This window comes from Paenibacillus caseinilyticus, from assembly GCF_027533645.1.
Lineage (GTDB): Bacteria > Bacillota > Bacilli > Paenibacillales > NBRC-103111 > Paenibacillus_G > Paenibacillus_G caseinilyticus.
This window is the reverse complement of record NZ_JAQAGY010000004.1, coordinates 1-57,671: the sequence shown is the minus strand read 5'-3', so window position 1 is coordinate 57,671 and position 57,671 is coordinate 1. Positions and strand designations below refer to the sequence as shown.

The 57,671-nt window shown below is 55.5% G+C and carries 41 protein-coding genes and 2 pseudogenes; 39 read left to right on the top strand and 4 right to left on the bottom strand.

Annotated elements, in window-relative coordinates; all coding sequences use genetic code 11:
* Nucleotides 1–3: 3 nt before the first annotated feature.
* Nucleotides 4–1,386 carry a hypothetical protein gene (locus O9H32_RS08115; RefSeq protein WP_269865453.1) on the top strand — a complete coding sequence of 461 codons (1,383 nt, stop codon included), beginning with the start codon at nt 4–6 and terminating at the stop codon, nt 1,384–1,386.
* Nucleotides 1,387–1,421: 35 nt separating this feature from the next.
* Here O9H32_RS08115 and O9H32_RS08110 read toward each other — a convergent pair whose 3' ends face one another.
* A complete protein-coding gene (locus O9H32_RS08110; RefSeq protein ID WP_269865452.1) occupies nt 1,422–1,784 on the bottom strand; it encodes a winged helix-turn-helix transcriptional regulator in 363 nt (120 codons plus the stop codon).
* Nucleotides 1,785–1,967: 183 nt separating this feature from the next.
* Nucleotides 1,968–2,858: an AraC family transcriptional regulator gene (locus O9H32_RS08105; protein ID WP_269865451.1), complete on the bottom strand. Its 891-nt coding sequence runs from the start codon at nt 2,856–2,858 to the stop codon at nt 1,968–1,970.
* 162 nt (nt 2,859–3,020) lie between these two features.
* Between O9H32_RS08105 and O9H32_RS08100 the strand changes: the two genes are divergently transcribed.
* The 31 genes and pseudogenes from O9H32_RS08100 (at nt 3,021) to O9H32_RS07950 (ending at nt 48,795) form a co-directional block, all read left to right on the top strand.
* Nucleotides 3,021–4,340, top strand: a complete 1,320-nt coding sequence (locus O9H32_RS08100) for an ABC transporter substrate-binding protein (RefSeq protein ID WP_269865450.1) — start codon at nt 3,021–3,023, stop codon at nt 4,338–4,340.
* A gap of 66 nt (nt 4,341–4,406) precedes the next feature.
* The gene (locus O9H32_RS08095) at nt 4,407–5,336 is read left to right on the top strand and encodes a carbohydrate ABC transporter permease (protein ID WP_269865449.1); all 930 of its coding nucleotides are present in this window, start codon (nt 4,407–4,409) and stop codon (nt 5,334–5,336) included.
* Nucleotides 5,337–5,340: 4 nt separating this feature from the next.
* Nucleotides 5,341–6,198, top strand: coding sequence for a carbohydrate ABC transporter permease (locus O9H32_RS08090; protein WP_406627275.1), 858 nt, complete (start codon nt 5,341–5,343; stop codon nt 6,196–6,198).
* Between the two features lie 120 nt (nt 6,199–6,318).
* Complete coding sequence (locus O9H32_RS08085; protein WP_269865448.1) at nt 6,319–8,289, top strand: glycoside hydrolase family 127 protein; 1,971 nt, start codon at nt 6,319–6,321, stop codon at nt 8,287–8,289.
* 139 nt (nt 8,290–8,428) lie between these two features.
* Nucleotides 8,429–12,241, top strand: a pseudogene (locus O9H32_RS08080) (DUF5695 domain-containing protein); the annotation flags it as partial.
* 168 nt (nt 12,242–12,409) lie between these two features.
* Nucleotides 12,410–13,735, top strand: a complete 1,326-nt coding sequence (locus tag O9H32_RS08075; protein WP_269865691.1) for a LamG-like jellyroll fold domain-containing protein — start codon at nt 12,410–12,412, stop codon at nt 13,733–13,735.
* 229 nt (nt 13,736–13,964) lie between these two features.
* A complete protein-coding gene (locus O9H32_RS08070) occupies nt 13,965–15,224 on the top strand; it encodes an efflux RND transporter periplasmic adaptor subunit (RefSeq protein WP_269865447.1) in 1,260 nt (419 codons plus the stop codon).
* Nucleotides 15,224–15,844 (top strand): TetR/AcrR family transcriptional regulator, encoded by a 621-nt coding sequence (locus O9H32_RS08065; RefSeq protein ID WP_269865446.1) that lies wholly within the window; start codon nt 15,224–15,226, stop codon nt 15,842–15,844. Before O9H32_RS08070 ends, O9H32_RS08065 begins: the two co-directional genes overlap by 1 nt.
* A gap of 19 nt (nt 15,845–15,863) precedes the next feature.
* Nucleotides 15,864–18,989 (top strand): efflux RND transporter permease subunit, encoded by a 3,126-nt coding sequence (locus O9H32_RS08060; protein ID WP_269865445.1) that lies wholly within the window; start codon nt 15,864–15,866, stop codon nt 18,987–18,989.
* A 280-nt stretch (nt 18,990–19,269) separates the two neighbouring features.
* Nucleotides 19,270–20,682 carry an MATE family efflux transporter gene (locus tag O9H32_RS08055; protein WP_269865444.1) on the top strand — a complete coding sequence of 471 codons (1,413 nt, stop codon included), beginning with the start codon at nt 19,270–19,272 and terminating at the stop codon, nt 20,680–20,682.
* A gap of 35 nt (nt 20,683–20,717) precedes the next feature.
* Entirely contained in the window at nt 20,718–21,197 is a 480-nt protein-coding gene (locus O9H32_RS08050; protein WP_269865443.1) for a DUF6530 family protein, read from the top strand.
* Nucleotides 21,198–21,233: 36 nt separating this feature from the next.
* Nucleotides 21,234–22,343, top strand: coding sequence for an AAA family ATPase (locus O9H32_RS08045; RefSeq protein WP_269865442.1), 1,110 nt, complete (start codon nt 21,234–21,236; stop codon nt 22,341–22,343).
* A 5-nt stretch (nt 22,344–22,348) separates the two neighbouring features.
* Entirely contained in the window at nt 22,349–23,446 is a 1,098-nt protein-coding gene (locus tag O9H32_RS08040; protein WP_269865441.1) for a vWA domain-containing protein, read from the top strand.
* Nucleotides 23,447–23,649: 203 nt separating this feature from the next.
* A pseudogene (locus O9H32_RS08035) lies at nt 23,650–24,360 on the top strand (YebC/PmpR family DNA-binding transcriptional regulator); the annotation flags it as partial.
* 981 nt (nt 24,361–25,341) lie between these two features.
* Nucleotides 25,342–27,114, top strand: coding sequence for a cellulase family glycosylhydrolase (locus tag O9H32_RS08030; protein ID WP_269865440.1), 1,773 nt, complete (start codon nt 25,342–25,344; stop codon nt 27,112–27,114).
* Nucleotides 27,115–27,394: 280 nt separating this feature from the next.
* Complete coding sequence (locus tag O9H32_RS08025; RefSeq protein WP_269865439.1) at nt 27,395–28,357, top strand: aldose 1-epimerase; 963 nt, start codon at nt 27,395–27,397, stop codon at nt 28,355–28,357.
* 124 nt (nt 28,358–28,481) lie between these two features.
* Nucleotides 28,482–29,618 (top strand): Gfo/Idh/MocA family protein, encoded by a 1,137-nt coding sequence (locus tag O9H32_RS08020; protein WP_269865437.1) that lies wholly within the window; start codon nt 28,482–28,484, stop codon nt 29,616–29,618.
* A complete protein-coding gene (locus O9H32_RS08015; protein ID WP_269865436.1) occupies nt 29,615–30,517 on the top strand; it encodes a sugar phosphate isomerase/epimerase family protein in 903 nt (300 codons plus the stop codon). The genes O9H32_RS08020 and O9H32_RS08015 overlap by 4 nt, the downstream gene beginning before the upstream one ends.
* A 38-nt stretch (nt 30,518–30,555) precedes the next feature.
* A complete protein-coding gene (locus O9H32_RS08010) occupies nt 30,556–31,665 on the top strand; it encodes a fatty acid desaturase family protein (protein ID WP_269865435.1) in 1,110 nt (369 codons plus the stop codon).
* 37 nt (nt 31,666–31,702) lie between these two features.
* Entirely contained in the window at nt 31,703–32,023 is a 321-nt protein-coding gene (locus O9H32_RS08005) for a MocE family 2Fe-2S type ferredoxin (protein ID WP_269865434.1), read from the top strand.
* Nucleotides 32,024–32,037: 14 nt separating this feature from the next.
* Nucleotides 32,038–33,024 carry an aldo/keto reductase gene (locus O9H32_RS08000; protein ID WP_269865433.1) on the top strand — a complete coding sequence of 329 codons (987 nt, stop codon included), beginning with the start codon at nt 32,038–32,040 and terminating at the stop codon, nt 33,022–33,024.
* Nucleotides 33,002–33,910, top strand: coding sequence for a creatininase family protein (locus tag O9H32_RS07995; protein WP_269865432.1), 909 nt, complete (start codon nt 33,002–33,004; stop codon nt 33,908–33,910). The genes O9H32_RS08000 and O9H32_RS07995 overlap by 23 nt, the downstream gene beginning before the upstream one ends.
* 131 nt (nt 33,911–34,041) lie before the next feature.
* On the top strand, nt 34,042–35,457 hold the full coding sequence (locus O9H32_RS07990) for an FAD-linked oxidase C-terminal domain-containing protein (RefSeq protein ID WP_269865431.1): 1,416 nt from the start codon (nt 34,042–34,044) through the stop codon (nt 35,455–35,457).
* Nucleotides 35,450–36,838 carry a (Fe-S)-binding protein gene (locus O9H32_RS07985; RefSeq protein WP_269865430.1) on the top strand — a complete coding sequence of 463 codons (1,389 nt, stop codon included), beginning with the start codon at nt 35,450–35,452 and terminating at the stop codon, nt 36,836–36,838. Before O9H32_RS07990 ends, O9H32_RS07985 begins: the two co-directional genes overlap by 8 nt.
* 139 nt (nt 36,839–36,977) lie before the next feature.
* On the top strand, nt 36,978–37,412 hold the full coding sequence (locus tag O9H32_RS07980) for an SRPBCC family protein (RefSeq protein WP_269865429.1): 435 nt from the start codon (nt 36,978–36,980) through the stop codon (nt 37,410–37,412).
* Between the two features lie 319 nt (nt 37,413–37,731).
* Complete coding sequence (locus tag O9H32_RS07975) at nt 37,732–41,565, top strand: S-layer protein (protein ID WP_269865428.1); 3,834 nt, start codon at nt 37,732–37,734, stop codon at nt 41,563–41,565.
* 252 nt (nt 41,566–41,817) lie between these two features.
* Entirely contained in the window at nt 41,818–43,662 is a 1,845-nt protein-coding gene (locus O9H32_RS07970) for a cache domain-containing sensor histidine kinase (protein ID WP_269865427.1), read from the top strand.
* Complete coding sequence (locus O9H32_RS07965) at nt 43,655–45,274, top strand: response regulator transcription factor (protein WP_269865426.1); 1,620 nt, start codon at nt 43,655–43,657, stop codon at nt 45,272–45,274. The genes O9H32_RS07970 and O9H32_RS07965 overlap by 8 nt, the downstream gene beginning before the upstream one ends.
* Before the next feature lie 145 nt (nt 45,275–45,419).
* On the top strand, nt 45,420–46,364 hold the full coding sequence (locus O9H32_RS07960) for a carbohydrate ABC transporter permease (protein ID WP_269865425.1): 945 nt from the start codon (nt 45,420–45,422) through the stop codon (nt 46,362–46,364).
* A 12-nt stretch (nt 46,365–46,376) separates the two neighbouring features.
* A complete protein-coding gene (locus O9H32_RS07955; protein WP_269865424.1) occupies nt 46,377–47,210 on the top strand; it encodes a carbohydrate ABC transporter permease in 834 nt (277 codons plus the stop codon).
* A 202-nt stretch (nt 47,211–47,412) separates the two neighbouring features.
* Nucleotides 47,413–48,795, top strand: a complete 1,383-nt coding sequence (locus O9H32_RS07950; RefSeq protein WP_269865423.1) for an ABC transporter substrate-binding protein — start codon at nt 47,413–47,415, stop codon at nt 48,793–48,795.
* A gap of 63 nt (nt 48,796–48,858) precedes the next feature.
* Here O9H32_RS07950 and O9H32_RS07945 read toward each other — a convergent pair whose 3' ends face one another.
* Nucleotides 48,859–49,494, bottom strand: a complete 636-nt coding sequence (locus O9H32_RS07945) for a bifunctional transcriptional activator/DNA repair enzyme AdaA (protein ID WP_269865422.1) — start codon at nt 49,492–49,494, stop codon at nt 48,859–48,861.
* Nucleotides 49,495–49,672: 178 nt separating this feature from the next.
* Between O9H32_RS07945 and O9H32_RS07940 the strand changes: the two genes are divergently transcribed.
* The gene (locus O9H32_RS07940) at nt 49,673–50,437 is read left to right on the top strand and encodes an SDR family oxidoreductase (protein WP_269865421.1); all 765 of its coding nucleotides are present in this window, start codon (nt 49,673–49,675) and stop codon (nt 50,435–50,437) included.
* A gap of 261 nt (nt 50,438–50,698) precedes the next feature.
* On the opposite strand, the gene cntE is transcribed toward O9H32_RS07940, so the two are convergent.
* Complete coding sequence (gene cntE / locus O9H32_RS07935; protein ID WP_269865420.1) at nt 50,699–51,892, bottom strand: staphylopine family metallophore export MFS transporter CntE; 1,194 nt, start codon at nt 51,890–51,892, stop codon at nt 50,699–50,701.
* Between the two features lie 273 nt (nt 51,893–52,165).
* Between cntE and nikA the strand changes: the two genes are divergently transcribed.
* From nikA to O9H32_RS07905, 6 genes are read left to right on the top strand one after another with little or no spacing between them, the layout of a single operon-like run.
* Nucleotides 52,166–53,803, top strand: coding sequence for a nickel ABC transporter substrate-binding protein (gene nikA, locus O9H32_RS07930; protein WP_269865419.1), 1,638 nt, complete (start codon nt 52,166–52,168; stop codon nt 53,801–53,803).
* 18 nt (nt 53,804–53,821) lie between these two features.
* The gene (gene nikB, locus O9H32_RS07925) at nt 53,822–54,766 is read left to right on the top strand and encodes a nickel ABC transporter permease subunit NikB (RefSeq protein ID WP_269865418.1); all 945 of its coding nucleotides are present in this window, start codon (nt 53,822–53,824) and stop codon (nt 54,764–54,766) included.
* The gene (gene nikC / locus O9H32_RS07920; protein WP_269865417.1) at nt 54,763–55,596 is read left to right on the top strand and encodes a nickel ABC transporter permease subunit NikC; all 834 of its coding nucleotides are present in this window, start codon (nt 54,763–54,765) and stop codon (nt 55,594–55,596) included. The genes nikB and nikC overlap by 4 nt, the downstream gene beginning before the upstream one ends.
* Nucleotides 55,597–55,614: 18 nt before the next feature.
* Complete coding sequence (gene nikD / locus O9H32_RS07915) at nt 55,615–56,448, top strand: nickel import ATP-binding protein NikD (RefSeq protein WP_269865416.1); 834 nt, start codon at nt 55,615–55,617, stop codon at nt 56,446–56,448.
* 22 nt (nt 56,449–56,470) lie between these two features.
* On the top strand, nt 56,471–57,292 hold the full coding sequence (gene nikE, locus O9H32_RS07910) for a nickel import ATP-binding protein NikE (protein WP_269865415.1): 822 nt from the start codon (nt 56,471–56,473) through the stop codon (nt 57,290–57,292).
* Nucleotides 57,293–57,296: 4 nt separating this feature from the next.
* Complete coding sequence (locus O9H32_RS07905; protein ID WP_319946930.1) at nt 57,297–57,575, top strand: GNAT family N-acetyltransferase; 279 nt, start codon at nt 57,297–57,299, stop codon at nt 57,573–57,575.
* The last annotated feature ends 96 nt before the right edge of the window (nt 57,576–57,671 follow it).

Genomic DNA, 57,671 nt, shown 5'->3' with positions numbered 1-57,671 from the left:
AGTATGACAAACTACCGTTTATCTGTTGGGGAATACAGCCTGGTCTGGGGAACTCCTGTTAAGCTGGATACCTTGCACGCATCGGGAAGTTCCTTGATCCGTCAGCCCGGTGGGATATGGGACTGGGAACTGCCTGAGGGCGTGTACCTGGCGCGCGAGGTTGTTCGGGAGCTGGCGGTGCTGCTCGACGCGGTGGTCGATCACTTCGGCGGTGCGTACGGTTACGAACCGTTACTGGACAATGTGAAACAGAGTCTGGCCCTCTCGGGGAGAGAGTCCGTACTGCAGCTGGGCTCCTTGACCCTGGCCGACCCGACGAGAATCCAGCTTGCCGAACAGGCCCGAAGGATCGGGGACACGTTGTCCCAGTGGGCGAGGGAGCAGGCGGCCGAAGGTCCGCGATACGATAAGGAAGTTCTGGGTGCCCTTCGCTTCCGAAGCCGGTGCGATAACCATTTGTGGACTCCTCTGGTTACGGAGATGCTGACCGGTCCCCACGGGGGACCTGCCGTGATGCAGCTCTTCAACGAATACCTGCATCAGCTCGTTCTTTTGAGAGACGTTCTGCTGCCATACGCGAATTGGGAGGAGGTTCCTCTTGTGATCAAGCGCCGGGACAAGGGGAAGGGGCTTCGATTCACGGAGCAGGCACGGACCGCATTTCTTGCGGAAGTGTTGATGGGCAGGCCATCGCATCAATCCCTCGTCCGGTATGCACAGAGCGGCCTGGCTCCGGAGCTGTCATCGGCAGGGTACGGCTTTCAGTACCGATACGGCACCATCCTGCCGGCCAGCCTGGGTACCTATCCCGCTGCGGCCCAGAGTTCCCTGCTCCGCTGGTATCCGGTCCGGACGGTGCCGCACAGCGAAGACAGAGGATCTATCTCGGTGGTATTCGATTACGCCTCCCCCGACTACTACTCCGTTCCGCGCAGTCAAGTGGATGCTGGAGTTTCCTCCAACGCCTTGTCGAATGGTCAGGAACTGCACAGTCTGCGAGAAGCCCGGCTGGAGATCATCCCGGTGGAAGGAGATTCGGAACGGGTGCAGCTTCAATACCGGTTACAGATCGGCTCGACAGAATATGGAGTGGACCTCGGTCAGATCCTTCGGGGGCAGCGCTACATGTATCCCGCCCGATCCCATCAGCTGACAGGGGAGACGGCACACCATACTGCGGCGAATATACTAAGCCTGCCCGGGCTGGCAAGCGCCGACGCCGGGACCCATCATATATCCGCCGCGGGCCATCCGCTTGTCGTATGGGCCCTGCTCGGAAAGCTGTATCCGGAGAATGTGTTCGTGCTGGATGGAGCAAGCGGAGAGCAGCCTGAGGGGGCAGGGAGTCCGGGCAAAGGCTTCGGGGCAAAGTTCTGGATCACATAACTGAAGGGCAGCGGTTCGCATCATGGATAACGCCATTAGGCGTGCTGATCTTCCGTCCGAGGGGCATCGGAAGGAAAGCTCTTCACATAATCCTCTCCGTATTCGCAGAGCATTCTGAGCATGGGGGTCAGACGGGATCCGAACTCCGTCAGGTAATATTCTACCTTCGGCGGCGCTACCGGATAGACCTTGCGTATAATCAGGCCGTCATTCTCCAGATCCCGCAGCTGTGCGGTCAGCATCTTCTGGGTCGTGCCGGGCATCAGCTTCTGCAGCTCGCTGAAGCGAAAGGTATTCTCTGCAAGATAGCTGAGGATTAAGATCTTCCATTTGCCGCTGATCAGTTCCAAGGTAATCTCGGATGCGCACCGGTATTGGGTATTTCTGAAGGCAAACATCGCAAATCCAACCTCCTCGGCCTGTAATTCCATTCAAGTTCATTGGATTAGTACGAATTATAACAAACGCCATAAGACCCTTCAAGGTTGGTTTGCATTACAGCTGACTGACAACCGCCAGAACGACCCAGAGAGAGAGGCTCCCGGGTTGTTCCGGCGTTTTTTTGGTGCGTGGACACGTCTTTACTGATTCCTCGTGAACTTGCTCCGGAATGCGGAGGGAGACAGCCCCTCCTTCCTGCTGAAGCAGGTGGAGTAATGGGAGAGATGACGGAACCCCACTTCCTCCGCAATGCGGGCGACCGGCCACGCGGTTTGAACGAGCAGGCGCTTGGACTGCTCGATGCGGAACTGCAGCAGGAAGGCCATTGGCGTAACCCCGTAGATTTTGAGCATGCACTTAGCCAAATAATTGGAATGATAGTTCAGCTCCTTCTGAAGCAGCGTATTGGTGATCTCACGGCTGTAGTTCTGCCGGATATAGACTTCAATCTTCTCCGCCAGGTGGATCGCCGCCGTGTCCGACGGGGAGGCAAGATCCCGGTCGAGATGCTGCAGGAACAGCTGGAAGTACGCCTGCCGCTTCCAGTTGCGCATGGCCTGCGGCTCGTGCTCCTGCTCGAAGAACAAGGACAGAACCTCTCTGGCTTTGCCCGAGAGGTTTAGGGTCTTGGGGATGAAGATCGAGCTCACTTCGGCGTGGTTCAGATACGCCTTCATCCGGTGGCTGGCGGTCAACTCGGCCTGCTGGTCCAGGCATTCGTTCAGATCTCTGCATTCCTGCCAGCTGCCGAAGGTCTGGAAGTGGATCCAGATGATCTCCGTGTCCAGCCGGCAGGGGGAAGGGCTGTAGTGGTGGCCGTCCGGCCGCAGAATGAGGCCGTCACCTTCCCCGAGCAGCCACTCGCGGCCGTTCTCCGCGATCGGCAGGCTGCCCTTGACCACCACGATCAGATCGAATACCCCGATCCCGCTCCGGTCGATATGATAATCCCCGGACCGGTAGGAGGCATACCCGCAATCCACGAAGTAGGGGATCGGCGGCGACATGAAATGCAGAATTTCGGAATTCATCAGTTCACCCTCCAGGAGGTTGTAAATATGAAAATTGTGGTTGGTTTACCCCGTTTGTTTTTCATATTACATGAATTACCATAATAGAGGAAGCGCTTACTTACAGGATGTAAATCTATAACGGCAGTGCGGGTCAGCATCCACATTCAAGGGGGATTCGGTATGAAACAAAACGTATGGAGTACGGCGGCAGTGAGTCTGGCGGTAGCGGTGGGGATCAGCGGCTGCTCGGCGGAAGCTCCTGCCGCCCATCCTGCGCACGACCAGGGAACGCCGAAGGCAGGCTCGTCTGCCGGAGAGAAGGTGGTCTTCTGGACGTTCGTAGAGGCGCACAAGAAATTCGTAGAGAGCATGGCGGCTTCCTGGAACCAGAGCCATCCGGACAACAAGATCGAGCTGCAGGCTGCCACCATTCCCTACGATGACATGCACACGAAGCTGCTGGTTGCGCTGCAATCCGGGGTAGGCGCACCGGATCTGGTAGACATCGAGCAGAGCAAGTTCCCGAACTTCATGAAGGGTACACCGCAGCTCGTATCCCTCAATGATATCGTGGAGCCGGAGCTGAAGAACATCGTTCCGTCCAGAGTGGAGATCTACAGCAAGGACCGCACCTACTACGGCATTGACTATCATGTAGGGGCAACCGTGATGTATTACAACAAAGAGCTGCTGGACCAGGCGGGGATCAACCCCGACAGCATCCGGACGTGGAATGACTTTGCGGCGGCGGGGAGGGTTATGCTCGAGAAGACCGGGAAGCCGATGATTACCTTCGAAGGCAACGGGAACTGGTCGTGGTGGCCGGCCATCAGCCAGCAGGGCTCGGACCAGGTGGATGCGAGCGGGAATGCCACCGTGGATACGCCGGTGAACGTGAAGACCATGCAGTTCTTCCAGCAGATGGTCAAGGACAAGGTGGCTGCTGTGGCACCGGGAGCGGGACACGACACGGAAGAATATTTCGGCTACATGGACTCGGGCCGTGCGGCTTCGGTATTCATGCCGTTCTGGTTCATGACGCGGTTCACCGACCAGATGCCGGGCCTGAAGGGGAAGATCGTCATCCGTCCGATGCCCGCATGGACGGAAGGGGGGAACCGCTCGGCAGGCATGGGCGGCACGGCGACCTCTATTACCTCGCAGGCCAAGAATCCGAAGCTCATCAAAGACTTTCTGGCTTACGCTAAGCTGACCAAGGAAGGCAATATCCAGATCTGGAGGCAGCTGGGATTTGATCCGATCCGGACCGATGTCTGGACAGACCCCGCCATGAAGGAATCCAACAAATTCACGGATTATTTCGGAACGGATATCTTTGATACGCTGCTGAGTGTCAAGGATCAGATTGCGCCGGTGCACATCCGGGAGAAATCGCCTGTCGTCTTCGACGCCATCCGCAATAAAGCCATACCTGACATTTTCATCAATATGAAGGACCCGGCCGTCGTGCTGAAGGAAGTCCAGGCTGGTCTGCAATAAGAGGTATCGCAGGATAAGGCCGGCTGGCATGGAGTGCCGCTGGCTTCAAGTGGAGGAATCAAAGCTATGCGATTAAAACTAGCAAAAGTGCCGGCCGAGGCCAAAAAAATGCAGCTCCGCCTCGGCCGATCCCAAGATATCGTCCCTTATCTGTTCGTCCTTCCGTTTCTGCTTTCCTTCTCGATCTTCTTCGCCTATCCGCTGCTGAGTGCGGGGCTTATGAGCTTCCAGCACATCGTACCGGGGGAGACGCAGTTCGTCGGTCTCGACAATTACAGGAGACTGTGGAACGGCGACTTCCAGGATGCCCTCGCCAACAGCACGAAGTATACCTTCTGGACGCTGCTGCTCCTCATCCCTGTGCCCATGATCCTGGCCGTGCTGCTGAATTCGAAGCGGCTGGCGGCGAGGAATGCGTTCCGCTCCGCCACCTTCATCCCCGCGCTGACTTCGGTGGTGGTGGCTGGGGTGATCTTCCGCCTGATCTTCGGGGAGCTGGACGGGGCCCTGATGAACACTGTGCTTCACTTCTTCGGTCTCCCCAGCCAGCGGTGGCTGTACAGTTCCCATCTCTCCATGTTCGCTCTCTTGGTGCTTGCCGGCTGGCGCTGGACCGGGATCAATATGCTGTATTTCCTGTCTGCCCTGCAGAGCATTCCTGCCGAGATGTATGAGGCGGCGGATATCGACGGTGCCGGCCGATGGAGGAAGCTGTTCAGTATCACGGTGCCGCTGCTGAAGCCGGTGACGATCTATGTGCTCACCATCTCCATCTACGGCGGGTACTCGATGTTCACGGAGTCCTATATGCTCTGGGCGGGGAAGCCCTCGCCCCAGAACATCGGGCTGACGATCGTCGGTTACATCTACCAGCAGGGATTCCAATACTTCGACCTGGGCTTCGGCGCGGCTATCGGGGTCGTCCTGCTGGGCATTACACTTGGGGTCAGCCTGCTGCAGCTTTCCTTGACAGGCATGTTCGGAAAGGAGGAGTAGCCCTGTGCAAGCGAAAGAGAAGGTGCCCTTTACTCTGTCTTCGCTGCTGCTGCTGATGTTGTTTGCGGCGGTCGCCGTATTCATGCTGTTCCCGTTATATGCGCTCTTCCTGGCTTCGTTCAAGCCTGCGGCCGAGCTGTTCCGGTACGGCCTGAATGTCCGCCTGGACGTGCAGCTCATGAACCTGGACAGCTACTGGAATCTGCTCTCGGGGAAGGGGGAGGCGGTCCATTACTTCGACTGGTACAAGAACAGCCTGGTCATCACCGTCCTGTACACGCTGCTCAGCCTGTTCTTCTCCTCCATGGTGGGCTATGGCCTCGGCATGTACCGGTTCCGCGGACGCGGCTTCATCTTCACCCTGGTGCTGATCGTCATGATGATCCCGGTGGAGATCATTCTGCTGCCGCTCTACAAGCTGATGATCACGCTGAAGCTGATCAACACGATCTGGGGCGTCATTCTCCCGTTCATGGTCGCGCCGCTGCCGATCTTCTTCTTCCGCCAATTCGCCACCGGCCTGCCCCGTGACTTCATGGACGCCGGCCGGATCGACGGCTGCTCGGAGTTCGGCATCTACTTCAGGATCATGGTTCCCCTGATGGCCCCGGCCTTCGGCGCCATTACGATTCTCCAGGCGATGAACTCCTGGAACCAGTTCCTGTGGCCGCTGATTGTGCTGAGGACGACGGAGCAGTTCACACTACCTATCGGTCTGGCCTCCTTCGTGTCCCCGCTCGGCGGCAACTATGAAGCCCTGATCGCAGGCTCCGTGCTGGCCATCCTCCCGATCCTGATCCTCTTCCTGTTCTTCCAGCGCTTCTTCATCGCGGGACTGACCGTAGGCGGGGTCAAGGGGTAGCAGGGGGGCACATCGTACAAGAAGCAGCACATAAGAAACAGCACATAAGAAACAGCACATAAGAAACAGCACAAAAGAAGCATCACATAAGAACGGATATTGAGAGGAGACCCCCCCTATATGATCTCGAACAAAAGCACCGCTCCCGCCAATCGGAGCATTCAGGATCCCTTCTGGTCGCACTATATCCGGCTTGTGCGGGAAGTGATGGTTCCCTACCAGTGGGAGGCACTCAATGACCGGGTCGAAGGCGCAGCGCCCAGCCACGCGGTCCGCAACTTCAAGATCGCCGCCGGCGAAGAAGAGGGCAGCTTCTATGGCATGGTATTCCAGGACAGCGACGCAGCCAAATGGCTCGAATCCGCCGCTTACCTGCTGGAGACCCACAGAGATCCGGCCTTGGAGGAAACGGCCGACAGCTTGATCGAGTTGATCGTGAAGTCCCAGCGGGAGGACGGCTATATCAATACTTACTTCACGCTGAAGGAGCCCGGGCGCGAGTGGACGAATCTTGCGGAGTGCCATGAGCTCTACTGTGCCGGCCACCTGATCGAGGCGGGGACAGCCTATTACCGGGCCACGGGGAAACCCAGGCTGCTAGAGGCCGTATGCCGCTTCGCCGATTACATGGATTCCATCTTCGGGCGCGAAGCGGGCAAGCTGCGGGGCTATGACGGCCATCAGGAGATTGAGCTGGCATTATACAAGCTGTATCAAACGACCGGGAAGGAGAAGTATCTGCAGCTCTGCCGCTATTTCTTGGAAGAACGCGGGCGGAAGCCTCATTATTTTGAGCAGGAATGGGAGAATCGCGGGCGTACAGTTCATTTCCCTCAGCTCTCCATTGCTCATGATCACCCCTACAGCCAGTCGCACCTGCCCGTCAAGGAGCAGACCTCTGCAGAAGGGCACGCCGTCCGGCTCGTCTATATGTGCTCGGCGATGGCGGATGTGGCGGCGGCCACCGGCGACGAAGAGATGCGGGATGCCTGCCGCAGGCTGTGGGACAGCATCGTCAACAAGCGGATGTACGTTACAGGCGGGATCGGCTCCATGGAGCAGGGCGAGTCCTTCTCCGCAGACTACGATCTTCCGGGAGACCTCGCTTATGCGGAGACCTGCGCTTCCGTCGGGCTCATCTTCTTCGCCCGGCGGATGCTGGGGCTGCACAGGGACAGCAGGTATGCCGATGTGATGGAACGGGCGCTCTACAACACGGTCATTGGCGGTCTGTCGCTGGACGGCACCCGCTTCTTCTATGTCAATCCGCTCGAGGTGTACCCCGAAGTCCTCGGGAAGAACAAAAATTACAACCATGTCAAAGCCCAGCGTCAAGGCTGGTTCAGCTGCGCCTGCTGTCCGCCGAATGCCGCTCGCCTGCTCGCATCGCTGGGAGAATACATCTATACGGCGTCCGCATCGGAACAAACGGTCTACGTGGAGCTCTATATCGGAGGCCAGGCCGAAGTTCCGCTGGGCGGACAGGTGGTGGCAATCGATCAGCAGTCAGACCATGCGGCGGACGGAAGAGTGAGATTGGAGGTAAGCGTCGCGGCCCCCCTCCGGTTCACGCTGGCGCTCCGGTTCCCGTCCTGGTCAGACCGTGCCGTGGTGAAGCGGGGGGACCGGATCCGGGAGTATGCTCATGGAGATGAAGATGGTTACATTCGCTTGGAAGGGGACTGGGAGGGCACCACAGCCGTTGAGATTTCGTTCTCCATGCCGGTCCGGCGCATGCAGAGCCATCCTCTGGCACGCCATACTTTTGGCAGAACGGCGCTGCAGCGCGGTCCCTTCGTCTACTGCCTCGAAGAAGCGGATAACGGCAAGCGGCTCTACCAGCTGCGCCTCCCAAGAGATGCCCGCTTCACGACAGGGGAGCATGCGGCATTACCCGCAGGGGTCAAGCTGCTGAGGGCCAAGGCGGTACGGCTGAAGCCTGAAAGGGGGTGGAGAGGAGAAGAATTGTATCAGTATGACGTCCCTATGGCGGAAGTCGAGGCGGAATTGACCTTCATCCCTTATTTTGCCTGGGCAAACCGGGGAGAAGGCGAGATGACGGTGTGGGTCGCCGAATCCCATCCCATGTGAGCCCAGCCCAACATTCGCAGGATCAAAAGGAGGCTGTACGTTAGTGAAAAATCGGTCCCATGCAAAAACCAAGCGCCTGAGAGGACATGTGCTTATCCTCTGCCTCGTCTGCGCGCTGCTGACCACCCTGCTCCCTCCCATGAGCGGCAGGGCAGAGGCGGCGGAGACTCCGGCGGGCGAGAAGCTGCTTGTAGATATTGGCGACTACGGCGAGATCTCTTCGCTGAAGATCGAGAACGATCTGTTTCCTACCCAGTATGTGATGAATGCGGAAGCTGCCCCAGAACAGGATACTGCGGACCATCAATGGCTCGGCGAGCTCCTGTTCACTTACCGCCTGGATCAGGGAGAATGGAAGACCGCTTCCACCAATACGTCCGGCGATGTCAGGAGAATCGATCGCAGCGGCAGCGAAGTGACGGTGACGTATGCGGGCTCCCGTAATGCCGGGGGCATACGGGATTTCAAGCTGACCGAGACATATACGACGCAGGAGGATGGCTCCCTGAGCTGGAAGATCCGCGTGGAGAACACCAGCGGAAAGAGGCTTGAGATCGGCGATTACGGCGTGCCGCTGCCGTTCAATGAGCAGTGGAACTACGGGGACGCGATCTATGAGACCCGCGTCGTCTCCCATTCCTTCGTCGGCGGCCACGGCTCCTACATTACGGCAGGACGGCCGAGCGGCCTGGGCTCCATGCTCCTTATGACCCCGGATGCGTCGACGGGCGCCGGCTTCGAATACCAGGACCGATGGAGAATCGAAGAGCATCCGGGCAGCAAGTGGGCCGGGGAGAACGGCAAGTGGACCGAAGGCCTGAATGTGTTCTATATTCATTCCAATGTCATCAAGTCCACGAACAGGGGCTATCTGCCGAACACGAGCCTGCAGCTGAAGGCGGGGGAGTCGAGCCAGTACGGCTTCAAATTCTTTGCCGTTAAGGATGAGGCTCATCTGAAGCAGAAGCTCTACGAGGAAGGCCTCATCGATGTCACGGTCATTCCGGGCATGATCGTGCCGACCAATCAAAAGGCCAGGTTCGATCTACGCACCCGGCAGCCGATTCAGAGCGTGACGGATACGGAGGGACGCCCGATTCCTATGACAGGTACCCGGGAAGGCGGTCATCACCTCTATGAGCTCCAGCTGTCCCGGCTGGGTCCCAATCCGGTGGCCGTTCAGTATGGGGATGGGCGGCGTACCGTATTGCAATTCTATGGTATCGATCCTATCGACCGCGCTCTAGAGGCCCATTCCACCTTCATGGTCGATAAGACGCAGTGGCATGAGCCGGGTTCGATCCGCGACAAGGTCTTCGACGACTGGATGATGCATACGAAGGAAAAACGCGGCGTCTTCAACGGCTATTGGGGCTGGGGAGACGACTGGGGTCTGACGCACGGGCAGTTCCTTGCCGAGAAAAATGCCTTGGTCCCCGTCGCGAGGGAAATCAAAGCCCTCGACGAGTATCTGGAAACCGCCATCTGGACCAACCTGATGAACGGTCATCAGGAAGATTATCTCATTCACGACTTCCTGATGCCTGAGCCCAACGATACGCCGACCTACCGCGGGTATGCCTATCCGCATGTGTATAACACGTACTTCAGCATGTACAAGATCGCGAAGGAGTATCCGGGCTTGGCCGAATACAAGCATGAGCCGGGCGTATATCTTCTCCGTGCCTATCGCATCATGAAGGCCCTCTATGAGGGGCCGGTGGCTTACAACTGGGAAACCGGCCTGATGGGGGAGCTCACGACACCAGCGATCATCCAGGCCCTGGAAGCGGAAGGGTACGTGGACGAAGCGGCGGATATCCGGGAGAAGATGCTGCGCAAGTATACCAATTTCAAGAATACGACCTACCCTTACGGCTCCGAATACAGTTATGACAATACCGGCGAGGAAGCGGTGTATACGCTGGCCAAGATGCAGCTGGGCAACGAAGCGGAGCAGGCCAAGGCGACCGGGATGATGGACAAAATCAACCGAAAAACCCGTGCCGCCCGGGGGCACATGCCTGTATGGTATTACTATGCGGACCCCGTGACCATCACAGGGGAGAATTGGTGGAACTTCCAGTATACCGTCTCGCTTGCCGGGTATGCGATGGACGACTGGATCCGGTACCATGCCGTCAGCGGACGTGAGGTGGAGCAGCGCCTCTCCTATGCGGCCAAGATCGCCAATATAGGTTCGATCAATACGGGACAGATCAGCGGCGAACCGGAGAACTACGGTGCCGCGGCATGGACCTTCCAAGCGGAACGGGGCAATCTGGGCACCCTCGGGCATGGAGGCGGCAGCAATGTTCCTCTGCAGAATGGCTGGCGGGGCATGACAGGCGAAGCGGATCTCGGCTTATTCGGAGCTCTGCAGATTCTGAGCGCAGACGTGGCGGTCGACCCCATCTTCGGCGTGACCGGATACGGCGCGAACGTTACGGAGCAGGGGAATGCCTATGTCGTTGAACCGACGGACGGTCTCTTCATGAAGCTGAATCTCATCACGGAGAAGCTGTATATCGCACTGAACCGGGACCAGTACACCCGTGCGGAACTGTCCAAAGAGAAGAACGCCGTCAAGCTGAACATGAAAAATACGACGCCTGCCGGTCCGCACCAGACCCGGATTACGCTCGAGGGATTGAAGCAGGGCGCTTATGAGGTGAAGGTGGATGGCGTGCCGGCCGGGAAGAAGCTGAACGCCTTCGGCTCCCGGTCCGTGCTTACGGTGAATGCACCAGCCGCTGCCGCCTACACGGTGGAGCTTACAGAGACGACCCCGGACCCCAACCAGGCGCCTGTGCTCAGCGCAGGGGAAGACCGGACCGTCACCCTGCTGGAGGATGTTACCTTGAAGGGACAGGTAGAGGATGACGGCCTTCCGCGGGGAACGGTGACGACCCGGTGGACTCTGGCGTCCGGGCCGGATGGAGCATCCGCAGTCTTCGGCAGTCCCACGGCCCTGACGACGTCCGTCCGGGTAGACAGGGCCGGCGTGTATACCTTCCGGCTGGAGGGGAATGATTCCGGGCTCACGGGATCGGATACCGTCGTCCTGACCGTGAATCCCGAGCCTCCGCTGCCTGAGGTGCTCGCGGCGTATCCTTTTGACGAGAATGAAGGCCAGACGGCAGGGGATGCTTCCGCGAACGGCAAAGACGCTGTGCTGGTCGGCACCGCCGGGTGGTCGGCAGGCCGCTCGGGCAGTGCCGTCCAGGCGGGCGGAACGAACGGGCACGTGAAGCTGCCCGAGAATATCATGGCCCAGACCACGGCCTTCACCATAGCCGCGTGGACCCGGGCAAACAAGCTCAGCGACTATGCCAGGCTGTTCGACTTCGGCAGCGGCACGGATGCCTACATGTTCCTCGCACCCAAGGTGGGCGGGAATATGCAGTTCAGCATCACGACCGGCGGCAACCGGGCGGGCGAGGAGCAGACCATCACCGGACCGGCCCTGACCGCAGGCGGCTGGCATCATGTGGCCGTGACGCTGTCCGGGAACACCGGGATTCTGTATATCGACGGCCGGGAAGCGGGCAGGAACAGCTCCATGACACTGAGTCCCCGGGATCTCGGGAAGACCAAGAACAACTATATCGGCAAATCGCAGTACTCGGACCCGATCTATGACGGGGCGGTCGACGACTTCCGGATCTACAGCCGTGCGCTGAGCCCGGCAGACATCGCGGGACTGCTGACCCCTCCCGTGGATAGGATCGACCATCTGCAAGAGGTACAGGTATCGACGCCTGCGGGGACCGCACCCCAGCTGCCGCCCTCCGTTACGGCCTACCTGAAGGACGGAGGACAGATCGGCGTCACGGTGAACTGGGATGCTATCGATGCGGAGCAGTACGCACAGAGCGGACGTACTTTCACCGTTCATGGAGCGGTAACCGGGACGGATCTGTCCGCAGCGGCTAAGGTCACCGTCACGGACCGGGTGATCCAGCCTTATCCGGTGCCGGTTGTGAGATACAAGCTGGACGAAGCCTCCGGCACCACCGTGAAGGATGAGACCGCGAATCAGCTGAACGGAACGGTCCGCGGCCGGCTGGCCTGGACACCCGGGGGACATCAGGGCGGCTCGCTTCTGTTCGAAGGAGATATGGGCAATTATATTGATGCCGGCACCTCCAGCCTGCTCCAGCCTCAAGCGCTTACCGTGTCCTACTGGATCAAGCGGACGGAGAGCATGGACGCGCGGGAGAACGTGGTGCTCTGGTTCAAGCCCGAGAATGATTACGCCGGCAAAGGCTTCTTCATCACCTACAACGGCAATGCGAGCATTGTCTATGTGGACGGCGCGAACGGATTCTACGTCCGACAATCACCGGATGCGTTCCTTCCACTGAATGAATGGACCCATGTGGCGTTTACCTTTGACTCTTCGACGGGTGAAGCGGCCATCTACCGCAATGGGGTCTCTCAGGCGATCGGCCTGGATGGCACTCCCGCCTCGATCACGGCGACGGGAGATGTGAAGAAAATCGGCGTATCCGGCTATGGGAACGGCGCCCAGCTCCGTGCAGGGCTGGATGACTTCCGCATCTACCAAGGGGCGATGACGGCCTCGCAGGTGAAGGCCCTCTACGAAGGCAGGGACATCGCTGGAGTACAGCCCGTCGCCGTCACCACCGAAACAGGCACAGCCCCTGCTCTTCCGGAACGCGTGAGCGTAACCTATGAGAGCGGAGGCACCGGCGCAGCGGATGTCAGCTGGGAAGCCGTGGATCCTGCCCGCTATGCGAAAGAGGGCACGTTCCCTGTGCAGGGAGCCGTGGAAGGAACGAATCTGGCTGCCCAGGCCCAGATTACGGTCAGCCGCAAGGACCGGAGGGCTCCGGTGACGACGGCCGCCGGCCTCCCGGCGGGCTGGGTCAACCGCGACGTGCTCGTCACCCTGCAGGCGGAAGACGAAGGAGGCGGCACGGCGGCGACTTACTATTCCATAGACGGGGGACCGGTTCAACCCGGAACAACCGTTCAGATCCGCGGCGACGGCACTCACCGGTTAACGTACTGGAGCGAAGACCTGGCAGGGAACAAAGAGACCTCGCATGCGGCGGAAGTCCGAATCGATAAGACCGCTCCCGAGCTGACGGTCCGACTGAGCCCTGCTGTGCTGAAGCCGGCCAATCACAAGATGGTTCCGGTCACAGCTTCCGTCTATGCCAGCGACAGTCTGTCGTCCATCGCATCTGTCGTACTCACCTCTATTGTGAGCAGCGAACCGGATAACGGCCAGGGCGACGGGGACACCAAGAACGATATTCAGCAGGCCGAATACGGCACCGCGGATACCCGCTTCCTGCTGCGGGCCGAACGGGCAGGCCGGGGCAGCGGACGTACGTATACCGTCACCTACACCGCCCGGGATCAGGCGGGGAATCTAACGTCCTCTCAGGCCATCGTAACCGTACCGCATCATTGATTCAGCTCAACCGGTTCAACTCAACCGGATAAGGAGGGTTTGCCATGGGCCGGCCCGGATTTGAAGCTTCGGGCTGCCATTCGGCAGCCCTTCTTTATTTGTATCGTATATAGGGGCTGTGTCATGGTTTGTGTTCATACAACGTTCACAATTTTGCCGGATTGTCAGGCGGCAAGGGGAGTGATAAGATATGACTGATTAGTCAGTCATATCTTAGTTAGGAGTGTGGATGAGCGTGAGCACTCATCATTACAAGCTGATGGCCGTTATCCTGTCTGCTGTACTTCTTGCAGGCGGCTGCAGTAAACCCCAAGCGGATCCAACAGCGAATGCTGCAGGAGAAGCCTTGGCCAAGGTTGTCCGTGTCTCGAATGTGCAGCAATCCAAATGGGAAGAGCAGGCTTATCTGGCTGGTGAAGTCACACCGTTCCTGGAGCTCGACATCACTTCGAAGGTGAGCGGCGATGTAACCAAAGTGCTGCGCAAACGGGGGGATCTCGTCACCAAAGACGAGCCCCTCCTTGAGATCGAGAAGATAGATATTCTCCGTGAGAAGGAGAAGGTGGATGCCGCCCTGGTGAGCGCGGCGGAGCAGCTCGACAAGGCAAAGAAAGATTTGGCCGATTCCAAAAAAGAGATCGATCTGTCCATTGCGAAAGCGGAGCTCTCCTTGGACGAGCTGGAGAGGGACTATGCCAAGCTGCGCAATCAGTATGACGAAGGCCTCGTGGAGAAGAATCAGCTTCATTCCATAGAAACCCGCCTGGAGCAGGCCAAGCTTGACCTGGAGCTGCTGCACGACAAGAAGAACACGCTTGAGACCAGCAATCCGCTCAGCGCCGCGGAATACCAGCTCCGCTCGACCCAGCTGTCCCAGGAAGAGTGGCAGCGGTCCATGTCCTACTATGATATCAAGTCGCCCATCAGCGGGGTCCTGACCTATATGCCCCTGGAGGAAGGCATGACCCTCCAGCCAGGCGTACAGGCGGGGAAGGTCCAGCAGCAGAATATCGTCAAAATCAAAGCACAGCTGACGGAGGCTTATTGGCTGGCGGCTCAAGGGCAGGAGAAGATGAGCTTTGTGCAGACGGGTACCGGCGAAGCCTTCGAAGGGAAAGTGATCTATTTGTCTTCCACAGCCGATCCGCAAACGAAGACCTTCGAGCTCCAGCTTCAAGCCGACAACCCGGATGGGAAGCTGAAGCCCGGAACCCGTGTCGGGCTTCAGCTCAGCCAGTCGGCTCCCCAGCCGTCGCTGGCCGTTCCTTCCGAAGCCGTCATCCAAGACAACGGTTCCTCTTATGTATTTATCGTGAACGGGGATCATGTGGAAAAGCGGGTTGTGCAGACGGGCAAGGTGAAAAATAAGCTACAGGAGATCGTGTCGGGACTGGACGGCAGCGAGCGGATCGTCACGCAAGGGCAGCTAAGGCTGAAGGATGGAGAGCGTGTAACCGTCACGGAAGAGCAAGAGGGAGGTAAGCAATGATGGCGAAGATCAATGAGCCCACCAAGCTCAAGCTGCTGGAAGCCGCCCTGGTGCTGTTTACGGAGAAGGGCTACCATGAAACGAAAGTATCGGACATCGTCAAGCGGGCGGGTGTGGCGCAGGGCACATTCTATCTCTATTTCCAGTCCAAGGAAACCATCTTTACTTCCATTATTGAGAATACCAATGCAGCTATACTCGAGCAGGTGGAAACGATCTTTGCCGATCAGGTGAACCCGAACATGCCGAAGGAAGAGCTGAAGCAGAAATTATTCGAAACCATCACGGAATGCATGACGCTGTACCGCAATCACAGGGGCATCATGTATCTGCTTCGGATGCATAGCACGACCCATTTTCCCGAGGCCGAGAAGGTGGTCGCGGATTGCCGGCGCAGCATGCTGGACATCATTATGAAGCTGTTTCGCAAGTTCCACTTGTTTCCGGATTACGACACCTTTCAGTTCGAAGTTGCGGCAACGGCCATTGACGGCCTGCTCAACGAAACCTGCCTGCAATATTTGATTCTGAAAGAGTCCGCTGAAGGGGACATTGAGAAGATTGCCCGTGTGGTGACCGGAATGATATACGACATGACGCTCGGCAGGGAGAATGTCTAATGCGGAAGGAAGAACATACATGATCGGCAGGGCGCTGCAATACCGCAAAATTACGATAATGTTCATGCTGATCGCCGCCCTGGTGGGAGCCGGCAATTTCGGGGGGCTTCAGCAGCGGGAGAATCCCGAGATTACAGCGACGGTCGCCAGTGTGCGAACGCTCTATCCGGGAGCGTCTCCGGATAAAATCGAGCAGCTGGTGACGAAGAAAATCGAAGATAAGATCAATGAGATGGATAATATTCTCAAGCTTACCTCCACTTCGCAGGAGAGCATGTCCTCCATCGTGGTGGAGCTCGTCCCCGGCTCGGACGCCGAGCAGTCCTGGGATACCCTGCGGCAGAAGGTCCAAGCTGCGGAGGCGGATCTGCCCGTAGACGCGGAGACTCCGGTCATGAACACGAATCTGACGGAAATCTCCGAGCAGATTCTGCATCTGGTCGTAGATCGCACGGAGCAATTCGAAGGCTTGCGGCCCTTGACCGAAAGCTGGAAGGAACAGCTGCAAACCGTGGCCGGCGTCAGCAACGTTGAAATCATAGGCTTGCCTGAACGGGAAATGAAAGTGGTGCTCAACGCGGCCAAGCTCGAGAATTACAGGCTGCATTGGGGAACCCTTGCCCAAGCGCTTCAAAATTCCCGGGAACGCGTCCCGATCGGCACGCTGGATCAAGGCAATCAGCGGCAGTATATTCAATTGACAGGGGAGTGGAGCTCTCCAAGCGAGGTCGGCGAAACCGTGATCTACCGGAGTCCGGCCGCCGGGTCGTCGCTGAAGCTCAAAGATGTGGCGGAGGTAACCCTGGCTGCCAAGAAGCTGGAACAGCGCATCTTCTATAACGGCAGGCCGGCCATTGATCTTGTGATCAAAGCGCAAAAAGGGGTGGACATTCCGGATCTGCAGAATCGGATCGATCGGAAGATGGAAGCCTTGAAGCCGCAGCTTCCGGCAGAGGTGAAGCTGGTCTCCGCGTTCAATCAAAAAAACAATGTGCAGCATTTATTCTCGGATCTGGGCAAAGAGCTGCTGATTGGAATAGGGGCCGTGATCCTGGTGTGTTCCATGGGATTGACTCTGGGTACTTCCTTATTGGTATCCGCCGCGATCCCACTATCGATTCTGATCGGATTAACCCCCATGAAGCTGTTCGGTGTGGATTTGAACCAGATCTCTATTGTTGCGCTGGTGATTGTACTTGGCATCCTTGTGGATGACGCCATTGTCGTCAACGATAATATTGAACGCAGGCTGGAGCTGGGGGACTCGCCGATGACGGCCTCCTTGCTTGGCAGCAGGGAAGTGGGGGTATCCATCTTAACCGCTACCGTAGCCACCGCCTCCGCTTTCTTCCCGCTGTACTTCCTGAAAGGCAATATCGGGGACTTTATCCGGCCCATCCCGCTGGTCATTACCAGCACCCTGATGGTCTCGATGCTGATGTCATTGACCGTGGTGCCCATTGTGCGGCAGTGGGAACAGGAGCGCAGACGACGCAGAACGGACAGCTCTGCGGCCGGCGGCCAACGCCGATATCCGGGTCTGCTGGGACGGCAGTTCCATCAATTAAGCGGGTTCTATGAACGGCAGCTGAGACGGATCATGCGGAGGCCGCTGCTTACCGGCCTGATCGCCATGGCGGTGGGAACGTCGAGCTTTGCGCTGCTGCCGTTGCTTGGCGTACAGTATTTTCCTACCGCCGAACGGGAGGAGCTGCTCGTCGATATCGAGCTGCCCGCCGGCAGCACCTTTGCGGATACGTCGGACACCGCGGCTGCGGTAGGCGCATGGATCGGGGCGCAAGCCGGAGTGAACGAGGTATCCGTCTATGCGGGACGCACCGCGCCCAAATTTTATTACACGGAGATGGAGAAGTACGACAGTAAAATCGGTCAAATCCTTGCGATTATTGATCAGAACAGAGTGAAATCGAAGGAGTTGGTCTCGTCCTGGCGAAAAGAGCTGTCCGCTCTCTACCCTGGAGTGCAAATTACGCCCCGGGAGCTTGAGAACGGTCCGCCTGTCGGGGCACCGATTGCGATCCGGATCAGCGGTACGGAGCCGGCTGTCCTGCAGAGGCTCTCGGCTGAGATTCAGCAGCTGATTCAAGAGACGCCGGGAGCCGTGGACGTCAGTGACGATATCGGCAGAGCGATTCCTACGGTGCAGCTCGTACTGGATAAGGACAAAGCGAATTACTACGGCATTACCGAGAAAGACCTGTCGGCCACAGTGCGCTTGGCCACGGAAGGCATTAAGGCATCGGATATGCAGTATCAGAATGACATGATCGATATCACGTTGTTCAGTGAACAGGGACTCTCCGATCCGGGTGCCAATCAGAATCTCGATAACCTGCTCCTGCCTTCACAGAATGGCGGATTATATCCGCTGAAAGATTTTGTGCAGCTGGAGTCATCCGAGATGATCTCCAAAATTCTGCGATACAATCAAATGCGGACGGTGACGGTCCGCTCTTACACCGACGGAGTATTGGCAGCCGATCTGATGAAGCAGATTCTTCCGAAGCTGGACGCCCTGCCTCTGCCTGATGGATACACAGTCAGCGTCGGCGGCGAGAATGAAGAGAGAGATCAATCGTTCGCGGCCATCGGTCAGCTGTCGATTCTGGTTCTCCTGCTGATCTTCATCATCATTGCGATCCAGTTCTACTCCTTGACGACACCGATTCTAATCCTCTCGACCGTGTATCTGGCTCTGGGCGGTGCGCTGATCGGACTGTTCCTCACTGGAGCGCCTATCGGCTTCATGGCCCTGATGGGGGTAGTGAGTCTATCCGGTATGGTCGTGCGCAACGGGATCGTGCTCATCGAATTTGTGGAACAGGCCCGCGAGGAGCACGGACTGGACCTGAACGAAGCCATTGTGGCTGCGGGCAAGGCCCGACTTCGTCCGATCATCCTAACGGCAGCCACCGCCGTCAGCGGTTTGATGCCGATGGCTATCGCCGGAGGCAGCTTGTGGAGGCCGATGGCCGTATCGATCATCAGCGGGTTGATCTATTCCACGATCTTAACCCTGGTGGTGGTGCCTTCCCTGTATCGGATCTTGGCCGGATGGAAACTCCGCCGCTCTGCGCAGCCGCGTTCCCATGCCGCCAAAGGCCAGCACCAGGCAGGCATGTAAGCCAAGGCTGCTGCAATCGGAACACCGCATTCATAGATCATAGACTCGTCATCGCCCTCCACTTTGCCTTCTTGGCAAGGTGGAGGGCGATTTTCTTTTGGTGCTCGTTACACAACCCAACACCATGCATTCAATTTATTTTTACTCATAATGTCTATTTATAAACAAACAAAACAATGTTTTATCTAATTTAATTGTTGACTTCGGGGGAAAATGGAATTACAATCAAGTCAAATCTTGGAGGCTGTGCTGCACCATAAATCAGAAAAGAGGAATTGCATTGACTAACCAACCCTTTGGAAAAGATTTGACCACGGGCAGTATGCCCAAACTTTTGCTGCAATTTGCCCTGCCGATCCTCATCGGCAATCTGCTGTCCACCGGCTACAGTGTGATTAACGCGATCTGGGTGGGCAATCTGCTGGGCCAGGACGCGGTCGCTGCCGTTGCCGTTAGCTTTCCGATTTTTCTTGCCATGGTTGCTCTCTGTTCCGGGGCGACGCTTGCCACTTCAATCTTGGTCTCCAAGGCCTATGGGGCCAAAGATTATGCCAGGATACAGCAAATTGTCAATAACTCATGGTCCCTGGCCCTGGGGATCATCGTGATCGTGATCGCAGCGGGTCTGCCCCTGTCCGAAACGCTGCTCGGCTGGCTCGGAACGCCGGAAAACATCATGCCGCTCGCAGCGGGTTACCTTAAGTTAACATTTATCAGCTTTGCCGGAATGTATTTGTCCTTCCTCGTATCCTCCATTCTGAGAGGAATCGGCGATACCGTGATTCCCTTAGTGTGCATCCTTCTTTCTACCGTGATGAATGCGGTACTTGACCCGCTTCTCATCCTGGGTATGGGGCCTCTGCCAGACATGGGGCTGAATGGGGCGGCGTTTGCTTCCCTGTTGTCTTCCGGCACGGCACTGCTCATGGGTTTGCTTTATTTGAAACGCAAATACAAAGAAGAGCCGATCAACCCTTCGGGATTTCGGCTCGAGACGCCGATCATCAGGGAAATCGTCACCATTGGCTTGCCATCCTTTGTCCAGCAAATGCTGGTTTCTATGGGATACGCAATGATTACGGTGTTTGTTACCTCGTTCAGCGCCGCCTCCATAGCCGCTTTCGGGATCGCGAGCAGGCTGGATTCGATCGCCGCTATGCCGGCCATGGCCATGATGATGGCGGTTTCCACCCTAACGGCCCAAAGCATCGGAGCGGGGAAGCCCGAGCGGATCAAACACATCTTGAAGTGGGGGATCCTCATGAATATCCCCGTGATCCTCGTCATTTCTGCCGGATGCGTCCTATTCCCTGAGGGGATTATGCGGGTGTTTGTAAAAGAAGCGGATGTCATCCAGGCCGGCGTGGGATATCTGAGAATTGTCGGGGCCGGCTATCTGTTCTTTATTCTCTTCTATGTATCCAACGGCATTCTTAACGGAGCAGGCAAGACGCTCTCTACCCTGGTCATCACGTTCGTCTCCCTGTGTGTGGTAAGGATCCCGCTGGCCGGCTTGCTGTCTCATACGGGTCTTGGCCTGAACGGTGTCTGGTATGCCATTGTTATCAGCTTCGCTGTGACCACCATATCCAGTCTGTTGTACTATGGCTCGGGCCGCTGGAACAAGGGGACTCTTGGGAGGGAGAGCAGCGTCCCGAACAATGGCAAGGGGCTTAGTAATGAACCTTCTTGAAATGACTCTACAATCATAAGGAGCGAGCGAAACCAATGAACATTCCAACTTCGTTACCCCATCAACCTGTTATCGTATCCGACAATTACGGGCGAGTGGACGGCCGCTATTCCCGCCGCACGGATGTCAAAGGATTATCTCTGGGATTGACCCAGGGGAGTGACCAAGGCAGGACCGACATTTCGGCGAACCTATGGAGACATCCAGGTGAACCAGGAGCAAGTCCATCCGAGGAGCTTCCCATTCATCGTGTGCTTGACCTGGCTATCTTGATCTGCCGAAGCAGTTTGCATTTTCAGGACGCGTACCGTTATCCGCTGCTGTACGATCCGGATCAACCCATGATCGACCGGATCGGGCTGCAGGGGGATGCGATGAACGTATCCATTTGTACGGAGAATCCCATGATTGACCAGGATATCCAGCGGTTTGCTCAGGTTCTGAATGAGGATGGAGATATGATCGGAGAACGTCTTCGGGTCTTATCCCAGCTGCTGGAGGAACTAGGGTACTAAAAAGCCTGAACAAGGTAAGAGGAAAGGTGAGAACAGATGAACACGAAGGAAGCGTATCTATTGTCTCCTGGGAGACAGCTGACGGATATAGAGAAGGGACTGATCTGGGAGAAGCCGTTATCTCATAAGGCAAGCGAAGAAGAGCTGCGGATCTGCCAAGAAATCAAGCGTAATTGGCACCGCGGGGAGATGAGAATCGCCACTATTCTCTTGGAAGGCGATGCCGGTTCGGGCAAGACCCAGCTGGCCAAAGCCTTGTCGGCAGAATTCGGACTGCCCTATACGAAGGTGACCTGCTTCGCCGATATGGATAAATCCGATATTATCGGCTCGATCCTGCCCGTTATTTCTCCGCAGCGATTGGAGAAGATGGAACCTTCAGATCAGGCCGTCTTGAAGGCTTTGTATGAAAGCGACGGGCTCCAAAGCGCAGCGGACATCTTGATGAGCGTCCTTGGGATCACGCACGAACAGGCTGCGTTGAAGATCAAGGAATTATACACGGTACTCACCCAGCAAGACAGTGAAGAGGTGGTATCTTACCGATTCTATCCCTCGGAGATCGTCAGAGCCTATCAGCAGGGCTATCTTCTGGAGATCCAGGAACCGACCGTGATCCGCGATGCCGCCGTATTAATGGCGCTCAACTCGGCCTTGGAGCTCGACGGCAGTCTCAACCTTCCGACAGAGATCATACGCCGGCATCCGGATTTCATTGCGGTCATCACCACCAACCGAAGTTATGCGGGAACCCGGCCTTTGAATGAAGCCCTGCGGGACAGGGTTCAGCATACAGAGAAGATGGACCTGCCGGCCAAGTCCGTCATGCTGGAGCGGGCGATGGCCAAAACCGGTTATACCGATGAAGAGGTACTGGACGCCCTGGCGGACACCATAATCCTCCTCGATAAGACGGCCCGCGCGAATGCGATCAAGGGGGTAGCAGGGATGCGTTCCTTGTTCTATTGGGCGGATGCCGTGGCCGCAGGAGCATCTGTGCATGAGTCCCTCTATCATAAAGTCATCTACAAGATCACAACCGACCCGGAGGAAATCACCATTCTGGAAGACGCCCTGAGAAGACAGGGCTTGCTGGCCGGATTGGACAAGGTCGAAATGGAGCGTAAAAAAAAACGGCAAATCTAGATGAGATGGAAATGAAAGCATGGGGAGCGGACGAGGATCCGGATATAGACTCGGAAGAGAGTAGCGGGGAGCAGGGCATCGCCTTAAAGAAGTCTGCGGACAGTGAGAAAACCACTTCTGACGTTCCTGACGATTCCAGCTATAGGGCCAGCTCAGACCGGAGGGAGGAGGGCTCCCCTCTCTATCATCAGGCTAACCCCGAACCCATGCCGGAGGAAGCGAAGCAGCAGGAGCGGGAATTCCGCCGAAAGCTGAACCGCAAGGCAAGGGCCGCAGCATCCGGGTCCATCCACCACAAAGTCAAGCTCGTCGTTCACCGTCCGGACTATACGCCTGAATCCGAGCAGGAATATGCGCGGTTCAGCAGGGAGCTCCTGCCTGTCGTACGGCAGATCGCCAGAAAGACCCTTCCGCTGCTGGAGCATGAGGTGTCTACTGAATTCGCGCGGAATCAGTATGATGGGAGCCAGTTTCAGGCAGATCGTGTGGCGTATCAGGACTTTCGATATTTTGCCAAAAAACGTCCTCCTTCCGAAAAGCCTGCCCTTGTAGTGGGTCTCCGGGTGGATGAATCCGCGTCCATGTCGGCGTTCGGGAGATTGGAAGCGGCCAAGCGGGCCGTGACCGCCGTATATGAGTTTTGCCGAATGTGCCATATTCCCATCCTGATCTACGGAGATACGGCCGACGTGTCCAGATTGGAGCAGATGTCCATGTATGCCTATACCGACTATGACCGGACGGATCCCCATGACCACCTCCGTCTTATGGGAATTCGGGCCCGAAGCAACAACCGGGATGGCATGGCACTCCGGATTATAGCGGAACGGCTGGCAGCCGCACCCGAGCAGTCCAAATTACTGATCAGTCTCAGTGACGGGCAGCCCAAAGCCATGGATGACTATACCGGAAGCTATGCAATTCAAGACATGCAGCAAACCATCGCTGAATATGAACGCAAAGGCGTGACCTTTCTTGCAGCCGCCATCGGCCAGGACAAGGATGTGATTCATGAGATCTACGGGAGCGAGCGATTCTTGGATATCTCTCAACTGAGCGAGCTGCCGGCCAAGCTGGTTCGGATTGTCGCCCGTTATCTGTGAGATCGTCTGCGTAAGCTGCTCTCTAAGAATTAGGGACAGCCGGAAGTCGCTTCCTGGGTATGGGGGAAGGCAAGATACGATGGGGATGGCCTGGCGCTGTCCCTTTTTTTGTCGTTAGATGAGCTATATCATAGGAAAAGAGTGTGGTAGAATCTGGACAGAGCAAGCAGGATGCCAACATTGCAAAAGCGAAGGGGAACCGTATGGAACAGAAGTGGAGCAAGATCAAAAGAAAGATAGCATCCGATGATGCCAATGCAAGCCGCATCTATGCCAAATTCGAACGGGAGATCTATGCGGCGGCAAGACGGAGCGAACCCGAACCGGAAGCCCGCCACAATCTGGAGGCCGTTCTTGAGCGTGCAAAGGCTTATCATGTGCCGAAGGCGGTGATCGACCGTGCGCTGGAGAACGCCGCAGCCGGCGAGGAAGTCTACGAAGAGGTTCGCTATGAAGGCTTCGGGCCTGACGACAGCATAGTCATCGTCGAGGCGCTGACCCATAACGTGAACCGTACGTCCGCCCAAGTACGCGACGCTTTCACGATGAACGGCATAACCCTTGGCGAGAGCGGCTCCATGGATTACACGTTCAGCGCGATGGGTGCCCTCGGCCAGACCAGCAAAAGCTTCCAAGAAGTGTCCGAGCTTCTCAGAGAAGCGCAAGTCGCTTATTACATGATCGAAGATGATGATGCGGTGATCACGCTCTGCGAGCTGGAGAAATTCCATGTTATGCTGCAAGCGTTCAAGAACGCCGGCGTGACGGAATTCACCGTTGTCGAGCAGTTCATGGAGCCAGAGGACCCCATTACGCTTCCTGAGGACGCGAAGGCTCCGTTCGAGAACATGATCGACATCCTCGAGGATCTGGAGGATGTGCTGCAGGTCTATCACAACGTTGACCTGGAGGAAGAAGAGGAATACGAGGAGGAGGAAGTGATTGAACCTTCGTATATCATGTCCGAAGGAGAGCAGGCCCTTTTCAGTAACATCATGGAAGCGCTCGAGCAAGTGAACAGCTATTCCTACGTAGGCTCCATGAGCATGAGCGGTCGAGATACCGATTTGAATATGATCATGGAAGGCGATATCAATCTCAAACCTGAATTTGCCCTGTATTCCAAATCGTCCTTTCCATCGGGTGATATGGATATGGTGCAAGAATTGATCATCGTACAAGGAACAGCCTTCTCAAAGGATACGGGTACAGAGGAATGGGCCGTTCTTGGCGATGGCGCAGCACCGCAAAGTTTGACTGCCTATTTCTCCGGTGAAAATCTAGAAGTAATCCAAGATCTTCAAGTACTGACAGCAGGGGACAAGATCCATATCGAGATCCTGTATGATGCGCAAAAATATAATGAAATCGTTCTAAAGAAACGAACATCCACCAAGATCATCGAAGTGAAGCAGCACTTTACGGTCGATTCGACAACCATGCTGCTGAATTCCGCGGTGTTACTCATGGATGCCGATGACGGGGATGGATTTGTAAGCATGACGACGGAACACACCTATACCTATAACGAGACGGCAAAAGAAATCGTGGCTCCGCAGCAAGTTTCGGGGTGAAGACGCGATCCGTTGTCATCTCATGCGAGGGCGCCTGAAGGATCGGGCGCTCTTTTGGGCATGTTGTTGAAGTAGGAGGATGGATACAAAACACACTGAAGAAAGCGGCAAAAAATGATAAATTATGTCGAAAATATTGACACTTGGTTAAATAGCTCCAATAACATCAGACCTTGGAAGGATTGAGTTACCAATAACCCTATGTTAAAACTAATAAATGTAAATTAATATAGATTGCATTGAACAAAAAGCGATATCTAGTTGGGAAAGGAGGTGAATCCGGAAGATTATTGACTTATCACGATTCCCAGGAGGTATGGAATGAAATCTTATCCAAAGATGATGTTGGTATTCGCAATGATATTCACCTTGCTGCTGTCTAATGTGTCTGGGCGGGCGCAAGCAGCCGATTCAGGCCGGATCGTCGACCAGCATGGACAGTTGAAGGTCGTGGGCAGCCAGTTGACGAATCAATCGGGAGCTGCCGTCCAGTTAAAGGGCATGAGCTCCCACGGGCTGCAATGGTTCGGTCAGTATGTCAATAAGGACAGCATCCAGTGGCTGCGGGACAACTGGGGAATTACCGTATTCCGCGCGGCCATGTATACGGGGGAGAACGGCTATATTTCCAACCCGGAAGGAAGTAAAGCGAAAGTTAAGGAAGCGGTGCAGGCTGCCGTTGACCTCGGAATATACGTTATTATAGACTGGCATATTTTATCCGACGGGGACCCGAACACCTACAAAGCCCAGTCCAAAACGTTCTTTCAAGAGATGGCCAAGCTGTATGGGAAATACCCGAACGTCATCTACGAAATCGCCAATGAGCCGAACGGCAATGTGAACTGGAACTCCCAGATCAAGCCTTACGCAGAGGAGATTACCGCTGCGATCCGCGCGATTGACCCGGATAATATTATTATTGTCGGTACGGGAACATGGAGCCAGGATGTGCACGATGCGGCGGCGAATCCGCTAAAAGCCGGCAACGTGATGTATGCGGTCCACTTTTACGCAGGGACGCACGGGCAGTGGCTGAGAGACCGGATTACGAATGCGATGAATAGCGGTGTGGCTGTGTTCGTCACGGAGTGGGGAACGAGCGACGCTTCAGGCAACGGCGGTCCTTTTTTGACACAATCCAAAGAGTGGACCGATTTCCTGGCCAGCAAAAAGGTGAGCTGGGTGAACTGGTCCCTTGCCGATAAGTCGGAATCGTCCGCAGCCCTGCTTCCGGGAGCCGGGTCGAAGGGCGGATGGCCGGATTCACAGCTTAGCGCTTCAGGCAAATTCGTCCGCGAGCAGATCCGCAGCGGCAACAATAACAACGGGGGGACGCCGACGCCGACACCGACGGTACCCGCGGTGCCGACCGGCCTGACGGCGACAGCAGGCAATGCCTCGGTCTCGTTAAGCTGGAATGCGGTGAACGGCGCCGCTTCCTACCACGTGAAGAGAGCAGCATCGGCCAAAGGTCCTTTTACGGTCGTGGCTTCCAACGTGAAGGGAACTTCTTATACGAACAGCGGATTAACCAATAATACGACCTATTACTATGTCGTAAGCGCAGTGAACAGCAAGGGACAAAGCTCCGACTCCGCCAAAGTGAGCGCTACGCCGAAAGCAGGCTCTTCGAGTCCATCCGGCGTTGTCGTCCAATACCGGGCGGGAGACTCCAACGCAGCCGACAATCAAATGCGGCCGCTGCTGAAGATTGTCAATAAGGGCAGTCAGGCAATCCCATTAAGCGAATACAAGATCCGCTACTACTACACGAACGATGGCAAAAGCCAGCAGATCTTCTGCGATTACGCTAGCGTGGACTGCAAGAATCTTACGCTCTCTTCGGTCCCGATGAGCAAAGCCAAAACCAATGCGAACGCTTATATTGAACTCGGATTCAAGGCGGGAGCGGGCCAAGTCGCGTCGAAGGGCGAGACAGGCGAAATCCAGATCCGAATTCATAACCAAGACTGGAGCAATGTGAACGAAGCCAACGATTATTCCTTTGATGGAAGCAAAACCTCTTCCATCGATTGGAACCGTGTCACGCTATACCGCAATGGAACGCTCGTATGGGGAACGGAGCCTTAAGCAACAATAAACGAGGGAAGCCTTCTTGTTTTTCAAGATTCCATTCGATCCGCTTTAGCGCAAAAAAGCCGCCGTAATGCGGCTTTTTTTGCGTTGCGGGATCATGTGGCGGCCACGCTCATGAACGCCTCTCATTCATCTAAGCAGGATACACCTATATAATTCCAAATAGTGCCATGCTATGATTTTAGTGGCCGCAAGTGGCCCGCAACATGGTATTCATGCTGCATATTGATGAAGGTGGTGCCTCATGAGTCGATATTCCGCCTATTCAATCCAAATGGAAGAATTTTCGGTTATGGTACTGAAGGACATGCAAAGTGATGCAGCCGCAGAAATCATACCGGAGGTGGGCAACAATCTGTTCCGCTTCGAAAGCGGAGGACACCCCGTCATTGTGCCGCCGGTAAGCCTGCATGCGCTAAGAGATGAATCCTTCGCCCCTTTCAAATACGGGACTCCGGTCTTGTTCCCGCCCAATCGGGTGAAGAACGGCCGGTTCTCCTTTCACGGACGGCCTTACAACCTTCCCTTGAACGAGCCGCCCGCCAATCATCTGCACGGAGAACTATGCTCCAGACAATGGGAAGTGCTGGAGTATGGGGCCACGGAACAGAACGGTGCGTTTGTGACCAGCCGGTTTCGTTATGGGCAGCACCCGGATCTTCTCGCTTATTTCCCTCATCCACTTTCCTTTACACTCACATACCGGCTCTATGAAGGGCGTCTTCACCTGCAGGCCGCGATTGGGAATGAGGGGGAGGACGAAGCTCCCTTTGCCTTTGGACTGCATCCATATTTTAGCGTTCCTTATGACACCGGAGAGGAGATGGTGCTGAAGGTTCCTGCGGCGGCGGAATGGCCGGTGACGGGTGAAGCCTTCGTGACGGGCAGGCCAGCCATGACCCAACGAAGCCGGACTCTGCCAGAGGGCGTTCCCATCTCCGACTACCCGCAGCTTGGCTGCTCGATGCTGACCTTGGAACAAGGGGGAGAAGACCCTGTCTGCCGGATTGAAATGAAGGATCGCGGATATGCCATTGCGTATCAAGTCGACCGTCAATTTCCATTCGTCTTGTTGTTCCGTCCGGATTGGGCATCGGCATTCTCGCTCGAGCCCTATACCTGCGTCACCGATGCGTTTAATGTGCCGTACGAGCAGGAATTGACCGGCGCTAGGGGCATCCAGGCGGGAGAAGAACTGAGGTTCTCCACCTGCTTATGGATAGAATCCATCAAGTAAGGCAGCTGGGATAGAAAATGGGGGTGGAAATTGGGAATAGAAATTGGGAATAGAAATGAAATAAAAGAAAGCGCTTTAGTCTGATGCGTATACCTATGGAACGCCAAAGAAGGAGGAAGATCTTGTGGGGACTATCGATCTACACTTACCGATTGATCCGGCGATGCCGAAGCGGAAAGATTACCGGATCGGCTGCATCGGATCCGGATTCATTATGCGGGACTGCCATCTAGTGGCCTATCGGGATGCCGGATTCAACCCCTACGCCATCAGCTCAAGATCTTATGAGAATGCCAAGGCGGCTGCGGATCTTCGGCAAATCCCGGTCGTATACCGGACTTGGGAAGAACTGATCGAGGATCCGCTGGTTGAGATTCTGGATATCGCGATTCCTCCGGACCGGCAGCTGGAGGTGGTCCGGCAGGCGGTGAAGCAGGATCATATCAAGGGAATTCTGTGCCAGAAGCCGCTGGCGATGAACGCTCGCGAGGCTCACCAAATCGTCGAGCTCTGCGAAAGCGCGGGCATCAAAATCGCTGTGAATTCCAATATGCGGTATGACCAATCGATGCGTGCGCTGAAGACGATTCTGGACAGGGGATATCTCGGCGAACCCGTCCTGGCCACGATTGAAATGCGGGCGATTCCTCACTGGCAGGAGTTCCTGCATAAATATGATCACATCGAAATTCTCCATATGGGCATCCATCATATCGATATTTTCCGCTATCTGTTCGGTGATCCGGAGAAAGTCACCGCGGTTGCGCGCCGGGACCCGCGGACGCCGTTCCCTCATATTGACGGCATCTCCCAATACACCTTCCACTATGCGAGCGAGCTGCTGGCCACAAGTCTGGATGATGTGTGGGCTTGGCCGGGCGAGGGGGCGGAGCAGGATCTGTATATCAAGTGGAGGGTGGAAGGACTGGAAGGCATGGCTCAAGGGTATATCGGCTGGCCGTCGTATCCCGAGCGATCGCCGAGTACGCTTGAATTCACAACGAAGCAGTCCCCGAATCAGTGGTACCGGCCGGAGTGGGACAGCGTCTGGTTTCCGGATGCGTTCCAGGGAACGATGGCGCAGCTGCTTCGCGCTGTAGAGACGGACAGCGAGCCGGAGATCGGCGGCCGGGATAACCTCAGATCGCTAGCGCTCGTGGATGCGTGCTACAAGTCCATTGCCGAAGAGCGTACGGTTGCTTTGGCGGAAGTAGAAAGCCAGTATTCAGCTTACACGATTGAAGGAGGCATGCAGCCATGATCTCAGTAGGTATCTTCAACGGATATTATCCCTATACGCTGGCGGAGACCATTAAGCGCATTGGGAAGGACGGATTCTCGTGCGTACAGCTGGATCTGTCCTTCAAGGACATGGATCTGTCATTCGAGTCCCTTACAAGGGAGAAGTGCCATACGATCCGCGATGCGTTCCGAGACGCCAACCTGCCCATCGTCTGCATCTCAGGCTACACGAATATCATTCATCCGGACCCGAAGAAGCGCGAACAGAACCTTTTCGGATTGAAAACGCTCTTGAAGCATGCACGCGATCTGGGTACTTCCTACGTGATCAGCGAGACGGGCACGTATAACACCGAGAGCGATTGGGTGTGGGATGAGAAGAACGGCACGGAGGAAGCATACCAGGAAGTATGCCGGGAGCTGGAGGAGCTGGCCAAATTCGCATATGACCACGGTTCCGTCTTCCTGGTGGAGAACTACGTGAATAACGTCATCGGATCGGTGCACCAGTTGTCCCGTTTGTTCTCTGACGTCAACCATCCGGGGCTTGGCCTGCTCATGGACCCTACCAACTATTACACTGACAGCAATATTCATCAGGTGGATGAGGAGCTCAATCTCATCTTCAATACGCTTGGCGACAAAATCAAGATTGCGCATGCCAAGGATTGCAAGCCAGCCGAGGATACCTCCGAGAAGCACGCCGCCATCGACGCGGTGGAGTCCCATACGTTCCGTGGAGCCGGGGCGGTAGAGCTTCCAGCCCCGGGGCTCGGGATCCTGAATTACGACCTGTATCTGCAGAGGCTGTCCAAGCTTCATCCGAACATCCCCATCATTATCGAGCATCTGGATGAGCAGGACATTCCACGAGCGAAGTCATTCCTGGATGACAAGCTGAAGAAGAACGGCTGTTAATCCGCCGAACCGTCCAGCGGGCAAAGGAGGAATCAGGCATGGCTTCGAAGCCGCACAAAAGAGATTACAGCATTACCGGACCCGAGAATCAGCGCGCGCAGGAGAGGGGACTCGCGACCGCCGAGTGGTATACGAGCCCCATTCCCCGCAAGCGGTTGAAAGAGCTCATGAAGAGAAAGGACGGTCCTGCGATCAGGGACACTCTCATCTGGTTCGGATCCCTTGCTGTCGTAGGGTTTATCGCTTATCAAACCTGGGGCACCTGGTGGGCGCTCCCCGCGTTCCTCGCCTACGGGATTCTGTATGCGACACCGGGCGATTCCAGATGGCATGAATGCGGACACGGCACGGCATTCAAGACCCCCTGGATGAATGAAGTTATTTACCAGATCGCTTCGTTCCTGGTTCTGCGGTCGGCCACGCCCTGGCGGTGGAGTCATGCCCGCCACCATACGGACACCATCATCGTAGGACGCGACCCGGAGATCATCACCGAGCGTCCTCCGGTATGGAAGATCCTTCTCATGCAAATTTTCCATTTGTATGGCGGTCCGATTGAACTCAAACGGATGATTCTGCATGTGTTCGGCCGGCTAGAGGAACAGGAGAGAGAATATATTCCGGCATCGGAGTACCGAAAAACGTTCTGGGAAGCGCGCATGTACGCGCTCATTATCCTTGGTGTGATTGCAGCATGCCTCTATGCCGGGAGCCTGCTGCCCGCGATGTTCATCTTTTTGCCGTCCTTCTACGGGGGGATCGTCGTCATTCTCTTTGGCATCACCCAGCATCTCGGTCTGCATGAAGATGTGCTCGACCACCGGCTGAACACCCGCACCGTCTATATGAATCCAATCTTCCGGTTCTTGTACTGGAACATGAACTATCATACGGAGCACCACATGTTCCCGATGGTGCCCTATCATGCACTGCCCCAGCTGCATCAGGAGATGAAGCACGACTGCCCGGCGGCAAGTCCAAGCCTGTGGGTTGCCTTGAAGGAAGTGATTACCGCGCTGATCAAACAAAAGGAACAGCCGGACTATGTCATCGAGCGGCCTCTGCCGGATACTGCGCGTCCGTATGTATACGGGGGCAGGCAGGAACCGGATGTCACTGAGGCAGCTTCGAATGGAACCGCAAGTTAACGAAATAGCAGAACCTGCGAACATGGAGGGAAGAAGCATGAGTATCGCACAGTGGGTCGAAGCCTGCGCAGCAGAGGAGATCGAAGTGGAGGACGTCATCCGCTTCGACTATGGGGACCGGACCTTCGCCATCTACCGTACAGACAACAGTAAGTACTATGCATCCGATGGACTCTGCACACACGAGCCCGTTCATTTGGCGGATGGTCTTGTGATGGGGAATGTGATTGAGTGCCCGAAGCATAACGGCCGGTTCGACATCCCAACCGGTGAGGCCAAACGCAAGCCCGTCTGCGTCGCGCTCAGAACGTACCCGGTCAAAGTCGAAGAAGGCAAAGTGCTTATTCAAATTGATTAAAGGAGACGGTTTCCATGAAATACAATGCATTTGGACGATCAGGTAAACAGGTATCGCGCCTCGGCTTTGGATCGATGGGGTTAGGTGGGGTCTTCGGCCAGTATTCAGATAAGGAATTGGTCCAATCCGTTCTGCACAGCTTGGAGAATGGGATCAACTTTATTGATACCGCCCGGAATTATGGAGAGTCGGAGCGAATTCTGGGCCTAGCCCTTCGCGAGTGGAAGGGAGAAGCACCGTACATTGCATCCAAGGTTCAATCCAAGGGACCGGGTAATGTAGGCTGGGGCATGCCCATTCCGGTGGAAACGGCGTATCCCAAAGGCTGGCTGAGAGAAAGCACCGAAATCTCGCTGGAGCAGCTGGGTGTGGAGACGATCGATTTGATGCAGCTTCACCAATATTGGCCCCAGTGGGACCGGACCAGCTATTGGATGGATGAACTGCAGCAGCTGAAGCAAGAGGGGAAGATCAAGGCCATCGGGATCTCCCTGCCGGACCAGCGTCACGATATTGCACTGCCGCTTATCCAAAGCGGGCTGATCGACTCGGTTCAGACCGTCTTTAACATCTTCGATCCCCTGGCGCTCGACTGCCTCATTCCCTTCTGTCAAGAGAATCAGGTCGCGGTCATCGCCCGCTGCATTCTCGATGAAGGCGGATTAACGGGCTTCCTGAGGGAGGATACCCCGTTTGAACCGGATGATTTTAGAAAATCGTACTTCGATTACATGCCTCGTTCGGTGTATATAGACCGGGTGAACCGGTTACGGGAAGAATGCATCCCGAGGTACGCGAGCAGTCTGGCAGAGCTTGCCATCAAATTCGTGCTGCATCATCCGGGCGTCACTTCGGCGATCTCATCGATGCATATTCCTCAGTATGCGGACGAGAATATGGCTGCCGTGGACAGCGAGCCTCTGCCTGAAGAGGTATTCCAGCATATCCGCCGCCATCACAGATGGGTGAGAAACTTCTATGAATCCAAATACTGGTGGTAATCCGGCTGCCGGCCAGGTCAAGACGCTGTGGTCGGAGCTGTTGCCCTATGAGTTCAAAGAAAGATTAGCGGAGTGCCCGGTCGTGTATCTGCCGCTGGGTCTATGCGAACCTCATGGGCAGGTCAGCGCCTTTGGCCTCGATACGATCAAAGCGGAATGGCTCTGCCAGCAAGCAGCCCGGCAGGCAGGAGGCATTGTCGCTCCTTCCATGGGATACCATATCCATGAATCGGGGTATCATGCGAGATGGCTCGAAGAGACCGTTGGAGAAGAGAATCCCCATATGACCGCGGTCCCGCCCGCTGTTTTCCTTTCCTTTTTCCTCTATCAATTAAGAGCCTTTGTGAATGCAGGGTTCAAAGCGGTCGTCGTGATGACGGGCCACAGCGGAGGCAATCAGGAGGATCTCCGGCAGGCCGCCAGCCTGTTCATGTCCTGCATACCGGTCAAGGTGTGGGTGAGGAGTGATCCCGAGTTAGTAGAGGGCTGTTATACGGGGGATCATGCCGGCAAATACGAGCTCTCCCAGCTCATGTACATACGCCCCGATTTGGTGAATATGAACGCAAAACGGTTAGAGGAAGTCCCCTTATCCGGCGGGCGTCTGGCCCTGGGAATCGATGCGGAGGAAGCAAGCCCCGAACTAGGAAAAGAGATCATGGAGGCTTGCGTGAAGCGGCTGTGTGATGAAGTGGATCAGATGAAGTGGGAAGGATTCCCGCCGGACGTGCAGCCGAGAATCCCTTATTCGACCATCGAGAAGATCTGGGGCGAGGTCTTGCAGCATTCTTCTGCATGGGTTACGGCCAGACCTTGGCCGGGGCAGGGGGAAGTATCGCCGCATTCCCAGTGGAAGCCGTATGAAAATGCAGGAACGAAAACATAAAGACACAGGTCTGCGCTCCATTCGATGTAAGAACAGCCTTCGTCCGCATGCTGACGAGGGCTGTTCTTACAATGCAGGCCCATTCCAACTGGAGCCTGACCTAACAACATTCATGAAGGAGAGAACCATTCATGTTGGAGCCGGAACTAACCCGGAAGCTTCGTCAGCTTGTCGGAGAGAAATATTACCGCGATGACCCCGAAGCTCTGGTCGCCCATTCGTATGACGGCACACCCATGCTCCAAAGCCTGCCGGACGGCGTGATTTATCCGGACAACACCGCGCAGGTGGCAGAGATCATGAAGCTGCTCGCGGCACATCGCATACCGGTCATCTCCCGCGGTTCAGGCTCTAATCTATGCGGGGGCACGGTACCCGCCTTGGGCGGGGTCGTGATGGTGATGCACCGGATGAACCGGATCTTGGAGATCGACCTCGAGAATCTGACGGCAACGGTCCAACCAGGCATCATTACCGCGGAATTTATTGCTCATATCGAGTCGCTCGGATTGTTCTATCCGCCGGATCCAAGCTCTATGCGGATCTCGACGATCGGTGGGAACATCGCAGAAGGCTCGGGCGGCCTGAGGGGCTTGAAATACGGCACGACCAAAGATTATGTCATTGGCCTGGAAGCGGTGCTGGCAAGCGGCGAGATCCTCCGCACGGGCGGCAAGCTGATGAAGGATGTCGCCGGATATGACCTGACCAAGCTGTTGGTCGGCTCCGAAGGGACGCTCGCCATCTTCACAGAGGCCACCTTGAAGCTGGTGCCGCCGCCCAAGAGCAAGATGACCATGATCGCGATGTACATGGATCTCTATGGAGCGGCAAGGACCGTATCGCGGATCATTGAAGCGAAGATCATTCCAGCCACGCTCGAGTTCATGGATAATCCGACCATCCGGGTCGTAGACGATTTTGCCAAGCTGGGTCTACCGCGGGATATGGAGGCGATCCTGTTGATCGAGCAGGACGGAGACCCGGAAGCCGTCGGCCGGGACATGGAACGGATCCGGGAGATCTGCGAGTCGGAGCGGGCGGACCGGATCGAAGTGGCACAGAGCCGGGAGCAGGCGGAGAAGCTGTTAACGGCCAGGCGCAGCGCCTTCACAGCGCTTGCGCGGCTGCGCCCGACGACCATTCTGGAGGATGCGACGGTACCGCGTTCCCGAATTGCCGATATGGTGCAGCGCATCAACGAAATTGCCTCCAAATACAAGGTTTCGATCGCCACCTTCGGGCACGCGGGGGACGGCAATCTCCATCCTACGGCTACGACGGATGCAAGAGATCAGGAAGAGATCCATCGTGTCGAACAAGCGTTCGAAGAAATTTTTGAAGCGGCAATCGAGCTGGGAGGGACCATCACCGGCGAGCATGGCGTCGGCTTGGTCAAAGCTCCATATCTCGAATGGAAAGTCGGCAGGGCGGGTATGGACATCATGCGCGGGATCAAGCAGGCATTCGATCCGCACAACCTGCTCAATCCAGGCAAGATACTCGCCAAAGAGACGCGAAAAAGAGTGGTGATCACCCGTGGCTGATGCGAATACCGGAGCTCAGCTCCAGCTCCAGCTCCAGAAAAAAACACCGGTAGAGCAGAGCAATCCGCTGGCGAAAGCGCTGAACCTGAGGCTCGACTACGATCAATTAACCAACTGCATGCGGTGCGGATTTTGTCTGCCGGCTTGTCCTACCTTCAGGGAAACCGGCGTGGAACCGGAGTCGCCGAGGGGACGAATTGCGCTAATGAAAGCGGTCGCGGATGGGATCATGGATCCGGATCAGGCGTTCCAGGATCAGATGAACCACTGCCTGGGCTGCCGGGCATGCGAGCCGGTCTGCCCGGCCGATGTCAAATACGGGCAACTGATAGAGCAGGCCCGCGATGCCATCGAGGATCACAACCATCGCAGCGTTCCCGCAACCGGCATTCGCCGGCTCTTTCTGAGGGGAATCTTTCCGCACCGCGGACGGCTGCAATGGCTCGGGAGATCGCTCTCCTTGTACCAAAAGTCGGGCTTGCGCAAAGTGGTCAGAGGAAGCGGGATGATGCGGCTGCTGCCGCGCCATATGCGCGAGATGGAGCGGATACTGCCGGAGGCTTCCTCCCAAGGCGTGGTCGAGCGGCTCGGCACCCTCTATCCGTCCCGGGGAGAGCCGATTGCCCGCGTTGCCTTGTTCCGGGGCTGCATCATGGATGTGCTGTTCGCACAGACGAATGTCAACACGGTGAAGCTGCTGTCGGAAGCGGGTTTTGAAGTGGTCATCCCGAAGGAGCAGGCATGCTGCGGGGCGCTTCATGCCCACAGCGGAGAGATGGAACAGGCGCGGGAGCTGGCCCGCAGGAATCTGGACGCTTTTCATGAAGCTGGAATTGAGCACATCGTCTCCAACGCGGGCGGCTGCGGCGCTCTGCTCGTGGAATACGGCCATCTGCTGCAGGAAGATCCGGAGTACCGCGAGCTTGCCGAGGAGTTCGCTTCCCGTGTCATCGACGTGAGCAGGCTGCTGCTCGAGCGTGGCAGACTCCCGGCTTTTGCGGAGCCTGATGCGAGTCCCTCCGATCCACTGACGATTACTTACCAGGATTCCTGCCACTTGCGCAACGTGATGAAGAGCTCGGATGCTCCCAGACAGCTGATGCGGAAGGTAGCCAACGTCCATTTCGTCGAAATGAAGGAAGCGGACCGGTGCTGCGGATCCGCTGGGATCTATAACATGACGCAGCCCGAGATGGCCGGGCAGATTCTGGAGCACAAGATGGAGCATGCGGGCCGGACCGGAGCCCGCTATATGCTGACAAGCAACCCGGGCTGCTTGCTGCAGATGAAGCTGGGGGTATGGAAGCACGGAGCCGGTGGTCCAATGGAGGTCCAGCACGTAGTGGATTTCTTGTACGAAAGAATAAGGGAAACGAGCTGAGCACGCGACAGGCTCTGCGCTTTCTGGAACTCTCCATTCCTTAAGAAGCCTTTAGGGCCATGGCACCTCCAAATCTATCGACTGCCAGCTGAACTCCATGGTATATTTTAGGATGATATCTCATAAGGGAGGTTGTGTAATGGGAACTAGCAGTCCGGCAACGATAACGGTACAAACGATCGTCCATGCTCCCGTCGAAAGCGTATGGAGCTACTGGACAGAGCCGAAGCATATCACGCAATGGAACAAGGCTTCCGATGACTGGCACACGCCTTACGCCGAGAATGATCTGAAGGCCGGCGGCAAATTCGTCTCGAGAATGGAAGCCAAAGACGGCAGCTTCGGATTTGATTTTGGCGGAGTATACGACGAGGTGCGCCTGAACGAGACCCTCTCCTATACGCTCGATGAAGGAAGAGAAGTGAGGATTGCTTTTATCCGCCAAGACAACGACACCCAAATCATCGAGACGTTCGAAGCGGAAGAGACCAACGCTGCCGAGATGCAGCAAGCCGGTTGGCAGGCTATTCTGGATCAATTCAAAACCTATGTGGAAACGGTTAAAGCAGAGTAACACCGTTCCACGCGATAGAAGCGCATGCCTACATTGGCATGCGCTTTTGTTATTCGGGGTGATAGGCGGTTTGATATGAGGCTGCCAACGCAAGTGCCCATAGTAAAAATAGCATGGAAAGTAGTCAAAATAGTGGTATTACAACCGAAAGATCCTATGAAATAATAAAAACACAACTTGAAAACCTCAGATCATAAGGGGAGGCCTATCTGAAGGGAAAGGGGCTGGTCATTCGGGGTGCATCGATGAAACGTGAGGAAGCGTGGAACAAAATGAATGCGCTTTAACAATCCCGCGATGGGAAAGGAAGGATTATCATATGGGAAGCAAAAGAAAAAAAATGAAAAAGGCGATGGGTTATCTATGCGTGACTTCCATGCTGTTTGGGTCCTTTCTCTTGATGGATACAAAGGAATCGAAAGCGGAAGCTCTCACCAAGACCATCACCATTGATGGGAAAAAGGTAGATACATATAACCGGTTCAAAGGCTTCGGCACGGTAACCGCCAACAATACGTCCCGGCTGCTCCTGGATTATAAAGAGGAGAACCCCAAAGCCTATTGGGAAATCATGAATAAGCTGTTTAATACAAAAACAGGGGCCGGACTAACGCACGTGAAAGTGGAGCTTGGCGGGGATGTGAATTCATCTTCAGGGACAGAGCCAGCCACCATGCGGTATGCCGATGAACCGGCCAATGTGCTCCGGGGCGCAGGGTTCGAGTTTGCCGCCGATGCCAAATCCATCAACCCGGATCTCACGACGGAAATTCTGCGGTGGGGCGAACCGCGCTGGACTTGGAATGGCGCCGCCGGCAATGAATATGAGAACCGGTACCAATGGTATAAGCAGACGATCGATGCCGTGTATAAGGAGTATGGGTTTAGAATCGATTATGTGGGAATCTCTCAAAATGAAAGAGCTGCGAATAATAATGGCAAAATAGAAGTGGAATGGCTGAAATACTTTACTTCCCAAATCAAAAAAGAGCCCAATTATGACTCAGACTACAAAGAGATCAAACTGGTTGCCGCAGACGGCTATCGGGATACGGCCGCCATCAGCCGTACGCTGCTGGAGAACCCGGATCTGATCGACGAGATCGATGTCATCAGCTCCCATTATGGGCTGACAGGATCAAACGAACTCACCCAATTGCAGAATAAATTGATCTCTGAAGGCAAAAAGCCAAAAGAAGTGTGGGTATCCGAGGGAATTGCCCCCATGATCAATGCCCGCTACCGGGAGAAGATGGAGCCGCAGTACAAAGGACTGGGAGGAAAAGCCGGAATCGTGGATGTCACTTCGCGGATCATCTCCGCCTATTCATGGTCAGGCGCAGGCAGCAATCCGCTTCGCGCGGTTTCCTTTGACTTACAGCCTGCCGTTGCCGCCTTCTATGAAGGATCATCCTATAATCCGAAGCACCTGATCAGCGCGTATGACCCCTGGTCCGGCTTCTATGAAGCGGATGGCGGGTTGCAAGGCGTTCGCCATGTGATGAACTTCGTCGGATACGACGATCACACCACGCCGGAGAATGAGCGCTGGATGATTGTCAGCGATGCAACGTACAGTGACGGGGCTTTCTTCGATGGCGGTGTCGATGTCGATACGAGCACGCATAACTATATGACCTTCAAAGATCCGCAAACGGACGATTACACCACCGTTTTTGCGAATAATACGAAGGAAACGCGCAAATATACGATCCATGCCGCGAATCTAAGCGGAAAAGAAAATGCGCCGGTCTATGTATGGGAAACACGCGGTGCTGAGGCAGGACAGCCGTATGATGCAAACTGGTTGAAGCAGATCAGCCGAATCACTCCAAAAGCCGGCGTATATGAAATAGAAGTGAAACCGTACTCCATCGTGACCCTATCCACACTCGATAAGAAATCCGAAGTGAAGGGCTTTGAATATCAATCACAGCCCGTCAATCTATCGAAAGACACCATACTGCCTCTGCCTTATACGGATGATTTTGAATACAAAACATATCGGGCAGACGACAAGGGCCGCGATTATGTGGAGCGCCGCGGAGGGACACCGCGCTATACTACGGACCAGACGGCCGCATTCGAAGTGGTGAAAAAAGCGACCAAACCGGTGTCTGGCGGAAGCGCGGCACGTACAGATCTGGCTGTTCCGAATGCAAAGGCGCATGGCAATATGCTGCAGCAGCGCATCACGCCGGACATCATTGGCGCCGAATGGGCTGTATGGGGCGGTAAGGACGGATCGACGGCTGCCGGTAACCCGACCACCACGATAGGGGATCACCGCTGGGTGAATTATAAAGCTTCTTATGACTTCCTGTTAGATACGCACACACCGGAAGCCGCAGGAAGAAGCAACTATGCGTTAATCGGGGTACGGCAGGTGAAAGCCGGCGGAGCCGATTCCCATGCTCCCTACAATGCGCGTGTCTATGCCGATGGCAGATACGAAATCCTGAAGCTCGGGAAGGTCGTAAAGAACGGTACGATCCCTGGCTTCAACAACAAGATTTGGCATAACTTGGCCTTCGAAGCCAAAGAAAATGTATTCACGCTGTACCTGGACGGCAAAGAAATCGACGCTTATACGGACGCGGATAGGGCGGTAATGGCTGGCAGAGTATCGCTCGGCTCCGGCTATTACGAGACCCTGATCGATAATTTGCGTGTAGAGCCCATCAAGGGCTACACCTATGAATCCGATAAATACGACAGTGCGCAGGGGATGAAATTCGCCACGGAAAAAGAAGCTTTGGACAACAAAGACACCTTGTATCCGATCGGCTATCTGGGCAAATGGGATTATACCCAAGCGGGCTTTGCCCATTTTAACCGCACCCAGATGACGGCCAAAACCGATGTTCCCGTATGGAACGGAGTCACGGTAGGCTTCAAGGACACGACCAAGGTACAAGGGACGTTGAACAAAGTGTTCTATTCCGGGAACTGGTCGTCGAACAGCACCAATACCTGGGGAGCTGCCGGGACTTCTGCCGAAACTTCTGCCCTGACTTCATTCGAAATCAAATTCAAGGGCACGGAAATCAGGCTCTTCGGGATCACGAATGCGTCCAATGGGACAGCCGATGTCTATCTCGATGGAGCGTTAGCCGGAGAAGCGAGCTATGTCAATAACAGCGAAATTCATCAAGAGGTCTGGTCTGCAGAGAATCTGGAGGATAGAGAACACACCCTGAAGGTCGTAGCCAAAGACAAGTATATCAGCTTCACGAAAGCAGAAATCGAAACGACCGGCCCTGTAACCGCAGTCACCAAATTAGCCCCTAAGGAAATCGTGAGCGTATGGGATGATGCACAAAACGGGACGGTAGTGAATTCCGTGTATGCCTTCCGAAAAAATGGCAGCACCTGGGGCTCCAACGATACGAATGCCTGGGCGCATTTTAATGATGATCCGTATTTGCTCATCCACTTCACAGGCACAGGCATCGATTACTTGGCCGGGACGGGAGTGAAATCCCAATATAACTTTGAACTGGATGGTACAGATGCGGGCAATTACAGCGTCAATCCCGACGGCGTGATGTATTCTGTACGGGGCCTCGAAGAAAAAACGCACACCTTGAAGGTAGCACTCCAAACCAATGAAAGAAAAGAAGACTATATGGACTATCGTGGAGTCCAGATCTACAGTACCTCCAAAGCAGATCCTGCGAACAGCAGCAGCATGATCTTCGATTTTAAAGGATCCGGGTTCAATCTATTCGGAGCGACTCCGGATGCATTATTGGACGTGTACATCGATGGGATCTTAATCGACGAGAACTTCAGGATCCGTGCCGCGGGAGATAGACAAACCTCTTACAGTATCCGGGGACTGAGCAATGCCAAGCACACGGCGAAAGCGGTTGTGAAAGGCGGAACCTTTGTCTTCGATGGCATGGATATCATCCGGGGCACCAATAAAGTGGAAGTCAATAAGGATAAGCTTCAGGCCTTGTATGATGCGAGCCAAGGGAAGGACCCCAAAAACTACACCAAGAAAAGTTGGAAAGCGTTCCATTCCGCACTCCAGGAAGCCAAAGCGGTATTAAAAAATCCGCAAGCTCCATTAGAGAAAGTCGCTGCAGCGGCGGCATCGTTACAGGCAGCATTGCAAGGATTAACAGCAGCACAAGGAACGGAGTAAGCCGGATCGGCAGCTGCTGCGGATCATCCATGCTGTGGCATCACCGCTAATCCGCTGCCCCCATAATGAGTTCTCTCTGAAGAGACGGCCGTTTGCGCCGTCTCTTTTCTTATAGTAGTCAAAATAATTCGAAGAGATGTCAAAATAACGTTATCGTCCACCAGGGCCTTGACCTATAATGAACCTATATACCGTGTCCCGGGCATGAAAGCCCTTCTGGACAAGTCATCTAAGAGAAGGAAGGCGAGCACTATGGCTCTGTTTGGGCGAAGGTTCCGGCTGTTCTCGATTACATCATTTCGCACCAAGCTGATGCTCGTGTCGGTCTTGTGCCTTCTGCTGCCGGCGCTCGCGACGCTGACCGTCTATAACGTGCTGACCCGCGATGCGGTGAAGGAGCAGGCGGTGTCGAGCGCGAAGCAGACGCTGGAGCTGATCGACGGTCATGTATCCAATTCGCTGGAATACATGACCTATCTCATGAACTTCATTCAGGAAGACACCGATCTCAAAATGGCCTTGAAACAGCTGAACGATACCGCCTACAGAGATGACCGGTTAACGAACGAGCAGTACACCGCCGGAAGCGTGGTGCGCTACAAGATCGAGAGCCTCACGGCGGCCGGGGACAGCGTCTACTTGTCGATCGTACTGCCCAACGGGATGTATTTTATGAATTACCCCGCTTATGAATATGCTCCAGGTCGGTTCTTGAAGGAGCCGTGGCTCCAGCAGGCGAACGCGGTGTACGGCCCGTTCCACTCCTATTGGGCGGGCACGCTGCCCACCCAGTTCCTGTCGGAGCGGGAGAAGAATCCGTACCAGCTGACAGTGGTCCGGGCGCTGAGAAGCCAGAACTTCGATAACTCCACGATCTATGCTTATGTGGTCGTCACGATCATGGAGAGCCGGATTCACAAATATTTCGAGCGTCTGGCCGCCGGCCAGGAAGTCATGCTGCTCGATAAGGACGACCGGGTGCTGTCGCATACGGATCCGGGACACATCGGTACGGATTTTCCTTACTTGCTGCAGACGGAGGGCAAGCAGGAGCGGGATATCGTACGGCGGGACGGCACCGACTACCTGATCTCGCAGCACCCGATCTCCTTCAGTGTCAACGGCTGGAAGCTCGTCTCCCTGACGCCTTACCGCACAGCGGTGACCAAGATCAACGCCATCTTTCAGAATGTGTTCTTGTTCCAGCTGATCTCCTTCGTGCTCTTCTTCCTGCTCTTGATGGTGGCGCTGCGGGCGTTCACGAAGCCGCTCGTGAAGCTCGACAAGGTAGCGGTCGAAGTGCAGAAGGGGGACCTCAGCGTCCGTTCTTCGATCCGCGGGATGGATGAGATCGGCCGCCTCGGCCGATCATTCGACGGCATGCTCGAGCGCATATCCGATATGATCGACGAGATTACGCTGACCCAGGCGCGCAAGAGGAAGGCGGAGCTGAGCATGCTGCAGGCGCAGATCAACCCGCATTTTCTGTTCAACGTACTGAACTCCATCCGGATGAAAGTGCTGGGGCGGGGAGACCGGGAGAGCGCGGAGATGATCGCCTCTCTCTCGAAGCTGCTGCGGATGACGATCCAGGACAAGGGAAGCATTCCGCTGCATGACGAGGTGGGGACGGTGATCGACTATATGAAGCTGATGAATATGCGCCAAAAAGAAGCCGCGCTCCTCGAGATCGACATCTCGCCGGAGGTATATCTGGAGCGGGTGCCGCGCTTCTTCCTGCAACCGCTGATCGAGAATGCGCTCATCCACGGACTGAACCAGCAGGCCGGGACGGTCAGCCTGCAGGCGCTGCTCGAGGAGCCGGACTTCATCCGCATCCGGGTCCGGGATAACGGCCAGGGGATGGACGCCGCGAAGCTGGAGCGGCTGCGCCGGCAGCTGGCGGCACCGCAGGCCGAGGCTGCGCCCGAATCGGACAAGAAGGGCTTCTCCTCCATTGGTCTCGCCAATGTGTACGAACGGATGAGGATGACCTTCGGGGAACGGTTCCGGATGGAAGTGGACAGCGCGGAAGGGGCCGGGACGGTCATTACAATGTATATTCCAAAGCAGGAGGAGGCAGAGCCGCATGTATAAGGTCATGCTGGTGGACGATGATTACCCGGTGCTGGAGTTCCTGGCGGGATCCATCCCTTGGGAGCAGCTCGGGCTGACGCTGATCGGCACCTATGAGAACGGAGCGGTGGCGCTGGAGGCGGCGCAGAAGGGGATGCCCGATATCGTGGTCACGGATATCGGCATGCCGCGCATGAACGGCTTGGAGCTGATCCGCGCCTTGAAGGAGCTTGCGCCGCGCATACGCTTCGCCATTCTCTCCTGCCACAGCGAGTTCCATTATGCCCAGCAGGCGATGAAGCTGAACGTGCAGGATTACCTGCTCAAGGACACGCTCGATCCGGAGGATATGGAGAAGCTGCTCGTCCAGTTCCGGGCCTCACTCGATGAAGAGAGCAAGGGAGCCCAGCAGCAGAAGCAGCTGCGGCAGATGATCGACCGCAACCGGGAGCGGCACAAGGAAAGCTTCATCCGAGGGTCGATCCACGAACCGATCCTCGACCGGCAGGCCTGGCTCCAGGAGGCGGAGTCCTTCGGTCTGTCCCTGCAAGGCCGCGTGTGTCTGCCGGTAGCATGCTATATCGATGACCAGCGCCAGGCGCGGCAGCGGTTCGTCACCGATGATGTGCTGCGCTTTGCCGTCAACAACATTCTGGAAGAGATTCTCCGCGAAGAAGCGACGGAGGCGGTGAACTTCACCTATGATGTGCTCCGGTCCTTCATCCTGATTCCCTCGCAGGGCGGCATCAAGACCAATCCGTACGACGAGGCGGTAGGGCTGCTGACGAAGGTGCAGTCGACGGTCTACACGGCGCTGAAGCTCAAGCTGTCCTTCCTCATCGGCCGGACCTGCGGGGAACCGGCGGAGCTGAAGGGGGAGATGACCGGGCTGCTCGGTTCGTCCGGCCAGCGCTTCTACATGCGGCAGCAGTCGATGGAGAAGAAGGAGAAGCTGATCTTCTCCCAGGCAGACCTGTTCTCCAGCTATGACGAGGCAGCCAGCAGCTTCCGGGGGGTGCTCCTGGAAGGCAGCGCGGCGACGGTACAGCCGGTTCTGGCCTATTGGACCGGGTACGTAAGGTCGGAGCGGTTCCGGCCGGAGACGGTCAAGGATTGGGTGCTGAAGCTGGTGCTGGATCTGAAGCTGAAGCTGCAGTCCATGCAGCTGTTCCGCAACCATTATTCGGTGGAGATCCTGCACAGGGAACTCCTCGAGATGGATACGCTCGATGAGATCGAAGCGTGGGTGAACGGCTTCTTCGAATCCTCGCTCGTCGCGGCCCGTGACGCCAAGGTGCTCAGCAAGCGAACGGAGGTGCTCGATGCCTGCCAGTATGTCTCGCAGCACCTGCACCGCAAGATCTCCCTCGACGAGGTCGCCGAGCACCTGTATATGAACCCGAGCTATTTCAGCCGGCTGTTCAAGAAGGAGAGCGGGGAGACGTTCATCGAATACGTGAACCGGACGAAGGTGAACCGGGCCAAAGAGCTGCTCGACGGGACGAACCTGTCCGTGGCGAAGATCTGCGAGGCGCTCGGCTACGACAACCACAGCTATTTCATCAAAATGTTCAAGACGGTGGCGGGCGTCACGCCGCAGGAATACCGGGGTACCGCGGCGGTCAAAGCCTAGGCCGCGGATAGGAAGGGTTCAACGAACTCCCCAAAGAGTCAAAATAGCCGCGGAACTTATCAAAATAACGTTATGGTTGCCCCTCTGCGAATCCCTATAATGAACGTATACCAAGACGACTTACATAGCGAGAGGTGGACCGAACGTGAATACGACAAGCTCCAATATGACCCTGACGGAGAAGCAGGCCCGGCCTGCAGGAAGCAAAAGTACCCTGCGGCGCAGGGAAAGCCTGGCAGGCCTCCTGTTCGTCTCCCCGATGTTGATCGGCGTAACCGTGCTTACGCTGCTGCCGATTCTCGCCACCTTCGTGCTCAGCTTCGCCGACTGGAATTTCGTGGCGGGGATTAAGGGGCTGAAGTGGACGGGGATGGAGAATTTCGAGAAGCTCTTCGCGGACGAAAGCTTCCGGATCTCCCTCAAGAACAATATGATCTTCATCTTCACCGTGCCGATCTATATGATCGTCTCGCTGACCCTGGCCATCATGATCAACAAGCACGTGTATCTTAAGAGCTTTTTCAAAGTGGCGTACTTCATGCCTTATATCTCCAGTGTCGTGGCGATTGCGATTGTGTGGCAGGTGCTCTTCCACCCGTCGGCCGGACCGGTGAACCAATTCCTGATGTCGATCGGGATCGAGAACCCGCCGAAGTGGATTGCAGATCCCGCCTTCGCGCTGCCTTCGGTCATGATGATCTCGGTCTGGATCTCGATCGGCTACAACATGATCGTCTACATGGCGGCCCTGCAGTCGATCCCGAGGGATCTGTACGAAGCGGCCGATATCGACGGGGCGAACGGCTGGACGCAGTTCCGGAAGATTACGGTGCCGATGCTCTCCCCGACTTCGTTCTTCCTGCTCGTCACCGGGATCATCTCTTCCTTCAAGGTGTTCGACCTGATCGCCGTGCTGACCAAGGGCGGACCGATGCAGTCCACAAGCATGCTGGTCTGGTATCTCTATGACCAAGCGTTCATCAATCTTCGGGTAGGCTATGCTTCCTCGGTCGCCGTTGTGTTGTTCTTCTGCGTGCTGCTCATCACGGTGCTGCAGTGGTTCGGCCAAAAGAAATGGGTTAACTACTAGGAGGCGAAGGTCATGAAAGAAAAACTCAACGTCTGGAAGCTGACCCATACGGTCGTCATGCTGGCGGTCAGCATCCTCTTCCTGCTGCCGTTCATCTGGATGCTCTCGGCATCCTTCAAGCTCGAAACGGATGTGTTCAAATATCCGATCCAGTGGATTCCGGAGCGCTGGAACGCGGTCGAGAACTACAAAGAGATCTGGGCCGGGCAGTATGCGTTCTATCTGTACTACTGGAACTCCATCAAGGTGGCTGTGCTGACTACGCTGATCTCCTGCACGGTGTCGGCACTCGCGGCTTACGGGTTCTCCAAGATCGATTTTCCGGCAGGCAAGTGGCTGTTCCTCATCGTCCTTGCCACATACATGGTGCCGTCGCAGGCGATTCTCATCCCGCAGTTCATCCTGTACCGCAACATCGGGCTGTTCGACAGCCACTTCGGGCTCATCCTGCTCGGCTGCTTCAGTGTCCTCGGCACCTTCATGCTGCGCCAATTCTTCATGGGCCTGCATAACGAGTACATCGAGTCGGCGAAGATCGACGGAGCGGGCCACTGGCGGATCTTCTGGCAGATCGCCTTCCCGCTGGTCCGCCCGGCGATCGCCACCTATGCGATCCTGCGCTTCATCTGGACATGGAACGATTACCAGAATCCGCTGATCTTCATCCGTACGGATAAGCTCTACACGATTCCGCAGGCGGTGGACAAGTTCGCCTCGATGAACGGCGAATTCTACTCCCTGATCATGGCGGCGGCCGTGTCCGCGATCTTCCCGCTGCTGATCACCTTCATCATCGGCCAGAAGAGCGTCATCGAAGGGATCGCAGTGGGCGGCGTGAAGGGGTAAGCGGCCGGAGAACAGGGGGACGGTTAGAAGCCATCCGAAGCGTTGAACGGGAGGCCTGTGCTCCACCGAGTCCATCCGGTAAAAATAACGTGAGAAGTAGTCAAGATAGCGTCACCCGGCTCTTGAAACCGGTTGCTATAATGATAAGGCTAGCAAGAGCAAACGTTTCCCAGATCCTTATATACAACGGAGGGGCTCACTTATGAAAGCGAACACATGGACCAAATTGGCAGGCACAGCCGCTGCAATCAGTCTGTTGGCAGGCTGCAGCGGAGCGGGAGGGGACACGCCGGCGGCGGAGAGCGGTTCGGGCGGCAGCGGAACTGCTGGCTCGCCTGTCAAGATCAAATTCCACGCCTTCGGCAGCGAGTCCCAGCAGGCCTGGACGAAGGTCATCTCTTCCTTCGAAGCCAAATACCCGAACATCAAGGTGGAGCTTGTGAACCTGAGCGAGAAGGGCGACACGCAGGAGTATGCGAAGAAGCTCGACCTGGCGGCGGCCTCAGGCGAAGAGATGGACGTCATGATGTTCAGCGAAGCGGGGATGTATGCCCAGCGTGTGGCCCTCGGCATGGTGGCTCCAATCGACGAGTTCGTTCAGAAGGAAGGATTCAAGGTCGGCGAAGAGTATAAAGTCGATACGACGCTGAACGGCAAGGTCTATGCGCTCCCGGGCAAATTCAACCCGTGGTATGTCCTGCTCAACAAGGACCACCTGAAGGAAGCGGGACTGGAAGTGCCGAAGGAGTGGACGTGGGACCAGTTCATGGATTATGCGAAGAAGCTGACCAAGGGCGAGGGTGCGGGCAAGCGCTACGGCACGTACTTCCACGGTCCGCAGGGCGGCGGCTGGCTGGAGTTCACGAGACTGGCGATGGCGAACCAGCCGGACAACTCAGATTATCTCAAGGCGGACGGTACCTCGAACCTCGATAACCCGCTCTTCAAGAAGTCCATCGAGGTGCGCTACCAGATGGAGAAGGTCGACAAGTCCTCCGTCCCTTACACGGACATGATCTCGCAGAAGCTTCACTACCGTCCGCAGTTCTTCAACCAGTCCGCGAGCATGATCGTCATCGGCAGCTGGATGAACTCCGAGATCGGCGGAACGGAGCAGTTCCCGCTGAACTTCAATGTCGCTGTCGCGCCATTCCCTAAGAACAGCGCGTCGGACCAGGGCGGCTACTCGATGGTGACGACCGACTTCATGGCGGTGGCGGAGAAGTCCAAGCATAAGCAGGAAGCGTACCAGTTCATCCGCTACTTCACCACCGACGGCACGATCGCCCAAGGCAAATATGTGCCATCCTGGAACAAGGTCAAGGCAGAAGACCTGAATAAGATCATCGACACGATCGTCGGCGGCACGAAGTCCCCGGACAAGGTCGACAAGGAGTCGCTGAAGGCCGTACTCGCAGGCTCCAAGGCTTCGAAGCTCGTGCCTCCGACCTCGTTCCAGGCCGATGTCTACAAGGTGATCAACGAAGAGTATGAGAAGCTCATCATGGACAAGCAGAACCTCGATGCCATGCTGAAGAACGCCCAGGAGCGGACCCAGAAGCTCATCGATTCGAACAAAAAATAAGCTGTGCCACAGCAGCAGGGAAGAGAGGACCTTCGGGTTCTCTCTTTTTTTAACGATAATTCCTTACAGCCCGTTGATGGACATGGGAATCAGAGGCTGCTCTTGCATTTGACCCCCGGTGTTCGGCTTGTTAGAGCCCAATCGGCGATAGTGTGACGGCGTTTGCTCCGTCATTCTCTTGAACAAGGTTGCAAAATAAGACGTACTGGCGAATCCGACTGCCAAAGCGATATCGTTCAATGATTTATCCGTTCGAAGCAAATACTCCTTGGCCGCGGTTATTCTTTTCCTCTGAATATACTCCGCAGGGGTCATACCCTTGACCCGCCGGAAGGTCCGCTGCAGATGATAGGGACTGCCATGACACAAATCCGCCAATGTGTCTAGGGTAATCGCATTCACATAATGTCTGTCGATATATTCTGTGATCTGATCGACCCATTCTTCGGCAGGCAGCTGCGTTCCGTCGGGCTTGCATCGCTTGCACGGCCGGAAGCTTTCGGACAGGGCCTGCGCCGCGTTCAAAAAAATACGGACATTCTGTTTTTTAGGGGGCCTTGATTTACAAGAAGGTCTGCAAAAAATCCCGGTGCTCTGGACCCCATAATAAAAATGAAGGTCAAAGGCCGGATCGTTGCGGAGTATGGCTTGCCAGCGCTCCTCCGTTAACTGGATCCTCTCTCCAATAGATTGATTCAATGGATCATCACCTCCCGCCCCAGTATACCTCCGTTCCTGCTGTTCTGTACGCAATACGGAATAGGACAGCAAGATTCCGCAAGTGCGGTACTGCCCGAATGAGAGCGCAACATCGCGAAATTCCACCCGTGGTATAACAGATCTGCAGGAACAAATACGTCGTCAGGAGATGAAGACCATGGGTAAGCTGTTAAACAAAGTAGCCATCGTAACGGGGGGAAGCCGGGGCATTGGCCGGGCCATCGCGCAGCGGCTTGGCCGCGAAGGAGCGACGGTGGCCGTGCATTACGCAGCCAGCCAGGGCGCTGCCGAGGAGGTTGTTCAGGAGATCCATCGCAGCGGAGGCTCTGCCTTCGCCGTGGGAGCCGACCTCCGGACACTGGATGGGATCCAGTCGCTCTATGCCGCCGTGGAGCAAGAGCTCATCGAACGGTTCGGCTCGAGCGGTATCGATATTCTCGTCAACAATGCGGGAATAGGTCTTGTAGTGCCTATCGAGGATACGAAGGGGGACGAGTTTGATTCGCTGATGTCGCTGAATGTGAAGGCGCCATTCTTCATGATCCAGCAGGCGCTGCCCCATCTGCGCAAGGAGGGTCGCATCATACAGCTTTCTTCAGCCGTTACACGCATCTCCCTGCCGTCTATTCCGGCATACAGCATGTCGAAGGCCGCCATCAATGCGCTGACGCTTGCGCTGGCTACCCAGCTCGGTCCGCGCGGAATTACGATCAATGCCATCGCGCCGGGATTCGTCGCTACGGATATGAACGCCGGTATGCTGCAGGATCCGGGCAGCCGCCAGTTCGGCGCCGACTATTCGATCTTCGGAAGATGGGGGGAGGCGGCGGATATTGCGGATATAGCGGCGTTCCTCGCATCACCGGAGAGCGGGTGGATCACGGGTCAGGTGATTGATGCAAGCGGCGGTTCGCACCTGTAACCATTACGAAGGGCTGCGTACGCAATCGTACACCGCGAAGAGTATCGCACGCTTCTACGAGATAAACGGCTTCGCCGTCCTTTAAGGACGATGTGAGTGTATAAGAAATACAAGAAGACCGGATCGAGCTCTGGTGAGATATACATTCTAGAATTTGAACAAAAAAACACAGGCTGATGGCTGATGGCTGCCTGCGTTTTTTTGTTGTGTTCCCCGACAGATGTGGTTCAGAAAAACGCATCCCGGAGAAGATCAAACTCCTCATTCGATACTTTCATTCGACACGTTCATGCGATTCTTATTCATCAGCACGGCAATGCAAGCCAATAAGCTGAGTCCTGCACAGAGGGTGAACATGCCGGGGTACGTGATCGTTTGGGCCACTACGCCCATGAGCAGTCCTCCTGATGAAAATCCCATATCATAAGATGAAATAAACAGGCCCAGTAAGACGGCCCGGTTCCGTGCCGGTAAGACAAAGGACAGATAGGTGACCAATGTAGGATACAATAAAGCAACAGCCACTCCGTTGCATACGGCCGATACATACATTAAAGCCCCTCCGGATTCAAGCATCGCGAGAAGCCCCGAACCGGCGGATGCGCAAAGCAGGAGTCCCGCGATGAATCCGGTATGCCAGCTGCCGTCGGAAGGTATATGCCTGCGCAGGACAAACCGGCAGACCACCACAACGAGCCCCTGCAACAAGAGGTAATAGCCCGCATGTCCCGCGCCGGTCTTCTCCATATACAGCGGCAAGAAGGTGGAGACGGCGCCAAAAACGCAGGAAGCCAGCAGCATCACGGCCGAGCAGACGAGCAGGATCCGATGCTGCCATAGCTGGGCTATCGAGCGGAGCATCTCCAGGAAGGTATAGGAACCCTCGCCGAGAGGGGAGGCAGGCAATGGGGCAAAGGCCCCCGTCAGCCAAGTGATGACGCTCAAAGCGATCATGATCCCCATGAACAAGGAAGGCTGGCCGGTGTCCCATAGGTATAAAGCCAACAGGGGGCCGAACAGCTGCGGAATCATGGTGGATAGCGTATATAGCGACATCCCCTGGGCGCGGTCTTTTGCCGAGAGCATGACTAGCATCCCCATCTGCATGATCATGGAGAAGAATGCGGTAACGGCGCCTTGCAGCGCACGAAGCCATAGGTAGCTGTCGATGCCGGATAGGGAGTACAGCACCAGGCAGCCGCCGTGAACGAGTAAGAGGGCGCGCATGATCGCGAGCGCACCGTATCGGCTGAGCAGCTGGCCGGCCCAGGGGCGGACTATCATGCAGGTCAGCATGTAGGCGCCCATCATCAGGCCGATCTCGCCTTGCTGCATCCCTCGGGCGTCGCTTTGCAGAGGGAGAATGACGGTAAGAATCGAGTTCGCGGAGAAGAATAGGACGGCCAACAGGTACAGCTTCAATTGACCGCGTGACAATGGACCTTGTGCAACCACGAGTGATATTCTCCTATCGATGGGATGTGAGCTGCCAAAACGTATTAACGAAATATAGCATGGGAAAGCTTGGAGTTCAACGGGAACGGGGGAAGCTTGCGCGTGCCCTAGGATACAACAATGAGCACAATAGTGTGGATCGATAACCCCCTGTATCCACCTAAGTTTTTACCATATGGTTATAAATAACATTGACAACATTGAATAAGTTAAAGTATGATGCTTTTTATCAGTGATAATCATTATCACTACATAGAGAGGGGTTACTTGTGCATGTTCGCAGCAAAGAGAAAAAGTCTCCTTCTAGGCATGACCTTGCTTATGGCTTTATCCGCGGCGATCGCAGGCTGTTCTGCATCGAAGCCAGAGACCGCGCCCGGCACAGCAGCAGACACGGCTAAAGCCGTGAAAAAGGAAGAAACGGTGACCATGGCCTGGCCTAGGGATATTGGGCCGATGAATCCGCATTTGTACAACCCGTCCCAGCTTTTTGCCCAATCGATGATCTTCGAGCCGCTGGTGATGTACAAGGATGGGAAGATTGTACCCCATCTGGCGGAATCCTGGACCCTGTCTCCGGATGGCAAGGAATACACGTTCAAGCTCCGCAGCAATGTCAAATTCTCAGATGGAACCGCCTTTACGGCAGCGACCGTGAAGAAGAACTTGGATGCGGTTATGAACAATATGAAATTACATACCTGGCTCGGCGTCATCAATGTGCTCCAGAAGACGGAAGCGGTCGATGACTCTACGTTTAAATTAACGCTGAAAGAGGCATACTATCCAACCTTGTACGATCTTGCGGTCGTACGTCCTGTACGTTTTCTTGCTGAATCGGGCTTCCCCGACGATGGGGACACCTCCAAGGGCGTAAAGAATCCGATTGGAACCGGTCCTTGGGTACTCAGTGAGTATAAGAAGGATGAATACGCGGCGTTTACTCCCAATCCGAACTATTGGGGAGAGAAGCCCAAGGTGGACAAGGTCGTCGTGAAAGTCGTTCCCGATGCCGAAACCCGTGTACTTGCTTTCGAAAAAGGGGACTTGGATCTGATCTTCGGTGAAGGTATTATCAGCTTTGACGCATACAAACAGCTGGAGCAAACGGGGAAATATGAAACCACGCTGTCCGAGCCGGTGGGAACCCGGAACCTGGTCCTCAATACGATGAATGACAAGTTGGCCGATCTGCGGGTTCGTCAGGCTCTTCACCAAGGCTTTAACAAGCAGGCTATGGTTGAAGGCGTCACCCTCGGGATGGAAGAGAAGGCAGACAACATTCTGCCGAAGAATCTGCCCTATTCCAATATTGATGTGAAACCGGTTGAATACAATGTGGACCATGCGAAGGCCTTATTGGAAGAAGCGGGCTGGAAGCTGCCTGCCGGCAAAGCGGTTCGTGAAAAGGACGGGAAGGCGCTGGAGCTGGAATTGCTCTATGACAAAGCCGACCTGACTCAAAAAGCAATGGCCGAAACGCTGCAGGCCGAATGGTCCGAGATCGGGGTCAAACTGAATATTACGGGCGTGGAATTAACGGTATATATTCAGCGCAGAAAAGCCAATGAATTCGATATGAACTTCTACTCGAGTTTCGGGGCGCCGTATGACCCGCATTCCTTCATGACCGGCGTTGTCCAGAAGGGCTTTGGGCTCTCGGATCCCCTGCAAGCCTTACCGATGAAGGCTGAGATTGACCAGAAAATCAACGACGGCATGAAAACAACCGACGAGAAGGTCCGGACCGAGCTATTCAGTTCCGTTCTCACTGCACTGCAGGAGCAGTCATCGATCCTTCCGATCTCCTATATCAAGAAGACCGCTGTGTATCAAAAAGACGTAAGCACCGTTACTTTCCCGTCGAATCGTGAGGAGCATCCGTTTTACGGGATCGATACGAAGGAGTAAAACCGCAGGAGGCATTACATGGTCACCTTTATCGGGAAACGAGTTCTTTCCATTATTCCCATCGTTCTCTTTGCCTCGTTTCTCATGTTTTGCATGATCAAACTCGGACCTGTGGACCCGGCCGAAGCCTATTTGGCCGCGGCCCACATTCATCCCGATGATGAAGTGCTGGCGGCCAAGAGGCATGAATTTGGCTTGGATCAGCCTTTATTGGTTCAATATGCTCAATCTGTGATGAAGATGTGCCGGCTTGATTTCGGCACGTCTTATATTTCTAATGAGCCGGTCTGGCAGGAAGTGGCGCAGAAAATCCCGGCAACGATCCAGCTTGCCTTGGCCAGTATCCTTCTCGCGATCCTGATCAGCGTGCCCATCGGTTTTTTATCCGCCGTGTATAAAAATGGCGCAATCGATCATATGAGCCGGGTGCTGGCTTACATTGGCGCTTGTATTCCTATCTTCTGGCTTGGGTACTTATTGGTTTATTTTTTCTCGGTGAAGCTCGACCTGCTCCCTGTAGAAGGCAGAGGAACTTGGCAGCATCTGGTGCTTCCGTCGGTCACGCTGGCACTGTGGCTCATCGCGATCTATACGCGCTTGCTTCGAACGACGGTGCTCGAGGAATTGCAGGAAGCCTACGTGCGCTATGCCCGGACGAGGGGGATTAAGGAGAGAGTCATCCTGCTGAAATATGTGCTGCGGGTTGCCATTCTACCTATGATCACAGGCCTCGGAATGAATATGGGGAAGCTGCTTACGGGAGCGATCATCGTAGAGCAGGTATTCTCTTGGCCCGGTTTTGGGCGTTACTTTGTTCAATCCATTGTGAACCGCGATATCCCGGTCATCCAAAGCTATGTACTGCTCTCCGTTTGTTTCATTGTCGGATGCAACCTCCTGGTAGATCTGCTCCAATTGTACCTGGATCCCCGGATTTCACGGAAAGGAAGGGCTGACCGGTGATGAGCAGATTACGCAGAGGGTTCAAAAGTCAGAGGATGATCGTCCTATGTACAAGCATCATCGTTATATTCTTTCTCATCAGTGTGCTCGCTCCGTGGATTGCGCCCCATGATCCGGTTCAGGTAAAATTGGCCATCAAGCTGCAAGCTCCCTCTTGGGACTATCCGCTTGGAACGGATCATCTGGGACGATGCAATCTATCCAGACTGCTGTATGGCGCAAGGGTATCATTAGGCTTTGCTTCCTTAATATTTATCTCTTCCTTAGGGCTTGGATTATTCGTCGGAACGGCTGCCGGCTATAGAGGCGGGTGGCTGGATGCGGTACTGATGCGGTTCTGTGAAGGCGTCATGGCGTTCCCGAGCCTGATCTTGGTACTGGGTCTGGTCGGGATATTGGGTCCGGGGATGTTCCAGCTCGTGCTCGCTTTAATGATGGTGCAGTGGGTGTATTATGCGCGGATGTTCCGGAATCTGGTCGTCAGCTTGAAGGAACGGAACTTCATTACGGCCGCGCGGATCAGCGGCTCGTCCCAGTGGCAGATCATCAGAAGGCACATGATTCCGAACATTCTGCCCCCGATTCTTGTCATCGGCACCCTCGAAATGGGATGGGCGATCATGGATATCTCGGCCATGTCCTTCCTCGGACTCGGTATTCAACCGCCTACTCCGGAGTGGGGCGCGATGGTCAACGAGGGCAAATCCTTCATACGGAATCATCCGCAGCTGATGCTCTATCCGGGATTGCTGATCGTTGCGGTTGTCGCGACTTTCAATCTATTGGGCGAGGCTTTGTCTGAGCGTTACGGTGTCAAACGACGTTTCTAAAGAGAAGGAATGAGCGTATTGGTAGAGCAAACAAGTCCTGTATTGCAGGTGAAGGGCCTGAAGGTGACCGTAAAGACGGAGCAGGGGAACCTGCCGCTGGTACATGGGGTGGATTTTGAACTGAAACCGGGTCGTATACTGGGCCTTGTGGGAGAGAGCGGAAGCGGCAAGACCGTCACTTCGTTATCCCTGCTGCAGATGCTGGATCGCAAAATGACCACCATCGAAGGCAGTATCCGTTTGAATTCACGCGAGCTGAACGGACTCAAAGAGGATGAAATGCGCCGGATCCGTGGGAAAGAGATCGCTTTTATTATGCAGAATCCGATGAATGCCTTCTCGCCTGTGTATACCCTGGGTACCCAGTTCATTGAGACGATCCGCACCCATACAAGCCTGAGCAAAAAGCAGGCTGCGGAATTAGCCGCCGGTGCGATGAGCGACTTGAATTTATCCAATCCTGCCGAGCTCTTGCGGCAGTATCCGTTCGAACTCAGCGGAGGCATGCTTCAGCGGGTGATGATCGCCTTGACGATGTGCTTAGAGCCGGCGGTCATTATTGCCGATGAGCCTACGACCGCACTGGATGTGACGAATCAGCTCCAAGTGCTGCGGCAGCTCGACCGGGTCCGGCAGGAGCACGGTACCTCTATCTTATTGATCTCTCATGATCTGGGCGTCATCGCCGAATTGGCTGATGATGTGGCGGTCATGCAGCAGGGGCGGATTGTCGAGCAGGCGGATGTATTCGAGCTGTTCGATCACCCCCAGCATGCCTATACCAAAACTCTGCTTGCTGCAAGACCCATGCTTCAGATCAGTCCGGAAATGGCGGGCTGTATATGGTCATGATCCGGAAATCGAGGTGAGTGTAATGACATTGCTTCAAGTCAACGAGGTAACGCATGCTTACTCCTCATCTAATCTGTTCCGACGGCCCAGAAGGAGCCGGGATGTCCTCTCTGGCGTATCGCTTCGAATCGAAGGAGGGACGTGTCTGGGTCTTCTGGGATCGAGCGGAGCGGGGAAAAGCACCCTCGGAAGGGTCGTTCTAGGTTTGGAAAAACCGAAGAAAGGCCAAGTTCTCTTCCAGGGCCATGATCTGTATACGCTCGATCCGAAGACGCGGAAGCAGCTGCGCCGGGACCTCCAGGTGGTGTTCCAGGATTGCTACTCCTCGGTGAATCCCAGGATGACAGCCGGACAAATCATTGGCGAACCTCTGGACAATTACGAGACCTTGTCGGTGCAGGAGCAAAAACGGGCCGTCGGAGAGCTGCTCGAGCGCGTCGGATTGAGCTCCGGGGACATGGGCAAGTATCCTCATCAATTCAGCGGCGGCCAGCTGCAGCGGATCAACATAGCCAGGGCGATTGCCCTGAAACCGAAGATGATTGTACTCGATGAGGCGGTAAGCAGCCTAGATATGGTGAATCAGACGAATATTTTGCATTTGCTGAATGACCTGAGGTCAACGTATGGTTTGTCCTATCTGTTCATTACCCACGATATTAAAGCGGCTTATACGATCTCGGACGCACTCGCTGTCATGGAGAATGGACAGGTGGCCGAGTACTGTGAGCACAAAGAGCAGTTTCTGCTGTCGTCCCATCCCGCGGTGAAAGGCTTGCTGGGGTCGATGCTTTCGGAACATCCGCGTTATCGCTCTAGAGATCGTCTGCCTGCAAGCAGATGAAGGTGTGTGCAGCGTGCCCCGACACAGAGAGGTTGGGGCGCGTTTTTTGTTTTGGAATCGTTATCTTCAATTATCAAAAGAAGAGTTAGAAAAAGCCGCCGTCCAAAGCTGGTATGCGGTGCACGCGTACGATAACGAGAAATTAATTGGTACGGGACGCGTGATATCCGATGGTGTGATTCATGCCTGTATATGCGGTGTTATGGTCCATCCAAGTTATCAAAAACAAGGGATCGGAGCCGAGATCATTCGAAGGCTATATAAGACGCATTTAACAACGTAACATGCCGCTGGTATGGGTAATTATTAGTAAAACACCTGAGGCGGCGATGAAGATGGATAAGACGTCAACAGAGATCGAACGCTTGAATGAAGCCAT

What these genes read in the sequence shown, in the direction of transcription:
- O9H32_RS08065 (WP_269865446.1), top strand. Translation starts at nt 15,224, where the DNA reads ATGGCGAAGATCAATGAGCCCACCAAGCTCAAGCTGCTGGAAGCCGCC.
- O9H32_RS07965 (WP_269865426.1), top strand. Translation starts at nt 43,655, where the DNA reads ATGTATAAGGTCATGCTGGTGGACGATGATTACCCGGTGCTGGAGTTC.
- O9H32_RS08075 (WP_269865691.1), top strand. Translation starts at nt 12,410, where the DNA reads ATGGGCAATTATATTGATGCCGGCACCTCCAGCCTGCTCCAGCCTCAA.
- O9H32_RS08095 (WP_269865449.1), top strand. Translation starts at nt 4,407, where the DNA reads ATGCGATTAAAACTAGCAAAAGTGCCGGCCGAGGCCAAAAAAATGCAG.
- O9H32_RS08110 (WP_269865452.1), bottom strand. Translation starts at nt 1,784, where the DNA reads ATGTTTGCCTTCAGAAATACCCAATACCGGTGCGCATCCGAGATTACC.
- O9H32_RS08045 (WP_269865442.1), top strand. Translation starts at nt 21,234, where the DNA reads ATGAACACGAAGGAAGCGTATCTATTGTCTCCTGGGAGACAGCTGACG.
- O9H32_RS08025 (WP_269865439.1), top strand. Translation starts at nt 27,395, where the DNA reads ATGGAAGAATTTTCGGTTATGGTACTGAAGGACATGCAAAGTGATGCA.
- nikE (WP_269865415.1), top strand. Translation starts at nt 56,471, where the DNA reads ATGACATTGCTTCAAGTCAACGAGGTAACGCATGCTTACTCCTCATCT.
- O9H32_RS08005 (WP_269865434.1), top strand. Translation starts at nt 31,703, where the DNA reads ATGAGTATCGCACAGTGGGTCGAAGCCTGCGCAGCAGAGGAGATCGAA.
- O9H32_RS08105 (WP_269865451.1), bottom strand. Translation starts at nt 2,858, where the DNA reads ATGAATTCCGAAATTCTGCATTTCATGTCGCCGCCGATCCCCTACTTC.
- O9H32_RS07995 (WP_269865432.1), top strand. Translation starts at nt 33,002, where the DNA reads ATGAATCCAAATACTGGTGGTAATCCGGCTGCCGGCCAGGTCAAGACG.
- O9H32_RS07955 (WP_269865424.1), top strand. Translation starts at nt 46,377, where the DNA reads ATGAAAGAAAAACTCAACGTCTGGAAGCTGACCCATACGGTCGTCATG.
- O9H32_RS07950 (WP_269865423.1), top strand. Translation starts at nt 47,413, where the DNA reads ATGAAAGCGAACACATGGACCAAATTGGCAGGCACAGCCGCTGCAATC.
- O9H32_RS07980 (WP_269865429.1), top strand. Translation starts at nt 36,978, where the DNA reads ATGGGAACTAGCAGTCCGGCAACGATAACGGTACAAACGATCGTCCAT.
- O9H32_RS07940 (WP_269865421.1), top strand. Translation starts at nt 49,673, where the DNA reads ATGGGTAAGCTGTTAAACAAAGTAGCCATCGTAACGGGGGGAAGCCGG.
- O9H32_RS08000 (WP_269865433.1), top strand. Translation starts at nt 32,038, where the DNA reads ATGAAATACAATGCATTTGGACGATCAGGTAAACAGGTATCGCGCCTC.
- O9H32_RS08070 (WP_269865447.1), top strand. Translation starts at nt 13,965, where the DNA reads ATGAGCGTGAGCACTCATCATTACAAGCTGATGGCCGTTATCCTGTCT.
- O9H32_RS08060 (WP_269865445.1), top strand. Translation starts at nt 15,864, where the DNA reads ATGATCGGCAGGGCGCTGCAATACCGCAAAATTACGATAATGTTCATG.
- O9H32_RS07975 (WP_269865428.1), top strand. Translation starts at nt 37,732, where the DNA reads ATGGGAAGCAAAAGAAAAAAAATGAAAAAGGCGATGGGTTATCTATGC.
- O9H32_RS08030 (WP_269865440.1), top strand. Translation starts at nt 25,342, where the DNA reads ATGAAATCTTATCCAAAGATGATGTTGGTATTCGCAATGATATTCACC.
- O9H32_RS08015 (WP_269865436.1), top strand. Translation starts at nt 29,615, where the DNA reads ATGATCTCAGTAGGTATCTTCAACGGATATTATCCCTATACGCTGGCG.
- nikB (WP_269865418.1), top strand. Translation starts at nt 53,822, where the DNA reads ATGGTCACCTTTATCGGGAAACGAGTTCTTTCCATTATTCCCATCGTT.
- O9H32_RS08050 (WP_269865443.1), top strand. Translation starts at nt 20,718, where the DNA reads ATGAACATTCCAACTTCGTTACCCCATCAACCTGTTATCGTATCCGAC.
- nikA (WP_269865419.1), top strand. Translation starts at nt 52,166, where the DNA reads ATGTTCGCAGCAAAGAGAAAAAGTCTCCTTCTAGGCATGACCTTGCTT.
- O9H32_RS08085 (WP_269865448.1), top strand. Translation starts at nt 6,319, where the DNA reads ATGATCTCGAACAAAAGCACCGCTCCCGCCAATCGGAGCATTCAGGAT.
- O9H32_RS07990 (WP_269865431.1), top strand. Translation starts at nt 34,042, where the DNA reads ATGTTGGAGCCGGAACTAACCCGGAAGCTTCGTCAGCTTGTCGGAGAG.
- O9H32_RS08010 (WP_269865435.1), top strand. Translation starts at nt 30,556, where the DNA reads ATGGCTTCGAAGCCGCACAAAAGAGATTACAGCATTACCGGACCCGAG.
- O9H32_RS07970 (WP_269865427.1), top strand. Translation starts at nt 41,818, where the DNA reads ATGGCTCTGTTTGGGCGAAGGTTCCGGCTGTTCTCGATTACATCATTT.
- O9H32_RS08040 (WP_269865441.1), top strand. Translation starts at nt 22,349, where the DNA reads ATGGAAATGAAAGCATGGGGAGCGGACGAGGATCCGGATATAGACTCG.
- O9H32_RS08115 (WP_269865453.1), top strand. Translation starts at nt 4, where the DNA reads ATGACAAACTACCGTTTATCTGTTGGGGAATACAGCCTGGTCTGGGGA.
- O9H32_RS08100 (WP_269865450.1), top strand. Translation starts at nt 3,021, where the DNA reads ATGAAACAAAACGTATGGAGTACGGCGGCAGTGAGTCTGGCGGTAGCG.